Annotated in this window: 50 protein-coding genes, 1 other RNA gene and 2 pseudogenes (1 of these 53 running past the window's edge); 15 read left to right on the top strand and 38 right to left on the bottom strand. The window is 71.4% G+C overall.

Annotated features, from left to right (window positions below):
* Nucleotides 1-232: 232 nt before the first annotated feature.
* A pseudogene (locus E8M80_RS15435) lies at nt 233-706 on the top strand (transposase); the annotation flags it as partial.
* Nucleotides 707-1,053: 347 nt separating this feature from the next.
* On the opposite strand, the gene E8M80_RS15430 reads toward E8M80_RS15435, so the two are convergent.
* The 21 genes and pseudogenes from E8M80_RS15430 to E8M80_RS15335 all read right to left on the bottom strand — a co-directional run bounded on the left by E8M80_RS15430 (nt 1,054) and on the right by E8M80_RS15335 (nt 20,735).
* Complete coding sequence (locus E8M80_RS15430) at nt 1,054-2,091, bottom strand: class I SAM-dependent methyltransferase (protein WP_137126583.1); 1,038 nt, start codon at nt 2,089-2,091, stop codon at nt 1,054-1,056.
* 228 nt (nt 2,092-2,319) lie between these two features.
* Nucleotides 2,320-2,610: pseudogene (locus E8M80_RS15425) on the bottom strand (transposase); the annotation flags it as partial.
* 50 nt (nt 2,611-2,660) lie between these two features.
* Entirely contained in the window at nt 2,661-3,236 is a 576-nt protein-coding gene (locus E8M80_RS15420; RefSeq protein ID WP_137126582.1) for a hypothetical protein, read from the bottom strand.
* Nucleotides 3,233-4,537 carry a YfjI family protein gene (locus E8M80_RS15415; RefSeq protein WP_170979443.1) on the bottom strand — a complete coding sequence of 435 codons (1,305 nt, stop codon included), beginning with the start codon at nt 4,535-4,537 and terminating at the stop codon, nt 3,233-3,235. The genes E8M80_RS15420 and E8M80_RS15415 overlap by 4 nt, the downstream gene beginning before the upstream one ends.
* Nucleotides 4,462-5,178 carry a virulence-associated protein E gene (locus E8M80_RS26015; protein ID WP_170979442.1) on the bottom strand — a complete coding sequence of 239 codons (717 nt, stop codon included), beginning with the start codon at nt 5,176-5,178 and terminating at the stop codon, nt 4,462-4,464. The genes E8M80_RS15415 and E8M80_RS26015 overlap by 76 nt, the downstream gene beginning before the upstream one ends.
* Nucleotides 5,171-5,347 (bottom strand): hypothetical protein, encoded by a 177-nt coding sequence (locus tag E8M80_RS26010; RefSeq protein WP_170979441.1) that lies wholly within the window; start codon nt 5,345-5,347, stop codon nt 5,171-5,173. Before E8M80_RS26010 ends, E8M80_RS26015 begins: the two co-directional genes overlap by 8 nt.
* Before the next feature lie 205 nt (nt 5,348-5,552).
* Nucleotides 5,553-5,885, bottom strand: a complete 333-nt coding sequence (locus E8M80_RS15410) for an AlpA family transcriptional regulator (protein WP_170979440.1) — start codon at nt 5,883-5,885, stop codon at nt 5,553-5,555.
* Nucleotides 5,886-6,416: 531 nt separating this feature from the next.
* A complete protein-coding gene (locus E8M80_RS15405; RefSeq protein ID WP_137126579.1) occupies nt 6,417-6,884 on the bottom strand; it encodes a DUF3108 domain-containing protein in 468 nt (155 codons plus the stop codon).
* Between the two features lie 227 nt (nt 6,885-7,111).
* On the bottom strand, nt 7,112-8,545 hold the full coding sequence (locus E8M80_RS15400; RefSeq protein WP_170979439.1) for an integrase family protein: 1,434 nt from the start codon (nt 8,543-8,545) through the stop codon (nt 7,112-7,114).
* A 44-nt stretch (nt 8,546-8,589) separates the two neighbouring features.
* The gene (locus tag E8M80_RS15390; protein ID WP_137126577.1) at nt 8,590-9,915 is read right to left on the bottom strand and encodes a sigma-54 dependent transcriptional regulator; all 1,326 of its coding nucleotides are present in this window, start codon (nt 9,913-9,915) and stop codon (nt 8,590-8,592) included.
* Nucleotides 9,912-11,330 carry an ATP-binding protein gene (locus E8M80_RS15385; RefSeq protein WP_137126576.1) on the bottom strand — a complete coding sequence of 473 codons (1,419 nt, stop codon included), beginning with the start codon at nt 11,328-11,330 and terminating at the stop codon, nt 9,912-9,914. Before E8M80_RS15385 ends, E8M80_RS15390 begins: the two co-directional genes overlap by 4 nt.
* 189 nt (nt 11,331-11,519) lie before the next feature.
* Nucleotides 11,520-12,770 (bottom strand): monovalent cation/H(+) antiporter subunit G, encoded by a 1,251-nt coding sequence (mnhG, locus tag E8M80_RS15380; protein ID WP_137126575.1) that lies wholly within the window; start codon nt 12,768-12,770, stop codon nt 11,520-11,522.
* Nucleotides 12,763-13,044 carry a monovalent cation/H+ antiporter complex subunit F gene (locus E8M80_RS15375; protein WP_137126574.1) on the bottom strand — a complete coding sequence of 94 codons (282 nt, stop codon included), beginning with the start codon at nt 13,042-13,044 and terminating at the stop codon, nt 12,763-12,765. The genes mnhG and E8M80_RS15375 overlap by 8 nt, the downstream gene beginning before the upstream one ends.
* Nucleotides 13,041-13,382, bottom strand: a complete 342-nt coding sequence (locus E8M80_RS15370; protein WP_137126573.1) for a Na+/H+ antiporter subunit E — start codon at nt 13,380-13,382, stop codon at nt 13,041-13,043. Before E8M80_RS15370 ends, E8M80_RS15375 begins: the two co-directional genes overlap by 4 nt.
* Nucleotides 13,379-14,890: a Na+/H+ antiporter subunit D gene (locus E8M80_RS15365; protein ID WP_137126572.1), complete on the bottom strand. Its 1,512-nt coding sequence runs from the start codon at nt 14,888-14,890 to the stop codon at nt 13,379-13,381. The genes E8M80_RS15370 and E8M80_RS15365 overlap by 4 nt, the downstream gene beginning before the upstream one ends.
* Nucleotides 14,890-15,324, bottom strand: a complete 435-nt coding sequence (locus E8M80_RS15360; RefSeq protein ID WP_137126571.1) for an NADH-quinone oxidoreductase subunit K — start codon at nt 15,322-15,324, stop codon at nt 14,890-14,892. Before E8M80_RS15360 ends, E8M80_RS15365 begins: the two co-directional genes overlap by 1 nt.
* Before the next feature lie 3 nt (nt 15,325-15,327).
* The gene (locus E8M80_RS15355; RefSeq protein WP_137126570.1) at nt 15,328-15,726 is read right to left on the bottom strand and encodes an MnhB domain-containing protein; all 399 of its coding nucleotides are present in this window, start codon (nt 15,724-15,726) and stop codon (nt 15,328-15,330) included.
* Nucleotides 15,723-18,005: a hydrogen gas-evolving membrane-bound hydrogenase subunit E gene (mbhE, locus tag E8M80_RS15350; RefSeq protein WP_137126569.1), complete on the bottom strand. Its 2,283-nt coding sequence runs from the start codon at nt 18,003-18,005 to the stop codon at nt 15,723-15,725. Before mbhE ends, E8M80_RS15355 begins: the two co-directional genes overlap by 4 nt.
* A gap of 135 nt (nt 18,006-18,140) precedes the next feature.
* A complete protein-coding gene (locus E8M80_RS15345) occupies nt 18,141-18,437 on the bottom strand; it encodes a hypothetical protein (protein WP_137126568.1) in 297 nt (98 codons plus the stop codon).
* On the bottom strand, nt 18,407-19,348 hold the full coding sequence (gene puuE / locus E8M80_RS15340) for an allantoinase PuuE (RefSeq protein ID WP_137126567.1): 942 nt from the start codon (nt 19,346-19,348) through the stop codon (nt 18,407-18,409). Before puuE ends, E8M80_RS15345 begins: the two co-directional genes overlap by 31 nt.
* 52 nt (nt 19,349-19,400) lie before the next feature.
* Complete coding sequence (locus tag E8M80_RS15335) at nt 19,401-20,735, bottom strand: tetratricopeptide repeat protein (RefSeq protein ID WP_137126566.1); 1,335 nt, start codon at nt 20,733-20,735, stop codon at nt 19,401-19,403.
* 199 nt (nt 20,736-20,934) lie between these two features.
* On the opposite strand from E8M80_RS15335, the gene E8M80_RS15330 reads away from it, so the two are divergent.
* On the top strand, nt 20,935-21,558 hold the full coding sequence (locus E8M80_RS15330; RefSeq protein ID WP_206035643.1) for a TetR/AcrR family transcriptional regulator: 624 nt from the start codon (nt 20,935-20,937) through the stop codon (nt 21,556-21,558).
* 36 nt (nt 21,559-21,594) lie between these two features.
* A complete protein-coding gene (locus tag E8M80_RS15325; protein ID WP_137126565.1) occupies nt 21,595-22,401 on the top strand; it encodes a class I SAM-dependent methyltransferase in 807 nt (268 codons plus the stop codon).
* A 71-nt stretch (nt 22,402-22,472) separates the two neighbouring features.
* Here the strand turns inward: E8M80_RS15325 and ilvC are convergent, their stop codons facing one another.
* The 4 genes from ilvC to miaA all read right to left on the bottom strand — a co-directional run bounded on the left by ilvC (nt 22,473) and on the right by miaA (nt 26,907).
* Nucleotides 22,473-23,489, bottom strand: a complete 1,017-nt coding sequence (gene ilvC, locus E8M80_RS15320) for a ketol-acid reductoisomerase (protein WP_137126564.1) — start codon at nt 23,487-23,489, stop codon at nt 22,473-22,475.
* Nucleotides 23,490-23,529: 40 nt separating this feature from the next.
* Nucleotides 23,530-24,048 (bottom strand): acetolactate synthase small subunit, encoded by a 519-nt coding sequence (gene ilvN / locus E8M80_RS15315; RefSeq protein WP_137126563.1) that lies wholly within the window; start codon nt 24,046-24,048, stop codon nt 23,530-23,532.
* Nucleotides 24,049-24,058: 10 nt separating this feature from the next.
* On the bottom strand, nt 24,059-25,855 hold the full coding sequence (locus tag E8M80_RS15310; protein ID WP_170979438.1) for an acetolactate synthase 3 large subunit: 1,797 nt from the start codon (nt 25,853-25,855) through the stop codon (nt 24,059-24,061).
* 86 nt (nt 25,856-25,941) lie between these two features.
* Nucleotides 25,942-26,907: a tRNA (adenosine(37)-N6)-dimethylallyltransferase MiaA gene (miaA, locus tag E8M80_RS15305; RefSeq protein ID WP_137126562.1), complete on the bottom strand. Its 966-nt coding sequence runs from the start codon at nt 26,905-26,907 to the stop codon at nt 25,942-25,944.
* Between the two features lie 23 nt (nt 26,908-26,930).
* On the opposite strand from miaA, the gene serB reads away from it, so the two are divergent.
* The gene (gene serB / locus E8M80_RS15300) at nt 26,931-27,824 is read left to right on the top strand and encodes a phosphoserine phosphatase SerB (protein WP_137126561.1); all 894 of its coding nucleotides are present in this window, start codon (nt 26,931-26,933) and stop codon (nt 27,822-27,824) included.
* 85 nt (nt 27,825-27,909) lie between these two features.
* Here serB and E8M80_RS15295 read toward each other — a convergent pair whose 3' ends face one another.
* The 5 genes from E8M80_RS15295 to hflK form a co-directional block, all read right to left on the bottom strand.
* Nucleotides 27,910-29,544, bottom strand: a complete 1,635-nt coding sequence (locus tag E8M80_RS15295) for a DUF6311 domain-containing protein (protein ID WP_137126560.1) — start codon at nt 29,542-29,544, stop codon at nt 27,910-27,912.
* Nucleotides 29,545-29,671: 127 nt separating this feature from the next.
* Nucleotides 29,672-31,219 (bottom strand): DegQ family serine endoprotease, encoded by a 1,548-nt coding sequence (locus E8M80_RS15290; RefSeq protein ID WP_240790058.1) that lies wholly within the window; start codon nt 31,217-31,219, stop codon nt 29,672-29,674.
* A gap of 72 nt (nt 31,220-31,291) precedes the next feature.
* The gene (locus E8M80_RS15285; protein WP_137126559.1) at nt 31,292-31,486 is read right to left on the bottom strand and encodes a DUF2065 domain-containing protein; all 195 of its coding nucleotides are present in this window, start codon (nt 31,484-31,486) and stop codon (nt 31,292-31,294) included.
* Nucleotides 31,483-32,457: a protease modulator HflC gene (gene hflC, locus E8M80_RS15280; RefSeq protein ID WP_137126558.1), complete on the bottom strand. Its 975-nt coding sequence runs from the start codon at nt 32,455-32,457 to the stop codon at nt 31,483-31,485. The genes E8M80_RS15285 and hflC overlap by 4 nt, the downstream gene beginning before the upstream one ends.
* Nucleotides 32,454-33,677, bottom strand: a complete 1,224-nt coding sequence (hflK, locus tag E8M80_RS15275) for an FtsH protease activity modulator HflK (protein WP_137126601.1) — start codon at nt 33,675-33,677, stop codon at nt 32,454-32,456. Before hflK ends, hflC begins: the two co-directional genes overlap by 4 nt.
* Before the next feature lie 182 nt (nt 33,678-33,859).
* Between hflK and E8M80_RS15270 the strand changes: the two genes are divergently transcribed.
* Entirely contained in the window at nt 33,860-34,966 is a 1,107-nt protein-coding gene (locus E8M80_RS15270) for an Mrp/NBP35 family ATP-binding protein (RefSeq protein WP_137126557.1), read from the top strand.
* A 129-nt stretch (nt 34,967-35,095) separates the two neighbouring features.
* Here E8M80_RS15270 and E8M80_RS15265 read toward each other — a convergent pair whose 3' ends face one another.
* From E8M80_RS15265 to thyX, 4 genes are all read right to left on the bottom strand, one after another.
* Nucleotides 35,096-35,554, bottom strand: coding sequence for a hypothetical protein (locus E8M80_RS15265; RefSeq protein ID WP_137126556.1), 459 nt, complete (start codon nt 35,552-35,554; stop codon nt 35,096-35,098).
* A 67-nt stretch (nt 35,555-35,621) separates the two neighbouring features.
* Nucleotides 35,622-35,879: a hypothetical protein gene (locus tag E8M80_RS15260; RefSeq protein WP_137126555.1), complete on the bottom strand. Its 258-nt coding sequence runs from the start codon at nt 35,877-35,879 to the stop codon at nt 35,622-35,624.
* A complete protein-coding gene (locus tag E8M80_RS15255) occupies nt 35,876-36,481 on the bottom strand; it encodes an HD family hydrolase (protein ID WP_137126554.1) in 606 nt (201 codons plus the stop codon). The genes E8M80_RS15260 and E8M80_RS15255 overlap by 4 nt, the downstream gene beginning before the upstream one ends.
* The gene (thyX, locus tag E8M80_RS15250; protein ID WP_137126553.1) at nt 36,471-37,412 is read right to left on the bottom strand and encodes an FAD-dependent thymidylate synthase; all 942 of its coding nucleotides are present in this window, start codon (nt 37,410-37,412) and stop codon (nt 36,471-36,473) included. Before thyX ends, E8M80_RS15255 begins: the two co-directional genes overlap by 11 nt.
* Nucleotides 37,413-37,663: 251 nt before the next feature.
* Here thyX and E8M80_RS15245 point away from each other — a divergent pair, with 251 nt between their 5' ends.
* The 3 genes from E8M80_RS15245 (at nt 37,664) to E8M80_RS15235 (ending at nt 39,794) form a co-directional block, all read left to right on the top strand.
* Complete coding sequence (locus E8M80_RS15245; protein ID WP_137126552.1) at nt 37,664-38,821, top strand: amidohydrolase; 1,158 nt, start codon at nt 37,664-37,666, stop codon at nt 38,819-38,821.
* Nucleotides 38,822-38,827: 6 nt separating this feature from the next.
* Nucleotides 38,828-39,148: a transfer-messenger RNA gene (ssrA, locus tag E8M80_RS15240) on the top strand.
* A gap of 133 nt (nt 39,149-39,281) precedes the next feature.
* Nucleotides 39,282-39,794, top strand: coding sequence for an SspB family protein (locus E8M80_RS15235; protein WP_137126551.1), 513 nt, complete (start codon nt 39,282-39,284; stop codon nt 39,792-39,794).
* Between the two features lie 26 nt (nt 39,795-39,820).
* On the opposite strand, the gene E8M80_RS15230 is transcribed toward E8M80_RS15235, so the two are convergent.
* A complete protein-coding gene (locus tag E8M80_RS15230; RefSeq protein WP_137126550.1) occupies nt 39,821-40,816 on the bottom strand; it encodes a tripartite tricarboxylate transporter substrate binding protein in 996 nt (331 codons plus the stop codon).
* A complete protein-coding gene (locus tag E8M80_RS15225) occupies nt 40,786-43,056 on the bottom strand; it encodes a DUF3604 domain-containing protein (protein WP_137126549.1) in 2,271 nt (756 codons plus the stop codon). Before E8M80_RS15225 ends, E8M80_RS15230 begins: the two co-directional genes overlap by 31 nt.
* Nucleotides 43,057-43,153: 97 nt before the next feature.
* Between E8M80_RS15225 and E8M80_RS15220 the strand changes: the two genes are divergently transcribed.
* The 7 genes from E8M80_RS15220 to E8M80_RS15190 are packed head-to-tail and all read left to right on the top strand — an operon-like array spanning nt 43,154 to nt 47,780.
* On the top strand, nt 43,154-44,803 hold the full coding sequence (locus E8M80_RS15220) for a fumarate hydratase (RefSeq protein ID WP_137126548.1): 1,650 nt from the start codon (nt 43,154-43,156) through the stop codon (nt 44,801-44,803).
* Nucleotides 44,800-45,048 carry a DUF2798 domain-containing protein gene (locus E8M80_RS15215; protein ID WP_206035642.1) on the top strand — a complete coding sequence of 83 codons (249 nt, stop codon included), beginning with the start codon at nt 44,800-44,802 and terminating at the stop codon, nt 45,046-45,048. Before E8M80_RS15220 ends, E8M80_RS15215 begins: the two co-directional genes overlap by 4 nt.
* A gap of 11 nt (nt 45,049-45,059) precedes the next feature.
* Nucleotides 45,060-45,317, top strand: coding sequence for a DUF1272 domain-containing protein (locus E8M80_RS15210; protein ID WP_137126547.1), 258 nt, complete (start codon nt 45,060-45,062; stop codon nt 45,315-45,317).
* A gap of 10 nt (nt 45,318-45,327) precedes the next feature.
* Nucleotides 45,328-45,720 (top strand): RidA family protein, encoded by a 393-nt coding sequence (locus E8M80_RS15205; RefSeq protein WP_137126546.1) that lies wholly within the window; start codon nt 45,328-45,330, stop codon nt 45,718-45,720.
* Between the two features lie 6 nt (nt 45,721-45,726).
* On the top strand, nt 45,727-46,134 hold the full coding sequence (locus E8M80_RS15200; RefSeq protein ID WP_137126545.1) for a VOC family protein: 408 nt from the start codon (nt 45,727-45,729) through the stop codon (nt 46,132-46,134).
* Nucleotides 46,135-46,152: 18 nt separating this feature from the next.
* Nucleotides 46,153-47,565, top strand: coding sequence for a lyase family protein (locus E8M80_RS15195; RefSeq protein WP_137126544.1), 1,413 nt, complete (start codon nt 46,153-46,155; stop codon nt 47,563-47,565).
* Nucleotides 47,562-47,780 carry a ribbon-helix-helix domain-containing protein gene (locus E8M80_RS15190; protein ID WP_137126543.1) on the top strand — a complete coding sequence of 73 codons (219 nt, stop codon included), beginning with the start codon at nt 47,562-47,564 and terminating at the stop codon, nt 47,778-47,780. Before E8M80_RS15195 ends, E8M80_RS15190 begins: the two co-directional genes overlap by 4 nt.
* A gap of 304 nt (nt 47,781-48,084) precedes the next feature.
* Here E8M80_RS15190 and E8M80_RS15185 read toward each other — a convergent pair whose 3' ends face one another.
* Together E8M80_RS15185 and E8M80_RS15180 are read right to left on the bottom strand one after the other, a co-directional pair.
* Nucleotides 48,085-50,937 carry an AsmA-like C-terminal region-containing protein gene (locus tag E8M80_RS15185; protein WP_137126542.1) on the bottom strand — a complete coding sequence of 951 codons (2,853 nt, stop codon included), beginning with the start codon at nt 50,935-50,937 and terminating at the stop codon, nt 48,085-48,087.
* Nucleotides 50,934-54,199, bottom strand: the 3' portion of a protein-coding gene (locus E8M80_RS15180; RefSeq protein ID WP_408906273.1) for a hydantoinase B/oxoprolinase family protein. The gene runs 346 nt beyond the window's last position; the window shows 3,266 of its 3,612 coding nt (coding positions 347-3,612); the start codon falls outside the window, past its right edge — the gene reads right to left on this strand; it ends in the stop codon at nt 50,934-50,936. Before E8M80_RS15180 ends, E8M80_RS15185 begins: the two co-directional genes overlap by 4 nt.

Genomic DNA, 54,199 nt, shown 5'->3' with positions numbered 1-54,199 from the left:
GGCCGGCCGGCCGCCCTTCGTGCCGTCCGCCCGCGGCACCGCCCGCTCCAGCTCGGCGCGGAACATGGCAAAATCCACCAGCGCCCCGATCCGCTCGAGGTCATCGCCCTTGGCCGACAGCTCCCGCAGCCGCTCCTCCACATCGAAGAAACCCGGCTGCCGAACCATCGCCATCCCCCGCGCCAATCCGCGTCAGTGAATCAGCCGAACGGCTTCAGGGCGAGGGGTTTCTGGAGGTGTCCAGGTTGATCTCGCGGTGCCGGCCTTCGGGTACAAGAACCATGTCGCGATCGATCGCCGGCACGGCCTGATCCGCGGCTGGACCGCGAGCCACGCCGCGGCCCATGACGGGGCGCAGCTGGCGGAGGTGGTCGATGCTGACAACACCGCCTCCGATGTCTGGGCCGACACTGCCTATCGCTCGGCGAAGAACGAGGCATGGTTGGCCGCGCGCGGCCTGGTCTCGCGCATCCACCGCAAGAAGCCGCCGGGCCGGCCGATGGCGGCGCAAACGCGGCGGGCCAACGCCCGCAAATCGGCCGTGCGCTCGGCCGTCGAACACGTCTTTGCCCGGCAGAAGGGATCGATGGGGCTCGTCGTGCGCACCATCGGCATCGCCAGGGCACGGGTGAAGATCGGCCTCGCCAATCTCGCCTACAACATCAAGCGGTTCGTCTGGCTCAACGGCAACGCCACGCCAGCGTAGGACCTGGAACCGCCGCGCACACCGCCATCAGCGCTACGACCAGGATCCCTCAGCACCGTGATCCCCGCCATCCCCCCGCGTGGCGGGCGACCATGCACCGCTCTACGGCCACGCATGCCAGCATTCGGGGTTTCTGGAGGCGTCCAACTCGTCGAGCGCCGCGTGCGCATTTTCCGATTACCGCGCGCGCGTGGTTTCCGATTACCGCGCGCGCGTTTGAGTCGTCGCTCAAGCGATCCGGGCGGCGGTCGCGTTAAGACTGGATCATGACCGTCCTAGTCAGCCGCGCCACCGGCGCGGGCAATATAAGTCTGGATCACTCGGTTGGGGCTTGTCACGGCGCACGCTTACGCTGGCAATGAAGTCACTTCATGCCTTTTCGTCCCTCTCAGCATCGTACAGCTTGAGATCTCAAGCTGAGTGGACATCGGGAGAAGGCGACAAAAGTCGTGATTTGAAAGGGACTCAAAAGTATATTTTTCGTCGAGTAAATCCGAGACTTTTAGATTTGAAAATGCCTGTCGTTGATCTTCTGGTAATCCATATTTCCATATCGCCAGAATCCAGCGCAGCGCCCAGAGCGGATGCGTTGAAGGGATGACAGTCAGGTCTTTAATCTCAATGCCTTCTTCGAAAAGCAAACTCAACCCTTGAGGGGTCGCATTAAAATAATGATTTGGGTAACCATGGACTGGAGCGATAAGTGGATAAACGCAATACATATCGCCGCCAGGCTTCAATACGCGGATCATTTCTTTTGCACACAAAAACGGATTGCGTACATGTTCCAAGACAGCGTTAGATAGGACAGCGTCGAAGGTGTTATCTTTGAATGGAAGACGTTCGCCAACACCAAGTACGTCTGTGCTCGCATAATCAACGATCTCAAAATTAACTACGTTATCTAGATATTCGGATCGATTTCCCGCCCCGCAATCAAGTATGAGGCCGTGCTTATGCTTATCGATGATCTCAGTGGCCTCAGGGACATAGGCATGAGAGGAGACGTTCTCGGTCACTTCAATTCTAGACAGTTCCCTTAACTCTTCAGTAAGAAAATTGAGCTTTCCGTCCGATTCGACAACCGACATATCGGTCCGAAGGTAGGAACGTAGTTTTTCAATTTTCCGCCTGCGGCGCTCCGCATCAACGACGATCGGCGTAACTAATTCCCGAATCTCCGGTACGGGCGGCACGGCCTCAACCTCCGCTTCCGGAAGGTCTTGATATACAAATGGCCTACCTTCGCGCCGGCCATAACGCAAATAATGCTTTGCCGCGTCCATCTTCGCAGCACGCACGTCAGGGTTAAGATCTAAATACACATTTGGATCAAACCCAGCCGGCAATCTTTTAAGTCCAAACATCTTTTTAAGTCCAAACATCGCTCTCTTCGCCTTACGATTGTGTCAGGGCTCAATCCGCCTGCAAATGTAGTGAGCATATCGGCGATCCGAAGGCCCCGGCAACGGTGACGGCGCCTGGATGGCGCGCGCGGCGGGTCTGACCGGCCGGTGGTCGCCGTCGGAGTGGAAAACGGGCGCATCCGGGCGAGATCTGGACGCAATTCTCCTGCTGCCGTCGGCTCGCGGGACCGTTGCGGCCAGCGACGCTCAACATCGAGCCGGCGGCGGCAGTGGTGGACGCAACGCCGCGATCGCCGCGAGGATCTGGCGGAACAGCGCGTGCGGCACCAAGAACTCGGCCAGCTGGAAAGTGACCGCGCGGCCGTGCCGGACGATCCTCGCGCCGATCTTGACCAGCCGGTCCCGCAGCGTGGTCAGCGACCAATACTTGACCTCCTCGGGCAGCGCCAGGGTGCGCAGGAAGTTCGCCAGGTTGTAGGCCAGCGCGTGCAGCTGCAGTCGCACCGCGTTGCCAGCGAACCGCATGCAGGACAATCGTGCCGTCTTGCTGCCCGGTGGCCTGCCGCTGCCAGGTCGATAGCCGCCCTTCATGGTTCTGTCCTCTCGGTCGTGACAACAAGCACATGATCTATCCCCAGGTGCAGCGGTGGATGGCACGTCGAGCACCGCCAGCCGCCCGGCCGATCCCGCTCAGTCCAAAATGATCGCCCGCCGCATCGGCATCGGTCGCCCGCCTGCGGTTCGTCGTCGCGGTTCCACCATTCCGGCGGCCGGGCGCGGGCCGCATAGGTCGAGCGTTCCACAGCGGCCGGCAGGCGGGGCAACAGCCCCGCCCCGTCGAGTTCCGCGACGATATGCGGCGCGACAACGAGGCGATCCCCCTCGGGGCGGATCAGCAGCAACCAGCCTTCCGCGTCCGCCTCGCGCTCGGCACCGGCCGCGACCGCGCGGCCAATGCTCAGGGCGATATCGGCCAGCCATGCATCCGCACGCGGAGCAGAAACCGCCGGAGCAAGATGCCCCCCACCTAATCCGTCTAATCTACCTAAACGCGCGCGGCCGGCCGGCGCGGGGTCGGGGGGGGCCTTCGGATCGGCCCGGGCCTTCGCTTGTTTCCTGATTTCTGCCAGCGCCGCCCAGGGGTCGAAAGCCGCCGTGCTCATGACACGAGTTCCCAGGCTTCGCGGCGAGGCTTCCCTTCAAGTTCGGTCCCGGCAGGCAAACGCCGCGCGTGCCCGTGCTCCGCAAGGATGCCGACAATCCGGCGCGCCGTCTCGGCGTCGCCAATCGCGTTCAACCCGCGCTGGTAGATCGTCGCCAGGTGCAGGCGCGGGTCCTTCCGGGCCTGCCACCAGTGCAGCAATCTGTCCGCAAGCCGAAGGTCGGGACTGACTGCGCCGGCTCCGGCTAGACGCAGCATCTCAACCGCGTAGTGCTCTACCAGCGCGATGCCGCACGCCAGGTGTTCGGCCGGAACCTCCATGGCGTCTGCGTCCGCGTAGAGCGCCAGCACGGCGGCCAGCCGCCCCGCGTGCTCAGCCGCCTTCGCCCCCCAGGCGCGGATCGGGGCGAGGTCCCCGCCGGGCGCAATGCGCCGTTCCGCGCTGTCGTGGAAGGCGATCCAGAGATGCCGCGCCTCGGGCGACAACGACATAACCGGCGGGTCGAGAACGCCAGCGTCATCCTGCTTTGTCGCGGGCGGTCGGCGCAGCAGCCGCCCCAGGCGCGCGCGGTAGTCGGCAAGGATTGTCCGGCATTCTTGCGGCACTTCACGGAAGAAGCGCGTGCCGGCGGTCGTCTCGGGCGCGACCAGCAGCACCCGAGCCAACATCCCGATCCCGTCGAGCATGGCGTCGCCGAACAGCCGCTCGGCGACCACCGTTTGCATCATGACATGCGCGCTGCATCGCCGGCCGGGCAGATACGCCGCGCCAGTTACCACGCGGCGACGGCGGATCGGATCGCCATCCCATAGCGTGTTCAGCAGTGCGCCGGTCCGCATCCGGCTTTCGTCGTTGAAGGCGGCGCCGCCGACCAGCAACCCGCCCTCAGCCGTGAAAACGCCGCCCCAGGGCCGGCTATCCGCAAGGTGCAGGATCAGCGCCTCGGGCGTCGGGTCCGCTATCAGCAGCATGGGATGCGGCGGCGCCTTCGGCTCAGGACCGAGAGCAATCAGCCCATCGCGAATCAGGGCGCGGTCGCCTTTGCCCTTCTTGCGGATGCTGTCCTCGGCGGCCTTCCAGCCGGCCAGGTCCGCCTTGTAGCGCGTGAGTTCGTCACGCGCGGCTTCGCGCCATTCTTCCTCCGCCGCGTAAACCTCGGCGAGGGCGACCTTATCCACCGTCGTCTTCCGCTCCCCGGATTCCGCGACGCTGACGAAGATCGCCGTCAACGGTTTCCGACCACCACCGGGCAGTTCCACGTCCCGATGCGCTTCAAGTTCCCGGCGGCGATGGCGGCCCATGCGGGCGCGCCGATCATGCGGGCGGCGGATAGGCTGCTTTCGATGCCCTCGCCGATCACCAGCCGCCGGCCGGCCATGGGCGCATGCAGCATGATCGCGCCGGCCCGGATCGGCCCCTTGGATGCCTTCGCCGGCTCGACGCTGGCCTTGCCAGTGCCGTCGCGACGCAGGTAGGTCCGGTGGATCGCCACCGGCTGCCCGGTCTCGGTCGAGACAACCAGCGCGACCAGCGCCGGCAGGCTCGCGGTCTCGTTTGGATGGCGCAGGCTCGGGTGGTAGCGCAGCGTCGTTGAGGTCTCGCCGGCCAGCCCGCGTGCGGCGAGGTAGGTCTCGGCGACCGTGCCGTTGATAGCGATGGCCTCGGCCCATATCGCCAACGCGGCGTGGGTCCGGGCGGCGTCGTCTTTCGGTGCGGCGGGCGCAGCCGACACCGGCGGGGTGTAGTCACCACCGGCCACGGCACGGACAGCATCAAGCAGCCCGTCCCGATCCTGACAGGACGCGCACCACCACAGGGCGCGGCCCTCGCGCTGGTTCACCGTGAAGGTTCCTGCGTATCCGCATGACGGGCAGTTGCCCGTCCATCCGCGACGATTGCGGCGAAGCCCAAAGGCTTCGGCCAGTTGGGCAGCGTCAGCCATGCCGCACCTCCCGCCGCGCCTCAGCGGCGAGTGACCCGCGCAGCGCGATGGCGGCGAGGTTTTCGAGGTAGCAGGCGGCGGCCAGGTCGCCCTTGCGGCGATGCTCGGCGGCCTCGGCGAACAGGTCACGCAACCCGGCGGGCGGCGTGGTGGAAGTCATGACGTGCATCTGCACGCGCTCCTATGTCGAGCGCGCTTGAACCCGTGCAGGCGGCCTAGTAGATGTTCGTTGCCTCGTTCACCTACCCATGCCGAAAGCCCCGCCGGTCAAGTCGCGCGGGGTTTTCAGTTCGTGGAGGGGAAGCGCAGCAGCCCGGCCAGGGCGAGCAGCGCAAGCAGGGCGACGGTCGGCGCGGCGCGCGCGAGGAAGGTCCTCATGCCTCGGCCTCGGCCTCGGTCGCGCTGCGACTCAGTTCATCGGCGCGGTGCCGGTAGGTTCGGCTTTCCAGCCATCGCGCCACGTCCTCGGGACGATAGGCGATCCGGCGCGGGCCAAGCCGCACATAGGGCGGGCCTTCGCCGGTCGAGCGCCATCGTTGCGCGGTGCGCTTCGGCGTGCCGGTGACTTCGCAGAAGGCATCTTCGGACCACAATTCGGCCGGCGCCGTGATGCTGGCGCTACGCGCCAAGAGTTCAGACTTAATCACTCGCGTATCTCCGGCCACGCCGGGATCCGCTGGGGTGACGACATGGATTTTTGAGTTCACGTCCAGGCGCCTCGCGCCTAATGTTCCCCAGCGACCTCGGTCGCAGCCTCTACCCAGGCTCGGCCCCTCCGGTGTTGGCACACCGGGGGGGCTTTCCGTTTTCCGGCCTAGGCCGGATCAAGGTCTGCCCCCCTCAAGGGATCTTCTCCAATCCGCGCGCGGGATACGCACGGACCGCCGAGCGACGCCATATTAGCGAGGTGATCCAAGTGCGGAAACCATTTTCATCCGCACATTTTTCTGCCTGAAAGTATTATGGCAAGAACATCAGCGGCTATTTCCATAATCGGCGGATATGAACCGGGGTTGCGGTCGATTAACCCGCCCCACAAAGCGACGCGGCCATTAATTCGATGCCCTCTATAGCTGGCGCACACCGAGTCGGCGGCGCGACACAGTGAAGTGTGCGCCGGTGATTAGGTGCATTAGCCAGATTAGGCGCCCCCTACTGGGAGCGCGCGATTTTCACGCCGCGCCACGCCGCCGCTTCGCCCGCGCCTCGGGCACCGGCAATGCGCCCCGCCTGCCGCCCTACCGGCCGGGCCGCGTGAACGTCACCGCCTGCCACGACGGAGTGTAGCTACTCATGCCGCGCACCACGCGGGAATCAACGCGCACGGGCGTATGTGTCGCCTTGTCCACGTAGAAAATCCGCTCGCCACGGAACAGGTTGTTCACCGAGTCCTCGGAAAATTCGAGAACCCAAACATCGAATTCCCCCGCCGGCACCGTAACCCGCTGTTCCCCGAGCACGCGCCAATTGTAGCGCCAGAAGCCCCTGTTCGTGGCGCTCGTGTAGCTCGCCGTCTTGCTGGGTCCTAAAGGGAACAACTGCCGCAGACCTTCGCGATGGAAGCGGGAGGTTTCGGCGGTTGCCGACCATAAGCCCCTAACCTGCCGTGAAACGCCGCGCCCGCTTGTAGTCGTCCACATGCAGACTTCAGCGTCGTCGGGATCACGGCCGAGGAAAGCAAACTCTCGCCCTTCGCTGGTCCGCATGGTGCCGCCGGCAGGCGGGCAGTCGGCAGGCAGTATTGCTGCGGTGCTGCTCGCGGCAGGCGGGGCGTCCGCCAACCCAGGCGGGCGTAGGGATGATGGGGATTCCTGGCACGCGCCGAGGAAAAGCAAAGGCGCGGCGAACAGCAAGGCGGGACGGACGCGCACTCTACACTCCCGGTCTTCGTTTCGAGCGCAGGCTACGCGGGCGATTTCCCCAAAACCAAGCTTTACTTTGCCTTCGCGCGCCGCGTGCGGAACCCGATCACATTCGCGTCCGCTTCTTCCTTCGCCTCGGCCGCGCGCAGCACATGCGCCGCCCAGGCGATCAGCGCCGCCTCGCGCTCGGCGGCGTAATCATGCCGCTGGTAGGTCCGCGCGACGGTCGAGAGCGTCGCCGGCCGATGCGCCAGCAACAGATCGGCGACCACCGGGTTGAACCCCATGGCGGCCAGCGCCGAGACACCCGACCGACGAAAGTCATGCAGCCGCCAATCCGTGACCTTCGCGGCCTTGTCGAGCGCGGCCTTCGCCTTTGTGAAGCCGCTCACGGGCGTCTTGCCAGTGGTGCTGAAAACGAGGTCCTGCCCCTTAATCCGCGTCACCACGCGCAACGCCGCGCGCGCTGGCTCGGACAGCGCCACGACATGCGCCGCGCCGCGCTTCATCCGCGCGCCCGGTATGGTCCAAGTCGAGAGGTCGGCCGAGAGTTCCGACCACCGCATGGCCGCGACTTCCTCGCGCCGCGCCAGCGTCAGCAGCAGCACGCGGAACAACGGCCCCCAGGGCTCGCCCATGCCCTTCGCGGCGTTCCAGATACGCCCGACTTCCTCGGCAGACAGAACCCGCTCACGGGCCACGACACCGGCCGCGACGGGCACGCCAGAGAACGGGTTGCCGGGCAGGCGCCCGCGTTTCACGGCCCAGGTGTAGCAGGCGCGGCCATAGGCCAGCGTGCGGCCCGCCATGGCGGCGTGCCCGGCCTTCGTCAGCGCGTCGAGCACGGTCACAACCTCGGCCTTGGACAGTTTCGCGGCGGGGCGGTTCAGGTGCTTGTCGAAGGCGTGCCGGATCGCGCGGACCGCCTCGGCGGCGTAGCGCGGGCGCTTGTGTGCCAGGTGCAGCGCGGCCCAATCGTCAACCAGCGTCGCGAGCGTGAGCGCGGCCTCGGCCTTTGCCGTCGCAGCGGCTTCGCGGCGTTCCTGCCGCACGGCGGCGGGATCGATGTTCTTCGCCACGTCGCCCAGGATCGTGCGGGCGGCCTCGCGCGCCTTTTCCAGCGTGATGCTGCCCCAGGTGCCAAGACGTTCCCGGCGCCGCTCGCCGGTCGCCCGGTCGGTCCAGCAGGCATAGAACGTCTTGCCCCCCGCCATCGCCCGCACGCGCAGCCCGCCAACCTCGGCATCGGATAGCCACGCCTCGCGCTTCCCGGTCGGGATGGTGAGCGCGGCAATCGCCTTTTCCGTCAATTTCGGCATCTTCGGCCCTTGATGCAGATCAAAATCTGCGGACCCCGTGCGGACCCCATGGGCGGGTCCGCAGTGGCGTCGCATGGCATCTTGATAAGCGGGCCTAGCCAGAAATGCTAGGGAATTTGCGGGGTTTGGCGATACTTGGCGGCTTGTGCGGACCCGAAAATGCTTACTCTTAATCAGCGGGTCCAAGGTTCGAGTCCTTGTGCGCCCACCACTCGCTTCGCGGCACCGCCTCAGCCGCCCTCTCCCTCGCCCCCCAGGCCGAGCCGCCGCATCCGCTCCCACAGCGTCGTGCGCGACACGCCGAGCACCCTGGCCGCGTCCTGTATGCGCCCCGCGCAGCGCGCCAGCACGCGGCGGATGTGCTCGCGCTCCGCCGCCTCCCGCGCTGCCGCCAGCGATAGGTCGTCATCCGGCTCGCCGGCCGCCGCCGGCACGGCATCGGGAAAGAGGTCCGACGGCTCCAGCAGCGCCGCCGGCGCCAGCACCGCCGCGCGCTCGATCCGGTTGCGCAGCTCCCGCACATTGCCGGGCCAGCCATGCGCGAGCAGCGCGCGCTCCGCCGCCGGTGACAGGCTCCGCCCCGCATGCGCGGCGAGGAACAGCCGCGCGAGGTCCGGCACGTCCTCCGGCCGGTCGCGCAGCGGCGGCACCACCAGCTCCACCACCGCGAGCCGGAAGTACAGGTCCTGGCGGAAGCGCCCCTCCGCCACCCGTGCCTTCAGGTCGGCATTCGTCGCGGCCAGGATGCGCGCGTGCAGCGGGATCTCGCGCTCCCCGCCCACGCGGAGGAACCGCCGGTCCTCGAGCAGCCGCAGGAGCTTCGCCTGCGACTCGGGCGCCAGCTCCGCCAGCTCATCCAGCAGCAGCGTCCCCTCACCCGCCCGTTCCGCCGCGCCGATGCGCCGGGCGGCGGCGCCGGTGAAGGCCCCCTTCTCATGGCCGAAGACCTCGCTCTCCAGCAGGTCCCGCGGGATGGCGGCGCAATTCAGCGCGACGAAGGGCGCCGCCGCGCGCGGCCCACGCGCATGGATCGCGCGCGCCGCCACCTCCTTGCCCGCGCCGCTCTCGCCGATCAGCAGCACCGACGCATCCACCGTCGCCAGCCGGCCGATCGCCGCCTGCATCGCCTGCATGGGCGCCGAGCGCCAGCCCGGCCCGGCGGCCTCGGGTGCGGCCTGCGCCGCCTCCGGCGCGGCCAGCGCCGCCACGCGGTCCAGCACCGCCTGGATGTCGAAGGGCTTGCTCAGGTAGTCGTCGGCGCCCGCGCGCATCAGCCGTACCGCCTGCTCGACGCCGCCATAGGCCGTCATGGCGACGACCGGCACGGCGCCCAACTCGGGAATCAGCCGCGTGATGAGCGCCTCGCCCGATCCGTCCGGCAAGCGCATGTCGCACAACACGAGCGACGGCCTCGGCCCACGGCGCAGCAGCGCCTCCCCCTCGGCCAGGCTGCGCGCCCAGCGCACGCCGATGCCCTCAAGCTTCAGGCGCTGCGCGATGGAGGCGCCCAGCACCTCGTCATCCTCGATCAGCACCACCTCGCGCCCGGCGCTCATGCCTCGATCTCCTGCGACCGTGGCGGCAGGCGGATGGCGATGGCGGTGCCGCCGCCCGCGACGCTGTCCACCGCGATCCGCCCGTCGAGCCGGCCAAGCTGCGCCATGACGACGCCGAGCCCGAGCCCCTGCCCGGCCGTGGCTCCGCCATCCAGCCGGGCGCGCGCCTCGGGTGGCAGGCCGGCGCCCTCATCCACCACCTCGACCAGCAACTCGCCCCCCTGCTCGATGCGCGCGGCGAAGCGCACGCGCCCGCCGGCCGGGCTGGCAGCGACGGCGTTCAGCAGCAGGTTCAGCAGCGCCTGGCGCACCGCCAGCGCATCGGTCGGGAAGGGCTCGTCGAGCGCCATGTCCCAGTCCAGCGCGACGCCACGCCGCCGCGCCTCCGGCGCCAGCAGCAGCCGCAGGTCATCGAGGTCGCGCGGCGCGAGCGGCCGCGCCGCCGCCTCCCCACGATGCATCGCGAGCGTCGCCTGGACCACGCCTTCGATCTGCCGCAGCCCGCGTTCCACCAGGCCGAGAGCCTCGGCCCGCGCCTCGGCATCCGCGCCGAAGCGGCGCGCGGTGTCGATCGCGGTCAGCATGCCGGCCAGCGGGTTGCGCACCTCATGCGCGACCGTCGCCGCGAGCCGCCCGAGCACGGCTGCCTGTTCCTGCTCGGCCAGCCGGGCGGCCAGGCGCTCGCGCTCGGTCAGCCGCGCCGTCATCAGGTCGAAGGCTTCGGCAAGGCGCCCGGCCTCGGTGCGGGGCGCCGGGCGCAGCGCGGCCGGCAGGGGCGCGAAATCCCCCGCCCCCGCACGGTCGAGCCCGCCCGCCAGCGCCACGAACGGCCGCAGCGCGCGGCGCGTCAGCAGCCCCGCCAGCAGCGCCGCCAGCCCGCCCAGCAGCAGGTCGAGGCCGAGCAGCCCGAGTTCGAGCCGCCGTCGCCGCTCCACCGCCGCCGAGAAGTCGAGCTTCGCCGCGATGACGGCGCCGCCCGCCTCTGGCAGGGCGCGCTGCGCCCAGGCGGTCCCGCCCCCCGCTCCGCGCAGCCAGGCTTCGCCAGGGATGCCCCGGCTGAGCGGCACGGGGAAGGCCGGGTCCTCCGGCAGGCCAGCCTCGGCCAGCAGCGTGCCGTCCGGCCGCGCCACCACGAGGCGACGTTCCCGCACCCCCTGCTGGAAGCCGAGTGCGCGGCCGAGCGCCGCGGCCAGTGCCTGCTCGCCGCCCTCGGCCAGCGCCGGCACCACCGCGGCGGCCAGACCGTCCAGGTAGACTTGGCCGAGCCGCGCCGCCTGCCGTTCGGCATCGGCCGAGAGCGCGCGCACCGCCACCTGCGTCGTCAGCACGGCCGCGAGGAAGGCGCAGGCGCCCGCGATGAGCGGCAGGCGCGTCGCCAGCGGCAGGTCGGCGAAACGGCGGAGGAACGGTCGCACCGCTTCTCTATGCGACGACGCGCAGCGTCATGCCAGCAGCCCCATGCGTTGACCCGTCAAGCCGTCGCGCGGCGGCCGGCATGTCGTTCGTTTCGCGCGCAGCCGCCACACCGGACCCCATCGAAACGGGCTTCAACGGACGCCTGTCATCCCTGCGCGCGGATGCGTCGGGCGGTTCGGCCTGCGGCGTCAGGCCAGCATCACCGCCGCGGCCTCGGCGCGGAGCGCACGACGGGCGCCGCGCTCGTCGGATGCGCGGTGCAGCACCAGCAGGTCCGGACGGTCCCCCGGCACCACCGGAGCATGGTCGGGGTGCAGCAGGCCGGGCAGCGCCTCCACCTCGCGGCCATGCGCCTCGGCCAGGGCCAGCGCCTCGGCCCGCGCCGCCTCGGCACCGGGCAGGTCAAGGGCTGCGATCACGAGCCGCGCCTCCTGCGCCAAGCCGAGGGCAAGGAAGCGGGCGAAGGCGGCGCCCGCCTCGGCCGAGCCGTCCTGCAGCACGAGCACGCGGCGCGGCGCAGGCACGGCCGCCGCCAGCAGGAGCTGCGGGCCGAGGTTCAGCCGCGCGAGGCGCCGCGCCGCCTCCTCGGGCGCCAGCGCCTGGCCCTGGTCGAACCAGGCGCCGTCGGCCAGCACCGTGACATCGTGATGCGCGGCGGCCTGCGCCAGCACCGCCGTCGCGTCCCCTTCCTCATGCCGCAGCCGGCAGGGCAGGGCGAGCGCGCGGCATTCCTCCTCCATCTCGGCGGCGAGCGCGGCGGCGGCGGTACGTGCGGCGGCCAGACGATGCGCCGAAAGCCGCTTCGCCCAGTGCAGCCCGCCGACCGGCACGGGACCCGTGCGTTCCAGCGTCGGCAGGCAGAGGAGGCTGAGCAGCGTGACCTCCGCCGCGCTGGCGCGCAGCGCGCGGAGTGCCGCGGCGAGGCGCGGCGCCGCATCGGGCCCGCCGGCCAGCGCCAGCAGTAAGCGGCGCGGCGCGGCGGGTGCGACGGCAGGCGCGCGTTGCGGGGCGGCATTGCCGAAGGTCAGCACGGACATGGCGGTATCCTCCCGGTTGGGTGCGGCGTGCCGCGCGGCGCGGGGCACGCGCGCGGGGTCGATGTCGAAGACACGGCGGGCGAGCACGCCCTGCAGCTGGTCGGTGAAGGTGCCGGCCCACATCGGCGCGCCGCCGACATAGGCCGCGCGACCGAGCGCATGCGACGCGACCGGCGTCGTCACCAGCAGGAAGGCCAGGATGAGCACAACGCGCATCCATGCCCCCGCATCGCCGAAGGCGAAGCCGGCACCGAGCAGCACCATCCCGGTGCCGACCACGCCCGCCTTGGTGGCGGCATGCATCCGCAGGAAGGCATCCGGCAGCCGCGCGACGCCGATCGCGGCGACCAGCGCGACGGCGGAACCCGCGAGCAGCAGCAGGGCGGCGAGCATCTCAGTCATCGCCCGCCTCCCGCGCCGAGGCGCGCTCGATGAAGGCGGCGACGCCGATCGCGCCGACGAAGCCGACCAGGCCGAGGCCGAGCGCGATGTCGAGCAGCGCGAGATGGCCCGAGGACAGCGCCATCAGCGCGGCCGACGCGACGGCCAGCAGGCCGAGCAGGTCCATGGCGACCGCGCGGTCCGCGACGCCCGGGCCGCGCAGCATGCGCCAGCCCGTGAGCGCGACCGCGGCGCCGATCATGAGCGCGGAGAGGGTGACGGCAACCTCGATCATGCGAGCACCCTCCGTGTCGCGCGCTCGAAGCCGTCGCGGATGCCGGCGGCGACCTCCTCCGGCGTCCCGGCGTCCATCGCGTGGACGAACAGCGTGCGGCGGTCCTCCGAGACGTGCAGAGCGGTCGTGCCGGGCGTCAGCGTGACCATGTCGGCCAGCAGCGTGATCCCGGCATCCGAGCGCAGCTCGATCGGCACGGCGACGATGGCGGAGCGCGCGCGGATCTTGGGCGAGAGCGTCGCGCGCAGCACCTGCCAGGCGGACAGCGCGAGTTCCTTGAGGAACAGCAGGCCGAGCGCGACCCAGGCGAGCAGGTTCCAGGGGCGGGGCGTGGTCATCGGGTACCTCCGAGCACGGCGGCGATGTAGGCGTCGCGGCTGGCGAGCTGCTCCCCCGCCGCCATCGCGAAGGCGGCGAAGGGTTCGGTCCACAACCCGATGGTGAGCGTCACGAGGCCGAGCGCCGCGACGGGCGCCAGCATCAGCGCGCGCGTCGTGCCGGTGAGCGCCAGCGCCGGCGGCGCATCGGCGGGCGCCGCCTTCCAGAACGCCTCGAGCCAGATCTTGAGCATCGAGTAGAGCGTCAGGATGCCGACCGCGAGCGCGACGGCCGAGAGCCAGAAGGCGCCCGCCTCGAAGCCCGACTGCACCACCACGAACTTGCCCCAGAAGCCCGAGAGCGGCGGCAGCCCCGCGAGCGAGAGCGCCGGGATCGCGAACAGGATCCCGAGCCAGGGGTCGCGCTTCCACAAGCCCCCCAGATGCGCCAGCGAATACGAACCGCCGGCGCGGCGGATCGCGCCCGCCACCAGGAACAGGTTCGCCTTCACGACGATGTGGTGGAGGATGTAGATGACCGCGCCGGCCAGCGCGAGCGGCGTCGCCAGCGCGAGGCCCACCAGCATGTAGCCGATCTGGCTGATGATGTGGAACGACAGGATTCGGCGGATGTCCCAGTGCGCCGCGGCACCCAGCACGCCGGTGACCATCGTCGCGGCCGCCACGCCGCCGACGATCCAGGGCATCCACTCCGTGCTGCCGGCGAAGACCAGGCCGAAGACGCGGATCATGGCGTAGACGCCGACCTTGGTGAGCAGCGCGGCGAAGATCGCGGCCACGGGTGCGGCGGCCGTGTGGTAGGCGGCCGGCAGCCAGAAGAACAGCGGGAAGACCGCCGCCTTGGCGCCGAAGGCCGCAAGCAGCAGGAAGGCGACGGCGCCGACCGCGCCCTCGTTCTCGACGCCCGGCAGCTTCCGCGCGAGGTCCGCCATGTTGAGCGTGCCGGTCAGCCCGTGCAGCAGGCCGACGGCGATGAGGAACACGGTCGTCGCGACCAGGTTCAGCATCACGTACTTAACGGCGGCGTCGAGCTGTTCCCGCCCGCCGCCCATCACGAGCAGGCCGAAGGAGGCGATCAGCATCACCTCGAACCAGACGTAGAGGTTGAACAGGTCGCCCGCCAGGAAGGCGCCGCAGACGCCCATGACCAGCGCGGCCAGCAGCGGGTGCCAGCCCTCGGCCTCGCGCTGCGCGCTGTCCTCGGCCTGCGCATAGACCGCGGTCGCGGCGTACATGATGGCGGTGATCGCGACCATCGCGGCGGCGAGCAGGTCGGCCACCAGCGTGATGCCGAAGGGCGCCGGCCAGTCACCCATCTGGGAGGCGACGACGCCGCGCTCCATCACGCGCGCCACCAGCAGGCCGGCGGCGACGAGCAGCGCGGCGGCGGCGACGAAGGTCACGGCGCGTTGCGCCCGCACGCGGCCCCATAGCGCGGCCGAGAGCGCGCAGGCCAGCATCGGGACCAGGATCGGCAGGATGAGCAGCCAGTCGGTGCGGGACGCCATCACGCGGCCCTCCTCGATGCGACGGCGGCCATCGCGGACGCGGGCTCGGCCGCCGCCGCGGCGACCGGATCGGTCGCGGGCAGGCCGGGGGGCTCGGAGTCGCGCAGCGCCTCGGCGTCCAGCTCGCCCGTCGCCTCGTGCGTCGCCCAGGCGAGCACCAGCGCGAAGGCCATGAGGCCGAGCGAGATGACGATCGCGGTCAGCACCAGCGCCTGCGGCAACGGGTTGGCCGCGCCCGCCGCGAGCGCCTGCGCGCCGGGCGCCACCAGCGGCGGTGCCGTGCCGAGCACCCGCCCGCCCGCGAAGATCGCGAGGTTGGCGGCGTTGCCCAGCAGGAGCAGGCCCAGGATCATGCGCGGCAGGGAGCGCGCCAGCAGCAGCCAGGTCGCCGCGGTGAGCAGCACGCCGAACAGGATGGCGAGAAGCAGTTGCACCGCTCAGTCCTCCAGCACCGGCAGGAGGAAGCCGAGCGCGAAGCCCACCACCACCAGGTAGACACCGATGTCGAAGACCAGCGCGGTGCCGATGGGCAGCGCCCCGATCCATTGCTGCGTCAGGAACGGCTCGCCATGCACCAGCAGAGCCGGCAGCCCGGCCGCGATGCCGAGCAGCAGCCCGATGCCGCCGATCGCGATCGGATCGAGCCGGATCAACCGCCGCGTCGCGGCCGAGCCGAGCGCGATGGCATGGAAGCCAAGCCCGATCGCGCCGATCAGCCCGCCGATGAAGCCGCCGCCGGGCTCGTTGTGCCCGCGGAGCAGGACGAACACCGACAGCGGGATGGCGAAGGCGAGCAGGTAGCGCGCCGAAACGCCGAGGATCAGGCTGTCCTTCACGACCGTGCCTCCCTGGTCTTCATGCGGCGGAACAGCACCGCGGCGGCCAGCGCCGCGATGGCGAGCACCGCAATCTCCCCCAGCGTGTCGAGGGCGCGGAAATCCACCAGGATCACGTTGACGACGTTGCGTCCCCGCGCCTCCGGCACCGCGGCCGCGCCCATCCATTCGGGCAGCGACGGGTCGAAGGGCACCGAGAGCACGGCCAGCAGGATCAGCGTGCCGGTCAGGCCGACGAAGCCCGCGAGCGCGGCGTCGCGCCGCCATTCGCCGCGCCGGCGCTGGTCGAGCCTGCGGAAGGGCAGCCGCGCCAGCACGCCGAGGATCAGCACGACCGCGATCACCTCCACGGTGAACTGCGTGAAGGCGAGGTCCGGCGCGCCGAGCGCCAGGAACAGCAGCCCGACGCCGAAGCCGACCAGCCCCGCCGCCATGAGCTGCGCGACGATGCCCGGCAGCAGGCAGGCCGCGAGCGCGCCGGCCGCGACCAGCAGGCCGAGCACGAGATGCGCGAGCCCCGGCAGCGGGTCGAGCGACGGCCACGCGACCCCGCCTTCGGCCACCAGCACCGTGAGCGCACCGCCGAAGGTCACGATAAGGGAAGCGGCGATGTAGAAGCGGAGGCTTCCGGTCTGGATGTGCCGCGTCTGCCAGGCGGCGATGCGCCCCAGCGCGATGAGCATGCGCGCGTAGAGGCGGTTGGGCCCGTGCGTGTCCAGCGCCTCGATCCCCGCCAGCGCCGGCTGCACCCGCGCCCAGCCGAGATAGAGCGCGATGCCGAGCGCGAAGGTCGCGAGCGAGAGGTAGAAGACGATGGTGAAGCCGTGCCAGAGCACGAGCTTCGCCTCGGTCGGGCGGCCGAGGATGGCCGCCGCCGCGGGCTCGACCAGCGCATCGGCGATCAGCCAGGGCATCAGGCCGAAGGCGGTGCCGAGGACGGCCAGGAGCACCGGCCCGGCCAGCATCGCGACGGGCGGGTCATGGGGCGCGCGTGGCGTCGGCGCCGGGCGGCCGAGGAAGGGCCGCGCCGCGACGACGCCCGCGACCACCACCATGGCCGCGTTTACCGCCAGCGCGACCAGCGGGAGCAGCCCCGCGGTCCCGAGCTTCGCCTCGTACAGCAGCTCCTTGGCGACGAAGCCGATGAAGGGCGGCAGCCCGGCCATGGACAGCGCGCCGAGCCCGGCGACAACGGCCGTGACAGGCATGGCGCGCATGAGGCCGCGCAGCCGCGTCGCGTCCCGCGTGCCGGTCTCGTGGTCGATGATGCCGGCCACCAGGAACAGGCACGCCTTGTAGAGCGCGTGCACCAGCAGCACGACGACGGCGGCGGTGGCCGCCAGCGGGTTCTCGAGCCCGATCAGCACCACCAGCGTGCCGAGCGCGACCACGGTCGACCAAGCGAGCACGCGCTTGAGGTCGGTCTCGCGCAGCGCCAGCACCGCGCCGGTCAGCATGGTCATGGTGCCGGCGCCGACCAGCAGCGACTGCCAGAAGGGGTCGTCCTGGAAGGCCGGGTTGAGCCGCGCCAGCAGGTAGACGCCGAGCTTCACCATGGTCGCCGAATGCAGGTAGGCCGAGACAGGCGTCGGCGCCGCCATGGCGTTCGGCAGCCAGAAATGCAGCGGCCATTGGGCGCTTTTCGCGAAGCAGCCGGTGGCGACCAGCAGCACGATCCAGGGGGTGAAGGCGTGGCCGGCCAGCGCCTCCGGCCGGGCCAGGATATCGCTGATGCGGAAGGTGCCGGCGGCCGAGCCCAGCAGCAGCATCCCCGCCAGCAGCGCGAGCCCGCCGCCCACCGTCACCAGCAGCCCCTGCTGCGCGGCGCGGCGCGCTTCCGGGGATTCGGACTTGAAGCCGATCAGCAGGAAGGAGGCGAGCGAGGTCAGTTCCCAGAAGACGAACAGCGTGATGAGGTCGTCGGCCAGCACCGCGCCGATCATCGCCGCCATGAACAGGCTGAGCGTCGCCAGGAAGCGATGCAGCTTCGCCTCATCCTTCATGTAGGTGGCGGCATAGAGGAAGACGCCGGCGCCGATGCCGGTGATGAGCAGCAGCATCAGCCGCGACAGCCCATCCAGGTTCCAGGCCAGCGCGATGCCGAGCGTCGGGATCCAGGGTAGGCTGCCGGTCGACCCTGCCGGCATGGCGAGCAGCAGCGCGAACAGGCCGGCGGGCAGCAGCGCGAAGGCGGGCGCGAGAGACGGCCGGCGGCACAGCAGAAGGCCCGCGACGGGCACCGCAAGCAGCGGCAGGAGGACAAGGGCGAGCACGATCATGCCCGACACAGCCGCAATCGCCGTGCCATCGCGCGACGCACGCCGTTTCAACGACTTCGGGCGATCACCCCGTCCGGCGCGTCCGGAATTCCGAACATGCGGCGCCGCGATGTCCGCGAAGCCGGACGGCGCCGATCAGCCGCAGGTGATCCGCAGCACCCTGCCGCCGGCGACGATCACGGTCGCGCGATCCGGCCGCCAATCCTGCGTCATCGGGCTGTCCGGCGCGCCGGTGCGGATGGTCCGGATGCCGGGCATGGCGCGCAGCGCGGCGAGCACATCGGCCTCCGCCCCGCCGATCAGCGCGGGGAAGGCCGTCGCGTGGCGGGCGCAGCCGTCCTCGGCCGCGGCGGGCCCGATCCCGGCCAGCGCCGCGGCCAGGAGGACCGCCCCGCGCGGCATCACCGGGCCGGCGGCGGGTGCGTCGCCCACCAGTGCCGCGCGATGTCGGCGCGGCGGCAGACCCAGACATCCTTCTCCCGCGCCACACGCGCGAGGAAACGCTGCAGCGCCGCCGCCCGTCCCGGTCGCCCCACCAGGCGGCAATGCAGCCCGACCGACATCATCTTCGGTGCGCCGGCGCGGCCCTCGGCCAGCAGCACCTCGAACGCATCGGTCAGATGGCGTTCCCAGCCCGACGGGTCGCCGAAGCCGGGCGGCACCGCGTATTTCATGTCGTTGTTGTCGAGCGTGTAGGGGATGACGAGGTGCGGCTTGCCCGCCGCCGTCACGTAATGCGGCAGGTCGTCGTCATAGGCGTCGGAATCGTACAGGAAGCCGCCATGCTCGGCGACGAGCCGGCGCGTGTTCGGGCTGATCCGCCCGGTGTACCAGCCGACCGGGCGGCTGCCTGTCAGGCGCTCGATCGTCGCGACGCAGCGCGCAATTTCGGCGCGTTCGGCCGCCTCGTCCATGCCGTGGTAGTCGATCCAGCGCCAGGCATGGGAAGCGACCTCGTGCCCCGCCGCGGCGAAGGCGCGCGCGGCCTCGGGGTTCAGTTCCAGCGCGCGGCCGACGCCGTAGACGGTCAGCGGGAAGCCGTGCGCGCCGAAGGCGCGCAGCACGCGCCAGACGCCGGCGCGCGCGCCGTAGTCGAACTGGGATTCGACGGTGCGGTTGCGCTCGCCCAGCACGGGCGATCCGCCGGGGACCTCGTGCAGATAGAGCTCGCTGCCGGCATCGCCGTTCAGCACGGTGTTCTCGCCGCCTTCCTCGTAGTTCAGCACGAAGGAGAGGGCGAGCTTCGCCTCGCCCGGCCATTGCGGGTCGGGCGGGGTCGGGCCGTAGCCCAGGAAGTCGCGGGGGTAGTCGGTCTCGGCGGCGAGGAGATGGGGCTTGCTCATGCACGGGAGCCTGCCCGGCACCTCCACGCCGTTCAAGCGGCCAGGCGCCCGGTCACGCCGCGGCGCGTCGGCCGAGGGCGCCGGCCCTCGCCGCCCAGCCCTGCGCGACGGGGCTGCCCTCCTTCGCCGCGAGCCGCTCGGCCACCATCGCCTCGGCCATGGCGCGGTCGCCGGCGCGGACCGCCGCCTCGCAGAGGGTCCATGACACCACGTCCCGCTGCGCGTGGCTGCCGCCGAAGCGATTGGCGATGCCGCGCACCGGCAGGATGTGCCCGAGCGACCCGGCGTAATCCCCTGCCCCGAAGGCGGCGAGTCCGCGCGCCAGCGGCAGGCCGACCTCGCGCGACATCATTGCGTTGGTCCCCTGCCCTGCCGCCGCGCGTTCCAGCGTGGCGAGCACCGCGCGCTGCGCCGCGACGTCATCGGTGCCGACGAAGACCATCATCGCGTGCACGTCGTTGAAGGCGTAGAGGCCGTCTTCGATCCGGGCACCCCAGGCCTCGGCCAGCTTCGTCCAGCGGTCGCCCACGTCGTGGCCGAGCACCCAGAGCCGCCAGAGCAGCGCCGAGCCGTCCACCGCCTCGAGCGCCTGGCCGAAGCCGCCGGCGGAGATTCGCTCGTCGAACAGGGCGAGCGCCCCGGCAATGTCGCCCTGCTCGACGCGGAACAGCGCCAGGTGCCACCAGTTGTGGTAGGCGAACAGACTGTCGGGAGCCCAGCCCGGCGCCGTGTCCCACAGGAACTCCGACCCCTCGGCCGCACGGCCCTGCATCTCCATCACATGAGCGACCGCGTGTGCGGCCCAGCCGTCGCGGCGATCGAGCCCAACCGCCTCCCGGCCGGCTGCCTCGGCGCGCGCGAAGTCGCCGCACTCCTCGAGGCCGAACGCATGCATGCCGAGCAAGTAGCCATAGCCCGGCATGTCGCGGCTCCAGCGCGGCATGACGCGCGCGACCCGGTCACGCACCATCTGGCTCTGCCCGAGGAAGAAGTCGCCGATCTGCGCGAGCTGCACGGCAAGCAGGTCGGCGGGGTTCTCGATCGCCGCAAGGCCCCAATGCTCGGTCGCCGCGGAGAGGTCGCCCTCGGCCCAGGAACGGGCCGCGGCGATGTAGCGACGCTCGCGCGGGTTGGCACGCCGGGCCAGCGCCTCGGCCTTCGACAGGCTCGCCTGCAACTCCGCGTCGAACGCCTTGTCGGCCGCGGTGGCGATGATGCCTGCGCGCGCCGCATGCGCCATGACGCAGTCCGGCGCCTCGGCGATGATTGCATCGAGGTCGGCAATGGGATCGATCTGGTAGGTGTGGAACTTTGAAAATGCCGCATCGAGCTTCGCGGCAGAAGCGGCATTGCAGGATAGCGGATTACCGCGGATGTCGGTGGTCATGGCGCCGGCTCCTTGTCTTGGATTGACGACCATCTTGTCGCGCCGATCGGTCCGACCGCTCTAGGCGTCCTATGGTACGGCTGACGGCAATTCCGAAAATGTCCATTTATCAAAACGTTGAGGACAGGACGGGAGCTCCCGTGATTCCGGATCGTGATCCTTCGCACAGCATGCCTGCACCTGCGGTACAGTTCGATCCATGCGCGCCAACATGAAGACCCGGGAAAACGCCCGCGAACGCCTTCTGGACCTCGCCGAGACCGCGGTGCTGCAGAAGGGATTCGGGGCGACATCCATCGACGAGCTGATCGCCGGCGCCGGCATCTCGAAGAGCGGCTTCTTTTACCACTTCCGGGACAAGGGCGAGCTCGCGAAGGCGTTGCTGGCCCGGTACGTCGAGCGAGACCGCGCCATCCTGGACGACCTGTTCGCCCGCGCCGACGCGCTGAACGACGACCCGCTGCATGGCTTCCTGGTCGGGCTGATGCTGTTCGCCGAGATGATGGCGGAAATGACCGAAGTGCATCCGGGCTGCATGGTCGCCGCCGTATGCTACCAAGAGCAGCTCTTCGATCGCGAGATCCAGGACATGAACGGCGCCGCCGTGCTCTCCTGGCGCACGCGGTTCCGTGAGCGGCTGGACCTCATCGCCGCCCGTTATCCCCCGCGCATCGAAGTGGATCTCGAAGCGCTCGCGGACATGCTGTCGGTCATGGTGGACGGCGGCATCACCATCTCGAAGGTCCTACGGGACCCAAAGCTGCTCGCGCGCCAGGTGCTGCTCTACCGGTCATTCATCCGCGCGGTCTTCCTTGACGCATAAAGGAAGGGCGCCGCGCGTGGCTCAAGGAGGACAACGATGAGCGCATCCTCGCGACACGATGCCTGGCAGGCCGGCGAAAGCTACGACGCCTACATGGGGCGATGGAGCCGGGTGGTCGCGGAGCCCTTCCTCGGCTGGCTCGCGGCGCCGGCGGAAGCGGATTGGCTAGAGGTCGGATGCGGCACCGGCGCGCTGTCGGGCGCGATCCTCGCGCGCTGCGCACCGCGCAGCCTGATCGGCATCGATCCGTCCGAGGGTTTCGTCGCGACGGCGCGGCGCAACGTGCCAGATGCGCGCGCGAGCTTCGAGGTCGGCGACGCGCAATCCCTGCGGCTGCACGACGCGAGCCGCGATGTCGTTGCCTCGGCGCTCGTGTTGAACTTCGTGCCGGATCGCGGCAAGGCCTTGGCCGAGATCCGGCGCGTGCTGCGCCCCGGCGGCCTGCTCGGATTCTACGTCTGGGACTATCCAGGCGGCGGCATGGGCTTCATGCGCGCCTTCTGGACGGCGGCCGCGGCGCTCGACCCGGCGGCGGGGGAGTTGACTGAGGACCGCCGCTTCCCCTTCTGCACGCAGGAGGATCTCGCCGCGCTGGCCTGGTCGGCCGGCCTGCAGGACGTGGAAGCACGGGCCATCGAGGTACCGACGGCGTTCCGCGACTTCGACGACTACTGGCGGCCCTTCACGCTTGGGGCCGGACCGGCGCCTGGCTATTGCGCGAGCCTCGAGCCGGCGCGGCGCGAAGCCCTGCGGGCGCGGCTGGAACAGGACCTGCCACGCGCCGCGGATGGCTCGATCCCCCTGATGGCGCGCGCCTGGGCCATCAAGGCCCGCAACGCCTGACAGCGGGGCACAGAAAAAAGCGCCGGAGGGTTCCCCCTCCGGCGCCTAACATGGCTGCCTGCCCGGCAGGGTCAGTTCTTCGCCTTGTCGACCAGCGCAGACTTCTTGATCCAGGGCATCATGGCGCGGAGCTTCTCGCCCACTTCCTCGATGCGGTGCTCGGCCAGGCGCCGGCGCGTCGCCTTGAAGGACGCCTGGTTCACCTTGTTCTCGAGCATCCAGTCGCGCGCGAAGCGGCCGGACTGGATGTCCTCCAGCACGCGCTTCATCTCGGCCTTGGTCTCCGAGGTGATGATGCGCGGGCCGGTCACGTACTCGCCGTACTCGGCGGTGTTGCTGATCGAGTAGTTCATGTTCGCGATGCCGCCCTCGTAGATCAGGTCGACGATCAGCTTCACCTCGTGCAGGCATTCGAAATACGCCATCTCGGGCGCGTAGCCGGCTTCCACCAGCGTCTCGAAGCCGGCCTTGATGAGTTCCACCAGGCCACCGCAGAGCACGACCTGCTCGCCGAACAGGTCGGTCTCGCATTCTTCCTTGAAGGTCGTCTCGATCACGCCCGAGCGCCCGCCACCGATGGCCGAGGCATAGGACAGCGCGATCTCGAGCGCATTGCCCGACGGGTTCTGGTGCACGGCCACGAGGCACGGAACGCCGCCGCCCTTCTGGTATTCGCCCCGCACGGTGTGGCCCGGGCCCTTCGGCGCGATCATGAACACGTCGATGTCCGGGCGCGGGTCGAGCAGGTTGAAATGCACGTTGAGGCCATGCGCGAAGGCGAGCGCCGCGCCCGGCTTCATGTTGGCGTGCAGGTGGTCGCGATAGAGGTCGCCCTGCAGCTCGTCGGGCGTCAGCACCATCACGACATCGGCCCAGGCGGCGGCCTCGGCGGGGGTCATGACCTGGAAGCCGGCGGCCTCCGCCTTCTTCCAGGACCCGCCGGGGCGAAGGCCGATCGCGACCTCCTTCACGCCTGAATCGCGCATGTTCATCGCGTGGGCGTGGCCCTGGCTGCCGAAGCCGATGACCGCGACCTTGCGGCCCTTGATCAGGTTCACATCCGCATCGCGGTCGTAGTAGACGCGCATGATCGCGCTCTCCCTTTTCCCTACTGGTCGTCCAATACGCTCAGTTCAGTCCGCGCGTCCCGCGCGCGATCGCCACCGCCCCCGTGCGCGACACCTCCGCCAGCCCGATCGGCCGCATCAGCGCGCAGAAGGCGTCGATCTTCTCGCCATTGCCGGTCATCTCGAAGACGAAGCTCTCGGTCGTCGCATCCACCACGCGGGCGCGGAAGGCGTCCGCCAGGCGCAGCGCCTCCACCCGGTCGTCGCCCTTGCCAACCACCTTGATGAGCGCGAGTTCGCGCGTCAGGTGCGGCCCTTCCGTCGTGAGGTCCGACACCTTGTGCACCGGCACTAGGCGGTCGAGCTGCGCCTTGATCTGCTCGATCACCATCTCGGTGCCGCTCGTGACCACCGTGATGCGGCTGATCCGTCCGGTCTCGTCGACGGGCGCCACGGTCAGGCTGTCGATGTTGTAGCCGCGGCCCGAGAACAGGCCGATCACGCGCGCCAGCACGCCGGCCTCGTTCTCCACCAGCACGGCGATGGTCGCCGCGCGCTGCGCGTTTCCGTTGTCAGACATCTCGCGCGCCTCAGACCAGGACCTTGCCTTCGTCGGTGACGCCGGCGACGCCACCCTCCTGCTCCGGCCCCAGGATCATCTCGTTGTGCGCGGCACCCGACGGGATCATGGGGAAGCAGTTCTCGTCCTTGGCCACGCAGATGTCGGCGATGACGGGCTTGTCGATCGCGATCATCTCGCGGATCACGCGGTCAAGGTCGGAGGCGTCCGTCGCGCGCATGCCGACGGCATGGAAGCTTTCCGCCAGCTTCACGAAGTCGGGCAGCGCCGCGGAATAGCTCTCGGAATACCGGCCGCCATGGAGCAGTTCCTGCCACTGGCGGACCATGCCCATGTACTCGTTGTTCAGGATGAACACCTTCACCGGCAGCCGGTACTGCGCGAGCGTGCCCATCTCCTGGATGTTCATGAGGATCGAGGCCTCGCCGGCGATGTCGATGACCAGCGCGTCGGGATGCGCGATCTGCACGCCCATCGCCGCCGGCAGCCCGTAGCCCATGGTGCCGAGCCCGCCCGAGGTCATCCAGCGGTTCGGCTGCGCGAAGCCGAAATACTGCGCCGCCCACATCTGGTGCTGGCCGACCTCGGTCGTGATGAAGGTCTCGCGCCTCATCTCCTGCGTGATCTCATAGAGGCGCTTGACCGCGTGCTGCGGCTTGATGATGCGCCCTTCCTGCCGGTAGCGCAGGCAGTCCTTGGCGCGCCATTCGTCGATCCGGCGCCACCAGGCGGTCAGCGTCGCCTTGTCCTGGCCGGCGCCGTCCTCCTTCCACGCCGCGATCAGGGCCGCGAGCACCCGGCCCGCATCGCCCACGACCGGCACGTCCACCGGCACGTTCTTGTTGATCGAGGACGGGTCGATGTCGACGTGGATCTTCTTCGAGTCCGGCGCGAAGGCATTGAGCCGCCCGGTCACGCGGTCATCGAAGCGCGCGCCGATGTTCAGCATGACGTCGCAGCCATGCATCGCGAGGTTCGCCTCGTAGGTCCCGTGCATCCCCAGCATGCCGAGGAAGAGCGGGTCGCCCGCCGGATAGGCGCCGAGCCCCATCAGCGTGTTGGTGCAGGGAAAGCCCGTCATGCGCACGAATTCGCGCAGCAGCGCCGACGCCTCGGGCCCGGAATTGATGACGCCGCCGCCGGCGTAGACGATCGGCCGCTTCGCCCCCTTCAGCAGCGCGACTGCCTTGCGGATCTGCTCGGGGCAGGGTTCCGTCCGCGGGCGATAGGACCGGTGCGGCGTGGTCGGCGCATCCGAATAGGGCGCCTTGTTGATCAGGATGTCCTTCGGCAGGTCGATCACGACCGGGCCGGGGCGGCCCGACTTCGCGACGTAGAAGGCTTCGTGCATGACGCGCGCGAGGTCGCCGGGCTTCTTGACCAGGTAGTTGTGCTTGGTCGCCGGCCGCGTGATGCCGGTCGTGTCGGCTTCCTGGAAGGCATCGTTGCCGATCAGGTGCGTCGGCACCTGGCCGGTCAGGCACACGACCGGGATGCTGTCCATCAGCGCGTCCACGAGCCCCGTCACGGCATTGGTCGCGCCGGGGCCGGAGGTGACCAGCACCACGCCCACCTTGCCGGTGGACCGCGCGTAGCCCTCGGCCGCATGCACCGCGGCCTGTTCGTGGCGCACCAGAATGTGGCGGATGGCGTTCTGCTGGAACAGCGCGTCATAGATCGGCAATACCGCGCCGCCGGGATAGCCGAAGATGACCTCGACGCCCTGGTCCTTCAGCGCGCGCAGGACGACCTCGGCACCCGACAGGGTCAGGGCTTCGGTGTTGGCGGGCATGGTGGCGGCGGACATCGCGTCGGGCTTCCTCTCGAGAACGGGCACCGCCCGCGAGGATGCCGCGGGCGAGGCGCGCTCCTTAGCCCCCTTGCTGCGCCGCGTCAACGCAGGCGATCAACAAAAGCGAAGCATTCCGCAAGAAAACTTGCCGATAATTGCGCCAGACCCGCGATACGCGCATGGATCGTATGCGTCCGGGACGGATTCGCCAGCGCGTGATGGCGGAACCAGGTCGCCTGGCGCTTCGTGTACTGCCCGGTATGCAGGATCGCCCGCCGCGACGCCTCGGCCAGCGCCATCCGCCCCGCCAGCACCGCCACCAGTTCCGGCACGCCATGCGCGCGCATCGCCGGCAAGGCGGGGTCGAGCCCGAGTGCCGCCAGCGCCCGGACCTCCTCGAGCGCGCCGGCCCCGAGCATGGCGTCCCACCGCGCGGCGATCGCGGCCCGCAGCGCATCGCGCGGCGGGTCGAGCAGCACGGCAGAGAACCGCCAGGGCGCCGGCCGGCCGCCCCCGCCCGCCTGCCAGGCCGCCAGCCCCCGCCCGGTGCCGCGCCAGACCTCGTAGGCGCGCGCCACGCGCTGGCTGTCGCCCGGGCGCAGCCGCGCCGCCGTCTCCGGGTCCGCCGCCGCGAGCCGGGCATGCAGCGCCGCCGGCCCGTCCTCGGCCAGCATCCGCCGCGCCTCCTCCCGCGCCGCCGCCGGCACGGGCGGGATGTCGGACAGCCCCTCGGTCAGCGCCGCGAGATACATCCCCGTCCCGCCGCAGAGGATCGGCAGCCGTCCCGCCGCGCGGGCATCGGCCATCGCGGCCAGCGCCGCGTCGCGCCACCACGCGACGCTCGCCGCCTCGGCCGCCGGGCGCACGCCATAGAGGCGGTGCGGCACGCGCGCCTCCTCCTCCGCCGTCGGGCGGGCAGTGAGCACGCGGAGCTCGCGATACACCTGCATGCTGTCGGCATTGATCACGGTGCCCGCGAAACGCTCGGCCAGCGCCAGCGCCAGCGCCGACTTCCCGCTCGCGGTCGGGCCCGCGACGATCAGCGCGGCCGGTTGATCCCCGGTCATGGCGCGGGCATACCGCGCTGCAGATGGAACACGTCCTCACCCTGGTGGCACCGCGCGGCGGGCTCTCCGCCGCCATGCTCCACACGGCGCGCGATGCGCTGGCCGCCCTCGGCGCCGCTGCCGGCACGCCGGACTGGCTCTCCCCGGAGGAAGCGGCCGACCTGCCCTTCGAGGGCCTGGCGCCCGAGCAGGCGGATGCGGCGGCGCGCGCGGCGCTGACCGGCCAGGCGGTCGACATCGTCGCGCTCGCCGCGCAGGGCCGCCGCAAGCGCCTGCTGATCGCCGACATGGACAGCACCATCGTCACGACCGAGACGCTGGATGAACTCGCCGGCCAGGCCGGCATCAAGGACCGCATCGCCGCCATCACGAAGCGGGCGATGAACGGCGAGCTCGACTTCGAGGGCGCGCTGCGCGAGCGCGTCGGCATGCTGGCCGGCCTGTCCTCCGAGGCGCTGCAGCGCACCTGGGAGGAGACGGCGCTGATGCCCGGCGCGCGCGAATTGGTCGCGACCATGCGCGCGAACGGCGCCCGCTGCGCGCTCGTCTCCGGCGGCTTCACCTTCTTCACCGGCCGCGTCGCCGACCTGGTCGGGTTCCACGAGCACCACTCCAACACGCTGATCGAGGCCGACGGCCGCCTCACCGGCCGTGTTGCCGAACCCATCCTCGGACGCAACGCCAAACTGGCGAACCTGAAGCGGATCGCGGCGGCGGAAGGCATCGGCCTCGACGCCACGCTGGCGGTGGGGGATGGGGCGAACGACCTCGACATGATCCAGGCCGCGGGGCTCGGCGTCGCGTTCCGCGCCAAACCGGTGGTGGCGGCGGCGGCGCGCGCGCGTGTCGATCATGGCGACCTGCGGGCGCTGCTGTTCGCGCAGGGCTACCGCGCGGCCGAGATCAGCGACGGCTGACGCATCGAGGGGGCCTTGCCCCCTCGAACTCCCCCACCAGGGGACGACGGTCCCCTGGACCCGCGGGGGCTTCGCGCAGCGGCCCCTAGCGCCAGCCCGGCGCCAGCACCCAACGCCCGTCGAAACGCTGCAGCAGGTCACGCGCGGGGTCCATGCCTGCCCGCGCGCGGGCCAGCGCCGCCGCGTCGCCCAGCACGTAGAAGGTCCGCGGCTCGTGCGCGCCCCGCTCCAGCACCGCGGCGACGCGCACGTTCACCGCCTCCACCGCGCGCGGGTCGAGCCGCGCGAGATAGACCGCATCGGTCTCGAGCCCGCGCGTCGCGGCATAGACCGCCACTTCTTCCCAGTTCGGCGCCTGCATGCCGGTCGGCACCACCCGCACGTAGGCGTAGCGGCCCGCCGCCTCGGCCCAGAAGGGGTCGGCGAGACGCAGCGACACGGTCGCCGGCTGCGGCGCGAAATAGTGATGCAGCCGCGCGAAGCCGGGGCGGAGATCGATCGCCTGCAGCATCAGCGCGGCGAACAGCGCCGCCCCCGCGCGCCGCGCGCCGAGCCGCGCCACCAGCGCCGCCGCCGCGCCGAACAGCGCGGCGTAGAGCACCGGCCAGAAGAAGCGCTCCGACGCGCGCAGCGCATCCGCCTGCGCCACGATGAAAGCCGGCAGCGGGATCACCTCGAATTCCCGCCCGCCGATCGCGACGCGATGCGTCACCGCCAGCAGCAGCAGTCCCGCGAGCACCAGCACCAGCGCCCAATGCCGCCGCAGCACGCCGCGCGGGCCGGTCGCCCAGGCGAGCGCGCCCGCCGCGAGCACCGCCAGGCCGCCGAGACCGGGATAGGAATTGCCGGCCTCGAGGTGATCGGCCGTCGCGATGTCGGGCAGGATCGCGCCCCAGTAGCCGCGGTCGAAGGGCGCCAGCAGATCAAGCTGCATCTTCCCGTAGCCGCCCCAGGTGCCGCCGAAGCCGCCGCCCAGCAGGAAGAAGCCGCCGGCCCAGAGCCCCGCGATGCCCGCAGCCGGCACGCCGATCGCCTCGGCGCCGATCAGCGCGCCGCCGCGCCGGTCCCGGTCCGCCGCGCGCGCCAGCCAGTCGGCGGCCCAGAGCGCGCCCACCATCGGCAGGAGGTAGGCCTGCACCAGCGCGGATGCCGCCAGCAGCGCCGCCCAGGCCGCCGCACGGCGCGGCCCCTGCCCCGGCACGACGCAGAGCCAGAGCCCCGCCAGCAGCAGGAACTGCCCGCCCAGCGCGAAATGCCCGCCAAGCCTGGCCAGCAGCAGCGGCTGCATCACGAACAGTCCCGCGGCGGCCAGACGCGCCATCGGCGCCTGCGTCACGCGCCCCATCAGCGCCCAGGCGAGCACCGCCTGCAGCGCGCCGCAGGCATAGATCCAGAGGCCCCAGTACTGCGCGACCTCCAGCAGCGGCCGCAGCGCCTTGAACAGGAAGGCCAGCAGCGGAATGGAGTCCGAGTAGAAGACCGAGGAGGCGAGCTCCATCCCCCAGCCCGGATTGGCGCCGGGCGGCCAGCGCCAGTCATCCCGCGCGAAGGCCGCCCAGCCGAGCCAGTACTGCACGGGGTCGGGGCCGATGCGGCCAGAGAGCATCCAGCCGGTATCGGATGGCGGCAGGATGAAGCCGCCGAAGGCGCTCCAGACGACGAAAAGGCCGAGCGCCGCAGCCGCGGCGGCACCGACGATCGACGGGATCCGTTGTGTCACGCCACGAAGAAGGTCGGGGGGAAGGGAACTTCCCCCCGAGCCCCCCAGCCTTCTTTGTCACCGGGCGCCAAGTGACAGAGAAGGGAGGGGGATCGGGGGAGGTTCCCCTCCCCCGACCTCTGCCTCGTCACCCGGGCGATCCGCGCTCGCCCCGGAGCCGGAGCGGCACGAACCGCTGCCCGCCCGCCCCCTCGATGGCGAAAAGCGCGACACCGCGGTTCTGCTGGCGCAGCCGTTCGATCCGCTGCTGCACCTCGGCCGGCGTGGAGACGCGCTCCTGCTGGACCTCGACGATCACGTCGCCCGGGCGCAGCTCGCGCTCGGCCCCGGGGCTGTCCGGCGCGACCTCGACGATCACGACGCCGCGCTGTTCGGGACGCAGATTGAAGCGTTCCCGCAGCTCGTTCGTGATGGGCGCGATACGCAGCCCGAGGCCGGTGAGCTCCACTGGCCGCGCGGGCTCGGGCGCGGCGGGCGGCGCGGCTGCCTGCTGCGGGTCGGTCGGCAGCTCGCCCAGCGTGACGCTGATCGTCTCCTCCTTGCCGTCGCGCCAGACGATGACGGGCACGGCGGCGCCGACGGTATTGTCGGCGACGATGCGGGGCAGGCTCCGCATCTCCCGCACCTCGACGCCGTTGAAGCGCAGGATGACGTCGCCGGCGCGGATGCCGGCGGCGGCTGCGGGGCCGCCTTCCTGCGCGCGGGCGACCAGCGCGCCGCGCGCGCCGCCGGGCATACGGAGCGCCTCGGCAATCTCGTCCGTCACCTGCTGGATGTTGACGCCGAGCCAGCCGCGCCGGACGCGCCCGCCGTCGCGCAGCTGCGCCACGATGCGCTGCGCGAGGTTGGACGGAATGGCGAAGCCGATGCCGATCGACCCGCCGGTCGGCGAATAGATGGCCGTGTTGATGCCGACCACCTGGCCCGCCATGTTGAACAGAGGCCCGCCGGAATTGCCGCGGTTGATGGCGGCGTCGGTCTGGATGAAGTCGTCGTAGAGGCCCTGGCGGATGTCGCGCCCGCGCGCCGAGACGATGCCCGCCGTGACCGAGCCGCCGAGCCCGAAGGGATTGCCGATCGCGACCACCCAGTCGCCCACCTCGGCCTCGTCGGAATTGCCCCAGGGCACCGCGCTGAGCGGCTTGTCGGTCTGGATGCGCAGCACCGCGAGGTCCGTGCGCGGGTCGGTGCCCAGCAACTCCGCCCGGATCGAGGTATTGTCCGCGAGGATGACGTTGATCTCATCCGCGCCGTCGATCACGTGGTTGTTGGTGACGACGATGCCGGCCTGCGCGTCGATGATGAAGCCCGAGCCGAGCGACTGCCCGCGCCGCTGCGGGCGCTGCGGCTGCTGCGGCGCGCCTTCCTGGCCGGGCGGACGGTTGCGGTTGAAGAAGTCGCGGAAGAATTCCTCGAAGGGGCTGCCAGGCGGCGCCTGCGGGATCTCGGGCGCATCCGGCCGACCCGGGCGCGGCCGCACCGCCTGGCTGGTCGAGATGTTGACGACCGCCGGCAGCAATTGCCGTGCGAGCGGCGCGAAGGTTTCCGGCGCGCGCTGCGCGACCGCGGCCGGGGCAAGCGGCGCGGCGGCGACAAAGGCGGCGAGGATCAGAGCGGCGAAGCGCACCATGGGCACCTCTCGGGTGGGTTCCGGGTTCGGTCGGCGTAGGAACATGTGGCGACCCTGCCCGCGGGCGGAAGGCGCCATATTGCATCGAATCGTGCTGGGCGGGACAGTCCGGCTGCGTCAGCCCCGCTGCAGGGCCCAGGCGATGGCGACGCCGAGCGTGGCGGCGACCAACCCGGCCCGGCGGAGCGTGCCGTCCGGCGCCGCCGCCACCGCCGCGAGCGCGCGGCGCATGGCGCCGGGCGCGACCGCATAGGCCAACCCCTCCAGGGCGAGCACGACGGCCACGCCCTGGAGCAGCGCGCCCGACGTCACTGCGGCGTCACGGGCGCCGGGGCGGTGACGGGCGCAGGCAGGGCCGGCACGGGCGTCGGCAAGGCAGCCGGCGCCACCGGGGCGGGCACCGTGCCGGGCCGCAGGCCCCGGCCCGCGCTCTCCCGGAAGAAGCGGAAGAAGTCGGAATCCGGGGTCATGACCAGCCGCGTGTTGCCTTCGGAGAAGGCTTCCCGATAGGCCTGCATCGAGCGCCAGAACTGGAAGAACTCCACGTCCTTGCTGAAGGCCGCGGCGACGATGCCGATCGACTCCTGCTCGCCCTGGCCGCGCAGGACGTCGGACTGCGCCTCGGCCTCCGCCAGCAGGACGGCGCGTTCGCGCTCGGCGCCGGCGCGGACGCGCTGCGCCACTTCGGCACCTTCGGCGCGGGCCTCACGCGCCACGCGCTCACGCTCGGACTGCATCCGGGACAGGATCGCCTGCGTGTTCTCCTCCGGCAGGTCGGCGCGGCGGATGCGCACATCCTCGACCTCGATGCCGAACTGCCGCGCCTCGGTGTTCACCTGGCGCTGGATCTCGCCCATGATCCGCACGCGATCGGACGACAGGACCGAGAGCAGCGGCTCGTTGCCGAGCACACGGCGGAGCGAGGAGGAGACAATCGAGTTGAGGCGGGCGCGGATGCCGGCCTCGGTCGCGCCGACCGTTTGGTAGAACACCAGCGGATCGGTGATGCGGTAGCGCGTGAAGCTGTCCACGATCAGTCGGCGCTGGTCGCCGAGGATCATTTCCTCGCCGGGCGCGTCGAAGTCGAGCAGCCGCCGGTCGAAGGTGATGACCGACTGGATGAAGGGCACCTTGTAGTGCAGCCCCGGCTCGCGGATGACGCGGATCGGCTGGCCGAACTGGGTGATCAGCACCTGCTGCGTCTGGTGCACGGTGAACAGCGTCGACGCCGTGGTGACGACGACGACCGCGAGGGCTGCAAGCAGCGCGACGGAGCGGTTCATCGCGTGATCCCCTGGTTGCGGCTTTGCACGACGCCCGGGCCCTGTGGCAGGGCCGGGGGCAGCGGCGCTGGCCTGGTGGACGGCGCGGTGCCCTGCGGCGCGGGCCGCGGGATGGCGGCACCCTCGCCGAGCGGCAGGAAGGGCACGATGCCCTGCAGGCGGTCGTCCACGAGGATCATCGGGTTGCGCCGCAGGATCTCCTCCATGGTCTCGAGGTAGAGGCGGCGGATCGTGATGTCCTGCGCCACCTGGTAGGCCGCGAGCACACTCGTGAAGCGCGCAGCCTCGCCTCGGGCGCGGGCGATCTGGCTCTCGCGCACGCCCTGCGCTTCCTGGACCAGGCGCTCGGCCTCGCCGCGGGCGCGGGGGATTATGTCGTTGCGAAAGCTCTCGGCCTCGTTGCGCAGGCGCTCGCGGTCGGCATTGGCGCGCTGCACGTCGCGGAAGGCGTCGATCACCTGGGCGGGCGGGTCGACCTTCTGCAGCTGGACCTGCACGATCTCGATCCCGGCGCCGTACTGGTCGACGATCGACTGCGTGCCGCGGCGCACCTCCTGCTCGATCTGGGCGCGCGCCTCGGTCAGCGCGGGCTGGATCGGCGTGCGGCCGATCACCTCGCGCATCACGGATTCGGCCGCGGACTTCACGGTGCTCTCGGGGTTGCGCGTGTTGAACAGGAATTCGCCGGCGTCGCGGATGCGCCAGAACACGGCGACGTCGATGTCGATGATGTTCTCGTCGCCGGTCAGCATCAGGCTTTCGGCGAGCACGTCCCGCGCCGGCTGCACGCGCCCGGTCACCACGGGCGTGTCGGCGGCGCCGACGAAACCGATGTCGACGCGGTTGATGCGCGTGACGCGCGGCGTCGTCACGCTCTCGACCGGCCAGGGGATATGGTAGTTCAGGCCCGGCGGCGCGGTGCGGTCGAAGGCGCCGAAGCGCATCACGACGCCCTGCTCGTCAGGCTGCACGCGATAGAAGCCCGAGCCGGCCCAGACCGCCACGACAATGAGGCCGAGCAGCGCGATGCCCTTGCCGCCGCCCTTCGGCAGGTAGCGGCGGACCGCCTCCTGCGCCTGGCGGATCATGTCGTCGAGGTCGGGGCCACGGCCCCCAGGGCCACCACTGCCACCGCCGCCGGGCGGGGGCGGCGAGCCCCACGGCCCGCCGGGCCGCGGGTTCCCCCAGGGAGAATTTCCGCCGCTGTTGTTCCAGGGCATCCGACGCAGGGCCTCCACGCGCAAAACCAGTGATGACGATCCGCCCGACGCCTGCCATGAGGGGTGCAAGCGGGGCGGCGCCCGACCATATGGACGCCGGCCGGGTGCCGGGGAAGCCGCCTGATGGAAGGCACCCTCACCCGCAGCGTCGATATTGTCCAGGAACGGGGGCTTTTCAAGCGATGGCAGACACTCTGGCGGAGGCGGTGCTGGCCGCGCTCCGTGCGGTGAAGGACCCCGCGACCGGGCAGGACGTGGTCGCGGCCGGCATGGTGCAGGGGCTGGCCGCGCGCGATGGCCTCGTGCAGTTCAGCCTTGAGGTGCCGCGGGACCGCGCGGCGCAGATGGAGCCGGTCCGGTCCGCGGCGCAGGCCGCCGCCGCCGCCGTGCCGGGCGTGTTGAACGCAACCGTCGTGCTCACCGCGCACCGGGACGCCGCTCCGCAGCCCGCGACGCCCCGCCAGGCGGCGCGCGCGCCGTCCGGCCAGGGGCCGATGCTGCTGCCCGAGGTCGGCGCCATCGTCGCCGTCGCCTCCGGCAAGGGCGGGGTCGGCAAGTCCACCACGGCGGTGAACCTGGCGGTCGCGCTCGCCGCGCAGGGGCTGAAGGTCGGGCTGCTGGATGCCGACATCTACGGCCCGTCGCTGCCGCAGATGCTCGGCACGCGCGAACGCCCGCGCGCCACGGGCCAGCGCATCACGCCGCTGTCGCGCTGGGGCCTCAAGGCCATGTCCATCGGCTTCCTGGTCGAGGAGGAGACGCCGATGATCTGGCGCGGCCCGATGGTGATGGGCGCGCTCGAGCAGATGATGGGCCAGGTCGACTGGGGCGCGCTCGACATCATGATCGTGGACATGCCACCCGGCACCGGCGATGCGCAGCTGACCATGTCCCAGCGCGTTCCGCTGGCCGGTGCCGTGATCGTGTCCACGCCGCAGGATGTCGCGCTGCTCGATGCCCGGCGCGGCGTCCGGATGTTCGAGAAGGTGAACGTCCCGGTCCTGGGCCTGATCGAGAACATGTCCTATTTCTGCTGCCCAAACTGCAGCCACCGCACCGACCTGTTCGGCCATGGCGGCGCGAAGCGGGAAGCCGCGCGGCTCGGCGTCGAGTTCCTGGGCGAATTGCCGCTCAAGCTCGAGATCCGGGAGTTGTCCGATGCCGGCACGCCCATCGTGACCTCCCGCCCCGACACGGCCGAGGCGGCGGAATACCGCCGCATCGCCGCCCGGGTGTGGGAGAAGGCACGCGCGCCGGCGGAGGGCGCGCCGGCGATCGTGGAGGATTAGAGCCGGTTCCGTCGGGATTCGGGTCTCGCCGTCCCCGGCGCGCATCCGCGATGCGCGTGTGTTTCAAAGGGGAAGGCGGGGGGGGGGGGTGAAGTTCTCTGCTCCCCCCCCCCCCGCCCTTGCGGCCCGTCAGGCCGCGCGCGTGAAGGGAAGGCTCACCCCGAAGCGCGCGGCGACCGGCGCCAGCTCCTGGCGGTGGATCGCCACCACCAGCACGCCCATGGCCCAGGTGAAGATCGCTTCCTTGAACAGGCCGCCGCCGTCGCCGTAGGGGTCGATGCCGATGGGCCCGATCGTGTGGAAGAAGATCGCGCCGCTCATCAGCCCGATGGTCAACAGCCCGCCCCAGACGCGCGTCCAAGGCAGCAGCACCAGCACCGAGGCAAGGATCTCCATGCTCGCGACGCCCAGCCGGACGGGCTTCTCATGGGCCGGGATGCCGAACCAATCGGCCAGCGGCTGGAAGATGAAGTCCACCGAACCGGGATGCCCGGTCAGCTTGTACTGCTGGTACCAGGTGAATTCGTAGGCGATCCAGAGCGCCGGCGCCCAGGCCAGCAGGCGGAGGATGCGGTGGGTGCGGGTCATGGCGGCGTCCCTCGTCGCGTGTGACAGGAATTTCGGCGCCTCTCGACGGAAGGTTACGGACGCGCCCTCAGCGCCGGATCGTCATGCGCCCGACAACGAAGCCGAAGGCGAAGGTACCGAGCAGGATGGCGCCCGCATCCCCCAGCATCGCGTGCGCCAGCGGCAGCCCGACCAGCAGCGCCAGCGTGAAGGCGCCCACGAAGGCCCAGCGCCGCGCGACTGGTGACAGGCCGGCGGGCTTCTTCCGCGCCGCAGCCGACGCGCCGCGCGCGGGGGTCGACGCCGGGCGGCGCGGCCGGGCGCGGCCCTTGGCGCTGCCGCTCATGTATGGGGGCCGAGCAGGCGCATCTCCTCCGCCCGGTCATAGAGCCGTCCGATCAGCGCGGCGAAGGCCGGGTCGGCGTCCATGGCCGGCGCCATCCGTGGCAGCGTATCGGCGCGCGTCACGCCGTGCTCCTTCCACGCCTGCCCGCCCGAGAGCACGTTCTGCAGGAAGCCCTGCATCCGGTCGCAGGCCGCGGCGAAGCGCGCCTCAGGCGTCGCGCCGGCCTCGAATTCCTGCCACAGCGCGCGCAGCCGCTGGCCGAGGTCCTCGGGCAGGAGGCCGAACAGGGTCTCGGCCGCCGCTTCCTCGCGCGCTGCCTGCGTCGCACGCGCCGCGGCGTCGTAGGCGAAGGTGTCGCCGGCCTCGATCTCCACGAGGTCGTGGACCGCGACCATCGCGAGCGCCCGGCCGAGGTCGAGGGGCGCCGACACATCGCCATGCAGCAACACGCCGATCAGCGCGAGCGACCAGCAATGCTCCGCGCTGTTCTCCCGCCGGGAGGCGCCGTCCGGCAGCACGACGCGACCGCGGCGCTCGATCGTCTTCAGGCGGTCCGCGACGGCCAGGAAATCGAGGATCGCGGCGGCGCGCTCAGGCTCCATCGCGGCCCAGCGTCTCCATCAACTCGCGCCATTCGCGCTTCGACAGGCCCGAGCCCTCCTGCGTCACGACCTCGCCGGCCAGCATCCGCCGGACGATCGCCATCATCTGCGCCGACAGCGTGACGGCGCCGAGCCGGTAGTCGCGGAAGGCGTCGTGCGCCATCGGCACCCAGGCCTTGACCGTCTCCAGCATCGCCTCGGCATAGACGCGGATCTCGTACTGCGCATGCGCGTCGGCGCGCAGGCTCAGGAAGTGCAGCAGGTTGTGCAGGTCGGTCTTCCAGTACCACTGCGTATAGGCGTTGAGCGTGAGGTTCATGCGCGCCAGTTCCCGCGCCAGGCCCTGCCGGCCCGGATCGCGCGGCGCGCCCGCATCATCCTCGTTCAGCATCTCGAGGTAGTGGTCGTAGTTGCGGGTCGCGTCCTCGCGCAGCAGGTCGAGCACGCGGGCCGCCTCGGCACCCTGCAGGATATCGCCGCGGCCCTGCCGGTTCACCGCCGATTGCGCCGCCAGGTGGTCCGGCGCGGGGATGTAGAATTCCCGGTCGAGGATGGAATAGCGCGCGGAATACTCGTTCACGTTCGCCGTGCGGTGGCGGATCCACTGCCGTGCCACGAAGATCGGCAGCTTCACGTGGTACTTGATCTCGCACATCTCGAAGGGCGTCGAGTGGCGGTGGCGCATCAGGTAGCGGATCAGCCCGCGGTCCTCGTTAGCGGCCCGCGTTCCGCGCCCGTAGGAGACGCGCGCCGCCTGCACGATCGCGGCGTCGTCGCCCATGTAGTCCACGACACGGACGAAACCGTGGTCGAGCACGGGGATCGCCTGGAAAAGCATCGCCTCCAGCGCGGGCACGCTCGGGCGGCGCGTGCGGCCCTCGGCGGCGCGCGCGGCGTCGATCTCCTGCTGCTGTTCGGGCGTCAGCGCCATCCGGTCCCCCTGCGACGATCGACGCCGTATTAGGGGGGAAAGGCCGAGTCGTCACAGGGCGACCAGGGAGGGGCGCCGCCCCTCCCCGGACCCCGCCCCGCCAAAGGCCGAAAGGCCTTTGGAAACCAATACCTTGAGTCAGCGCGGGTCCAGGGGACCGCCGTCCCCTGGCGGGGGAGCTCGAGGGGGCGGCGCCCCCTCGACGGGCGCCGGCCGCCACCGCACCATGCTCCGGACAGCCCGGAGCCCCCATGTCCCCCCTCGACGCCATCCGCCGCGACCACGCCCAGCTCGCGGCCATCCGCCAGGATTTCCACGCCCACCCCGAACTCGGCATGGCCGAGCACCGCACCGCCGCGCGCGTTGCCGAGCTGCTGGACTCCTGGGGGATCGAGGTGCATCGGGGCGTGGGCGGCACGGGCGTGGTCGGCGTGCTGCGCAACGGCTCCGGCAACCGCGCGATCGGCCTGCGCGCCGACATGGACGCGCTGCCCATCGAGGAACCGGCCGACATGCCCCACCGCAGCACGGTGAAGGGCGTGATGCATGCCTGCGGCCATGACGGGCACACCACCATGCTGCTGGGTGCAGCGAAGTACCTGGCCGAAAGCCGCAACTTCGACGGCATCGTCCACCTGATCTTCCAGCCGGGCGAGGAAGGCTGCGGCGGCGCGCTGGCCATGCTGGCGGACGGGCTGTTCGAACGCTTCCCCTGCGATGCAATCTACGCAATGCACAACCGGCCAGGCATGCCGCTCGGCGAGTACGGCATTCGCAGCGGGCCGACGGCGGCGGGCGGCGCCTTCTTCGACATCGCCTTGACCGGCAAGGGCGCGCATGGCGCGCGGCCGGAGGCGTCCATCGACCCCGTGCTGGCCGCGTGCCACGTCACGACCGCACTGCAGTCCATCGTCAGCCGCACCCTCTCGCCCCGCGACCCGGCGGTGGTCAGCGTGACCAAGGTGCTGGGGGGTGAGGCGTACAACGTCATCCCCGAGACGGCGACGATCGCCGGCACCGCGCGCTTCTTCACGCGCGAGGTCGGCGCGCAGATCGAGGATGGGATGCGTCGCGTCGCGGCCGGCGTCGCCGCGGGCTTCGGCGCCACGGCCGAGGTCCAGTGGCGCCTGATCTTCGCCCCCACCATCAACGATGCGCGCGAGACCGAGGCCTTCGCCGAGGCCGCCGCCGACCTGGTCGGCGCGGAGAAGGTCGCGCGCGACAACCCGCCCGGCATGGGCTCCGAGGATTTCTCCTTCATGATGGAGCGCGTCCCGGGCGCGTACATCCATGTCGGCAACGGTCCCGGGGCGATGCCGCACAACCCGCGCTACGCCTTCAACGACGAGGCCATCCCCTACGGCGCCGCACTCTATGCGCGCATCGTGGAGCGCGGCCTGCCCCGGTGACGCTTGGCCCTCGATATCCCAGCGGGGATACGCTATATAAATCGCGTCACCTCGGTGACTATGGCGATAAACGGCGTATGGAATAAGCGTTGCGGACCCGGGGGCGGTACCCGGCGCCTCCACCATCAACCCCGCCTTATCAGCGGCAGATGGGGGCGAAACAGGCTCGACGCGCGCGGTAAAGATCCGTCTTTTGCCCGGCATGGTACCGCCGTCATCGGACCAAATCACAAGTGCCAATGATAACGGTCGCGAGACCGTGGCGCTCGCTGCCTAGAGATAGGTAAGCGCGGTCCGGGGGGCACCGGGCAACAGAAGCCCCCCACTTCCCCTGGCACCCGACGCCTTGCCGTCCTGAGGCCCCGCCCGGGACGATGCGCGCCGGCCGGAAGGCACAAGGCGCTGGAGCAATCTCCGATCAGGTGATTTCATCCGGCCGGATATTGCTCTAGATGGCCCCATGAGCGACGACGCCGCACCGCCCGAAAGCCTGCTGCCCTATGAAGCCTGGGCCGAGGAGGCCCTGCGCGAGGTCGCGCTCCGTGCGCTCGAGAGCGTCGTCGCCAATGGGCTGCCGGGCGAGCATCATTTCTACCTGACCTTCCGGACCGACCACCCGGGTACCAGCGTGCCGGGCCACCTGAAGGCGCGCTACCCGCAGGAGATCACGATCGTCCTGCAGCACCAGTTCGAGGACCTGCGGGTGGACCGGGAGGCTGGACGCTTCGAGGTCACGCTGTTCTTCGGCGGCGCGCCGTCTCGCCTTGTCGTGCCCTTCGGCGCGCTGACCATGTTCCACGACCCGCATGTGCGCTTCGGCCTGCGCTTCCCCGTGACCGGCGCCGCGACGACGGAATTCGAGGACGCGGCCGAGACCGAGGCGGTGCCCGAGCCGGTGCCCGGTGAAGCGCCCGCCCCGGCGCAGGTCGTCAGCCTCGATGCCTTCCGCCGCAAGCCGGCCAAGGACGGCTGAGGCGGCCGCGCCGGGCCGCCTGCGTTTTACTCCCGCCGCGCGCCCGAGGCGCGGATCACCGGCTCCCAGCGTTCCTTCTCCGCCCGGACGAAGTCCAGCATCTGCGATTGCGGGATCGGCGGCAGCAACTCGAAGCCCAGTTCCACCAGGCGCCGCTGCACGGCCGGGTCGGCGAGCATCGCCTCACTCACCTCGACCATGCGCGCCAGGATGGGCGCCGGCACGGCCGCGACCGTCCCGATCGCGACCCAGGTGGTCATCTCGTAGTCGGGGAAGCCGAGTTCCTTCATCGTCGGGACGTCGGGCAGGAAGGGCGAGCGCTCGGCCGAGGTCACGGCCAGCGGCCGGAACGCGCCCTGCCGGATGCCGGGCAGCAGGGTCGAGATGTTGAAATAGGCGAAGTCCACCTCCCCGCTCTGCGCGGCCAGGATGCCCTGCGCGGCGCCGCGATAGGGCACGTGCACCATCTCGAGCCGCGCCTGCTGCGCCAGCATGGCCGAGGAGATGTGGTGCGTCGTGCCGACGCCGCCCGAGGAATAGGTGAGCTTCCCCGGTTCGGCCCGCGCCGCCGCCAGCAGGTCCGCGAAGGAGCGGATGGGCGAGGCGGTCCGCACCACCAGGGCGTTCGAGATGCCCGCGATGCGCGCGACATAGGCGAAGTCCCGCAGCGGATCATAGGGGATGGACGGGTAGAGCACCGGGTTGAAGGCGACGCTGGTCTGCCCCGTCACGGTGATGGTGTAGCCGTCGGCCGGCGCGCGCGCGACCTGCCCGAGCGCGAGCGTGCCGTTGGCCGCGGGGCGGTTCTCGACCGGCACCGGCTGGCCCAGGCGCTGCGACCATTGCTCGGCCACCAGCCGCGCGAGGATGTCGACGGACGAACCCGCCGCAAGCGGCGCGATCATGCTGATCGGCCGCGTCGGCCACGGCGCCTGGGCTAGCGCGCCGGCGGCGGGCAGGGCCAGGCCGGCGGCGAGCGCCGCCCGTCGGGTCAGCGCAGCAGGTATACGGGGCTGGTCCACAGCACGCTCCCATCCTCGAAGGTGGCACGAAGGAACAGGGCGTTGTCGCCCGGCTTGAGTGCGACGCGGCGCGCGACCCGCATGGCGGCGGGCGCGGCGTCGGGCAGCATGAAGGCGCGCATGCCGCGGCCAAGGCCGCCCGCATCCCAGCGATGCTCGCCGTCCAGCAGGGCGCGCAGCGGCAGCTCGGCCTTCACGAGGCCTGTCTCGATGCGGAGCGTGCCATCGAGGTCGGAGAGCGTCGCCTCCATCGCCTGGAAGCCGCCGGTGGTGACGCCCTGGAAGCGCAGCGTCGTGGCGTCGGCCTCGAAGCGGTGGTCGAGGTTGAAGCGGTTGATCGCCCGGACCGGCCCCCAGCTCGTGCCGCCGCCGAGGCCGATCTCGCCGACCCAGGAGGTCTCGCGCCCGCGCCCGCGGTATTCGCTCCCTTCCCAGACCACGCGGAGCCGAAGCCCCGGGGGCGCGTCGGGGCGGATCACCTCGATGAGATCGCGGCCGTTCCGTAGCTCGATCCGCTCGATGGGCGAGGCGGCCATGATCTCGGCGCTGAACTCGGCGTGGTCGTCGGCGACGCCCGCCAGGATGTCGCCCATCATCGCCTCGGCCGTCTGCCCGTCCGGCGCGCCGCCGAGCGCGGGGTCGTCGATGTGCAGCGCCGCCGGCGTCGCGATCCGGACCGCGACATCCGCGTGCACGCGCGCGGCGTTGGTGGTCGCGTAGTGATGGCGCCGGCGCAGCGCATCGAAGACGCCGGCGCGCGAGAGGTCCGTCGCAAGCAGGCAGGTCAACCCGCCATAGGAGCCGAACTGCGAGGCGCCCGGATGCGACGCGCCCTGCCGCCCCTTGTGTCCGTCCGACCCCGCCACGATGCCGACGCGGCCACCGACCGCGAGCGCATCGTCGAACAGCCAGTCGAAGGTGCCCCAGTCGGAATGGACCTCGACCGAGCGTTCGAGTGCCTTGTCGTGCGCGTAGTGCAGGTTGGCGAAGCGGCCGCCGACATGGGGGATGCAGAAGACCGGCGCGCCCTCGGCGCGGAGTGCGGCATGCAGCGCGCGGGCATCCAGCGCGTCGGTGTGCTCGTCCGCCAGCGCCTCGATCAGCGCGTGGCAGGACCGGCGGATGGTGCGCCCGGAGTCCGGGAAGATCACGTTGCGGTCGCCGCCGAGCGCGGTGTTGCCCGACCATTCGTAGCCCGGCAGGAAGACGAAGCGCCCCGCCTGGTCGAAGGCGTCGAAGGCGCGGTTGAAGTCGGCCCATCCCTCCGGCGTGACCTGGAAGTCGTTGCCCTGGTGGCAGATGGCGTCCACGCCCGCGAGGTCGCGCGCATAGGCCGCGAGCGCATCGATCGAGCCGGTGCCGACCGTCTCGCCGGACTGCCCGTGCAGGTCGGCCCAGTAGGGCGTGAGCGGGCCGGCGGCGACGCGCATCGGGTTCGACGGCGTCTCGTCCCAGGTGATGGTGAGCGCCTCGGCGGCCTCGGCGCGGAGCCCTTCGATCCGGTGGGCGCGGGCGCCTTCGGGCCAGGTGAAGCTCTCGGGCAGGCCGGCGACGGGCGCGCTGGCGCGCAGGCGATGGGTGCCCGCCGGCAATGCGGCCGGGTTGCCCCAGCGGTCGTCGGCGCGCAGCAGCAGGGCGAAGGGCTCGCCCGGCGCGCGGCGCGTCGGCAGGATGGCGAGGCGCCGCGCCGGCGGCCCCGGCACGATGCGAAAGCCCGGCTGCTCGGGCAGCAGCGCCCAGTTGCAGGTCGCGAAGACATCCGCCAGCACCAGGTAGTGGAAGCGCGCCTCGCAATAGGTCTGCATGCGCATCCCGGGCGATCCGCCGCGCGTATCCCCCATGCGGATGGTGATCGTGTCCCCCGGCGAGAGGAAGCCGCGCGCGACGGTGACCGTCAGCGTGCGCGACCAGGGCCGCATCGCGAGCTTGGGGTTGTAGTCGAGCACCAGCTTCGCGCCGTTGGACGCTTCCGCGGTGACGAAGTTCGGCGCCTTCGGGTCGGTGAACTGGGGCCGGCCATTGTCGCTGACCTGGCGCGTGCAGATGCGGAGCGACCCGGTGTCGTCCACGCCGAAGCGCCCGGCGGTGAAGACCAGCGTGTGGGAGGCGAAGGACCCGGCCTCGACCGGCCCGTCCGGCGAGATCGCGACATGCCCGACCTCGGCGGCCCGGTAGTCGGTGAAATGCGCGGTATGGCCGGCATGGGCGTTGGGAAGATCGAGATGGCGGGGGCGCTGCATGGGTCATCCTCGCAACGATGCTGCGTCGCCGCAAGGGAGGCTGACGCGGCCGCCAGCCTGGGCTATTGCTCCGCCGGACAGAGACCGGAAGGCCGCGATGCCGCTCGACCAGCCCAACCGCCCCGAGAACTTCCGCTTCAGCACCATGTTCCCACTGGGCGAGGACACGACGCCCTATCGCAGGCTCGACATCGGCGGCGTGTCGACCGTCGAGGTGGACGGCAAGCGCGTGCTCAAGGTGAAGCCCGAGACGCTGACGCAGCTCGCCTTCCAGGCCTGCCGCGACGTCTCCCACCTGCTGCGCCCAGGGCACCTGCAGCAGCTGACCAACATCCTGAAGGACCCCGAGGCCAGCGCGAACGACCGCTTCGTGGCGCTCGACCTGCTGAAGAACGCGAACATCGCGGCCGGCGGCGTGCTGCCCATGTGCCAGGACACCGGCACGGCCATCGTCTTCGGCAAGAAGGGCCAGCGCGTCTGGGTCGAGGGCGACGAGGAGGAGGCGCTGAGCTACGGCGTCGCCCGCACCTACACCGAGACCAACCTACGCTATTCCATGATGGCGCCGATCTCGATGTTCGAGGAGAAGAACACCGGCAACAACATGCCGGTCGAGTTCTCCATCATGGCGCAGCCCGGCGAGCACCACGCCGACGAGATGCACCTGATGTTCATCCTCAAGGGCGGCGGGTCGGCCAACAAGACCTTCCTCTACCAGCAGACCCGCGCGGTGCTGAACAAGCCGAAGCTGCTCGCCTTCCTCGAGGAGAAGATCAAGACGCTCGGCACCTCCGCCTGCCCGCCCTATCACCTGTCGATCGTGATCGGCGGCACGAGCGCGGAGATGAACCTCAAGACCGTGAAGCTCGGCTCCACCCGCTGGCTCGATGCGCTGCCGACCTCGGGCGACACCTCCGGCCACGCCATCCGCGACCCCGAGCTGGAGGCCGAGATCCACAAGCTGACGCAGAACCTCGGCATCGGGGCGCAGTTCGGCGGCAAGTATTTCTGCCACGACGTGCGTGTCATCCGGCTCGCGCGCCATGGTGCGAGCCTGCCCATCGGGATCGGCGTGTCGTGCAGCGCGGACCGGCAGATCAAGGCGAAGATCACGGCCGATGGCGTGTTCCTCGAACAGCTGGAACACGACCCCGCGCACTACCTGCCCGAGCACACCGAGGACATCCTGGGCGGGGAGGTCGTGAAGATCGACCTCAACCGCCCGATGGCCGAGATCCGCGCGGAACTGAGCAGGCACTCGGTCAAGACGCGCGTCTCGCTGACCGGCACGATCGTGGTGGCGCGCGACATCGCCCACGCCAAGCTGCAGGAACGCATCGACAGCGGCCAGGGCCTGCCGCAATACATCAAGGATCACCCGGTCTATTACGCCGGTCCCGCCAAGACGCCCGAGGGCATGGCGACCGGCTCCTTCGGCCCGACCACGGCCGGGCGCATGGACAGCTATGTCGAGGCCTTCCAGAAGGCCGGCGGGTCGCTGGTGATGCTGGCCAAGGGCAACCGCTCGAAGCAGGTGCTGAACGCCTGCAAGACCTATGGCGGCTTCTACCTTGGCTCGGTCGGCGGGCCGGCGGCGCGCCTCGCGCAGGACTGCATCCGCAAGGTCGAGGTGCTGGAATACCCCGAGCTCGGCATGGAGGCGGTCTGGCGGATCGAGGTCGAGGACTTCCCGGCCTTCATCGTTGTCGACGACAAGGGCAATGATTTCTACGAGGGGCTGGAGTGAGCGCCACGGCCGACCGCCGCCTGCCGGCGCGATACCGGCTCGCGGTGACGGGATTCTTCCTGACCGGGATCATGACCTTCATCATCTCCGGCATCTCGACGGTGATGGCGCTCGGTGCCTCGCTGATGGCGGTCGGCGCATGGCCGGTCGCCTGGATCAGTTCCTGGATCATCGCCTTCCCGACCGTGCTCGTGGTGCTGCCGATGGTGCAGCGGCTCGTCACGCGCATCGTCGCGCCGCCCTGAAGGGGAATGTCATGTTGGCGCTTCGCCCGAACTGCGAATGCTGCGGCCGCGACCTGCCGCCCGACAGCCGCGAGGCGCTGATCTGTTCCTTCGAATGCACCTGGTGCACCGATTGCGCGGCGACGCGCCTGCCCGGCGGGCTCTGCCCCAATTGCGGCGGCAATCTGGTGCCGCGGCCGATCCGCCCGGCCGCGAAGCTGGAGAAATTCCCGGCGAGCACGGAGCGCATCCACCGCCCGGACCGCTGCGCCGGCCCCGCCACCGCATGAGGACCGCGCCATGACCGACCGCCGCCTTATCTCCTCCGGCTCGCGCTTCGAGGAGGAGATCGGCTATTCCCGCGCCGTCGTCATCGGCGACGACATCTGGGTCTCCGGCACCACCGGCTACGACTACGCGACCATGACAATCGAGCCCGATGTCGTGGCGCAGTGCGAGCAGACCTTCCGCAATATCGCAGCCGCGCTGGCGCAGGCGGGTGCGACGCTCGACGACGTGGTGCGCGTGCTCATCATCGTGCCCGACCGCGCCGACTGGGAACCCTGCTGGCCCGTGGTCAGGAAGCACCTCGGCCGCGCGAAGCCCGCCTCGACCCTCATTCATGCCGGCCTGCAGACCGACGCCATGAAGATCGAGATCGAAGTCACCGCCCGCATCACCCGGAAGGCCTGACACCCCATGCGCTTCGCCGTCGATCGGCTCGACCACCTCGTCATCACCTGCCGGGACGTCACCATCTCCGCCTCCTGGTACCAGCGCGTGCTCGGCATGGAGGTCGAGGAGTTCGGCCCGCATCGCCGCACGGCGCTCAAGTTCGGCGGCCAGAAGATCAACCTCCGCCCCGCCGATGCGACGCAGCAGGACTGGTGGACCGGCGCCGGCGGCGGCATCCCCGGCACGGCGGATATCTGCTTCATCGTGACGGTCGACGGCGAGCAGATCCTGGCCCACCTGCAGCGCTGCGGCGTCGGGGTCGAACTCGGCCCGGTGGCGAAGGACGGCGCGCTCGGCGCGATCACCTCGGTCTATTGCCGCGACCCGGACGGCAACCTGATCGAGATATCGACCTACGGCGAGCGTCCCTGAAGGCGTAGACTGCGCGCCATGACCAGGACGCGCACGGAAACCGACAGCCTCGGCACCATCGAGATCCCGGCGGACCGCTACTGGGGCCCGCAGACGGAACGCGCCCGCGCGCTGTTCCGCATCGGCGACGGGCGGCTCGACCCGCATGTGGTCCGCGCCACCGGCCTGCAGAAATGGGCCGCGGCGGAAGCGAACCGGCGCCTCGGCGAACTCCCGGCGGACCTGGCCGAGCCGATCAAGGCGGCGGCCGAGGAGATCATCGCGGGCCGCCGCGACGACGACTTCCCCCTGCCCGTCTGGCAGACCGGCTCCGGCACCCAGACCAACATGACCGCGAACGAGGTCATCGCGAACCGCGCGAACGAGATGCTGGGCCAGCCCCTCGGCACCCGGTCGCCCATCCACCCGAACGACCACGTCAACCGCGGGCAGTCGTCCAACGACAGCTTCCCGACCGTCATGCACCTGGCCGCGGTCGAGGCGCTGCGACGGCGCCTGCTGCCGGGCCTCGACGCGCTGCAGGCCGCCCTCGCCGCCAAGGCGGCCGAATACGACGGCCTCGTGAAGCTCGGCCGGACGCACCTGATGGATGCCGTGCCGGTGACGCTGGGCGGCGAGTTCGCCACCTGGGCGCGCCAGGTGGCCAACGGCATGGCGCGCGTGAACGACGCGATCCCCCGCCTGCTGCTGCTGCCGCAGGGCGGCACCGCGGCCGGCACCGGCCTCAACCGCCACCCGGAATTCGACCGCGTCTTCTGCGCCATCGTCGCCTCCCGCACCGAGGAGACCTTCGCGCCCAATCCCGACAAGTCCGAAGGCATGGCCGCGCACGACGCCTTCGTGGAACTCCACGGCGCGCTGAACACGGTCGCAGTCTCGCTGACCAAGGTCGCGAACGACATCCGCCTGCTGGGCTCCGGCCCGCGCGGCGGGATCGGCGAACTCATCGTCCCGGCCGACGGCCTGTCCAGCAGCATCATGCCGGGCAAGACCAACCCGACGCAGGCCGAGGCGCTGACCATGGTCTGCGCCCGCGTCATGGGCAACCAGACCACCGTCACCGTGGCCGGCATGCAGGGGCATCTCGAGCTCAACGTCTTCAAGCCCGTCATCATCCAGGCGGTGCTGGAAAGCGCGACGCTGCTCGGCGACGCGGCCGCCTCCTTCGCCCTGCACATGGTGGCGAAGCTCGAGCCGAACCGCGCGCGCATCGCGGACCTGGTCGCGAAGTCGCTGATGCTCGTCACCGCACTCAATCCGCACATCGGCTACGACAAGGCGGTGCAGATCGCGAAGCTGGCCCTGGCCGAGGACCTCACGCTGAAGGACGCCGCAGCACGCCTCGGCCACGTGGCGCCGGAGGATTTCGACCGCTGGGTGCGGCCGGAGGCGATGCTCCGCCCCGGCGGCACGCCGGAGGGCAGCGGGTGAAGCCGCATTTGGCCAAGCGCTCCTTCAGCCTGGCCGGGCACCGCACCTCAGTCGCGCTCGAGCCGGAATTCTGGGCGGTGCTGGAGGAGGCCGCGCGCGCGCGCCGGACAAGCCTCGCCGCGCTGATCGCGGAGGTGGATGCGGCCCGCGCGCCCGGCGCCGCGCCGCTCGCCAGCACGCTCAGGCTGTTCGTGCTGCGCCGGCTGCAAGGATAGGGCGGCGGCGGCCCCGCACCGGCAGGCGCATGCCTCGACCTGGACGGGCAGTGAACAGGGCGGGGGAGGCGAACCTCCCCCGCTCCCCCTCCCTTCTTTGGAACCTGGCGCCAGGCATCCAAGGATCTGTGCCAGATGCCGAAGAAGGTTGAGGGGGGTTTCGGGGGGAGAAGTTCCCTTCTCCCCCCGCCCCTTTTCCCGCAGTCCCACTCAGCATCGCATCCTCGGCCGGCGAGCCTCATGCCGCGCACCGCACAGGCGGCGCCCCCCATGGGCCGCAGGTCGGAACTTCATGCGCCGGGCATCACTGTTCCGCGCGCCAGCGCGCCCAGGCCGCGACTTCGGGCTGCCGCCGCGGCGTCTCGGCCGGCCCCGTGGCGCGCAGCGCGATCGCGGGCGCCTCGCGCGGCCCCGCATGGACGGCGAAGCGTAGGTCGATCGCCCCGCGCGCCAGGTCGATGGCGCCCTCGACGGCGCCCGTCGTGCCACCCTCGGCTGCGAACTGCACCTCCTCGAGCCGCAGCGTGCCGTCTGTGGCACGCCAGCCGCCGGCCATGCGCTCGATCGCGGTCGCGCCCCCTTCGAGCCCGCGGCGCACCCCCGCCTCGGCTGCCGCGGCGTCCTCGAGCCCGGCTGCCGCGGCGACGGTGCCGAGTGCCGCGCCCGCCAGCACGCCGTTCGCCACCGCGAAGCGCCCCTCCCCGGCGAGCGTCGCCAGCAGCGCCGCCGGCGCATGGCCGCGCGCCGTGAAACGCCCCTGCGCCGCGACCTCGCCCGAGGCGATGTCGAAGGGCGTGCCGAACAGCGGCCCGCTCAGCGTCGCGCCCTCGAGGCCGAGCGCGCCCGAGACCTCGGGCGGCTGCGCTGTCGCATCGAGCGCCAGCCGCCCTTGCAGCGCGCCGCCGCCGAGCCGCGCGCGCAGGTCCTCGAGCGCCAGCCGCCCGTCCTGAAGCAGGAGCCGCGCGCGCGCCTCCTGCACCGGCGGCAGGTCCGGCGCGGCGAGGTCCGCGGTTTCGAGCGCGAGCTCCGCGTCCAGCCGCGTCAGCGCGCCGAGCGCGACAGGCGCGTCGCGCCGCGCCGAAAGGCCGGGCAGCGGCAGGCGCTCGGCCGTGATCCGCCCGGTCAGGCGCGGCCGCGCGCCCTCCAGCGCCAGCGCAACCTGCCCGCGCGCGCGCAGCCCGCCGGCCACGAGCTCGAGGTTCTCGGCCGCGATCGTCCCCACGCTGCCGGTGAGCGACGCAATGAGGGAAAACGACCCCTCGCCCAGCCAGGCCGGCGGCTCCGCGGCGCCGAGCAGCAGCGCGAGCCGCTGCGCGCCCGGATGGCGCAGCGTCATCGCCCCCTGGCCGCGCCCCTGCGCCAGGTCGAGCGTCGATTGCCCCTCGATCCGCAATTCGCCGAGCGTGCCCTCGGCCGCGAGCGCCAACGCGCCGAGCGGCCCGCCCCCGGAAAGCCGCAGCCGCAACGGCAGCGCCGCAATCCCTTCGGGCAGCGGCAGGTGCGGCGCCGCGACGCCCGCGATCCTCCCGGCCGCCGAGGCCGCGACGTCGAGCGCCAGGTCCGCCACCCTTGGCGTGGCGCCGAGCGCAAGCGCGCCCGACAGCGTGACATCGGCCTCGGCGACGCGTGCCGAAAAGCGTCGGATGACGACGCGTCCGCCCTCCATCGCCGCATCGAGGGCGGCGCGTTCCGCCACCGCGCCGCCGCGCAGGATGCGCTCCGCCGCCAGGCGCAGGTTGGCGTCGAAGCCCGAATCGGCGCGCAGCGCCGCGGCAGGCACGCCGCCGTCGGGTAGCAGCCCGTCCAGGTCCAGCCGGTCGAAGGACAGGCCGAGCCCGAGCGCCGGCCGCGCGCCGAAGCGCAGCACGCCCGCGCCGCTGATGCGCGCGCCGTCCAGCATCGCCGCCAGGTCCTGCACCGCGAGTTGCGCGGGTTCCAGCAGCAACCGCGCGCGGGCCGAGAAGGCGCGCAGCCGCGCCGGGTCGGTGCCCTCGGGCGGCAGGCCGAAGCCCGCCAGCGTCGCGCGCAGGCTCGGCCCGCTGACATGGGTGGCCAGTTCCAGCCGCCCGGCGGCCAGGCCGCCCGCCGCTTCGAATTCCGCGCCGCCCGGCAGCAACGCCGTGATGCCCGAGAGCGCCAGCCGGTCGCCTTCGCGCAGCACCCGCCCGCGCAGCCGGCGCAGCGTCCGGCCATGGAACGCCGCCTGCTCGGCGGAGAGGTCGAGGCCCACCGGCAGCGGCGGCGCCGCCGCGCCGCGCAGCGCCGCGACCCAGGCATCGAGATCGAGCCGCGCCAGCGCCAATGCGATGTCGAGCCGCGGCTCGGGCACGAAGCGGAAGGTCGCGGCGCCCCGCCCGGTGATGCCGGCGATGTCGAGCACGAGGTCGTCCGCCGCGGCCAGCTCGCCCGTCACGACGACGCGGCCGGTGGCGCGGAAGGGCCCCTGCGGCGCGGCCATCAGCGCGCCGATGTCGGGGCCGGAGGCTTCGATCCGCCCCTCGAAGCCGCCCTCGGCGACCAGGACACCGCGCGCCGCAGCCCGTGCGCCCGCGGCCGAGAGCACCATGTCGAGCGTCGCCGCGCCGTCGAAGCCAGGGCGGCCGAGCACCGCCTCGAAGCGCACCGGCGCGCCGCGCGACGTGAAGGTCCCCTCGGCGCGTACGGCATCGAGCGGGCCGGGCGCCGCGAGCCGCGCGGCGACGCCTTCCAGCACGGCGCCGCCAACGGTGATCCGGCTGTCCTCGATGCGCGCGTCGAAGCCCGTCAGCCAGGGCGGCGGGCGCAGCGCGCCGAGGCTTCCCGGCGGCCAGGGCAGCCGGATCTCGGCGCCGACCAGCACCAGGTCGCGCGGCTCGAGCCGGCCGGCCAGCAGCGGCCAGAGGCCGAGGCGCAGCCGCAGCGCCCGCGCCGTGACGCCGATGCCCCCTTCGTCATCCTCCGCGCCCACCAGCACGGCGGAGGCCTCCACCATCGGCTGCGGCAGCAGCGTGACGCCGAGCGGTCCGCCCAACACCACCGGCCGCCCGAGCCGCGCCGACGCGATGGCGGCGACGCGGTCGCGCTGCGCCTCCCAGTCCAGCAGGCGCGGCCCGAACCAGGCCGCGAGCAGCAGCGCGAACGGCAGCGCCAGCAGCGCGAGGAGGCGCCGGCGGTTCACCCGCGCGGCGGTCCCCAGCCGCCGCCGCCCGGCGTCTCGAGGCCCAGCACGTCGCCGGGCGCGAGGCTCGCGCGGTCGCTGCCCCGCATCGTGAGCACCGTGCCGTCCGCGCGCTCGACCCATTGCCGCCCGGGCGCGCCGTCCTGCCCGCCCTTCAGCCCATGCGGGGCGACGGTGCGGCGGGAGGCGACGATGACGGCCTCCATCGGGCGGAGGAAGCGGATGCGCCGGCGCGCGCCGTCGCCGCCGCGCCACTGCCCGGCGCCGCCGGAGCCGCGGCGGATCGAGAACTCTTCCAGTCGCACGGGGTAGCGCAGTTCCAGGATCTCGGGGTCGGTCATGCGGGTGTTGGTCATGTGGGTCTGCACAGGGCCGGCGCCGTCGAAGCCGGGGCCCGCGCCGATGCCGCCGCAGACCGTCTCGTAGTACTGGTAGGCGGCGTCGCCGAACAACACGTTGTTCATCGTGGCCTGCGCGCTGGCGCAGGCGCCGAGTGCCGCGAGCAGCGCGTTGCAGGTCATCTGGCTGACCTCGGTGTTGCCGGCCACGACCGCCGCGCCAGGACGGGGGCTGAGGAAGGTGCCGTCCGGGATCACGATCTCGAGCGGCTTGAGGCAGCCGTCGTTGAGCGGGATGTCCTCCCCCACCAGGCAGCGGAAGCAATAGAGCACGACCGCGCGGCAGACGGCCGATGGCGCGTTGAAATTGTCCGGCCGCTGCGGACCCGTGCCGGTGAAGTCGATCACTGCGCGGCGGTTCGCGTGGTCCACGCGCACGGCGACCTTCAGCGGTGCGCCGTCGTCGATGGCGGTGGTGAACTCGCCGTCGGGCAGGCGTTCCAGTACGCGGCGGACACTTTCCTCGGCATTGTCCATGACGTGGCGCATGTAGGCGCGCACCGTGTCGAGGCCGAACTCGGCGACGGCCCGCTGCAGTTCCTGCACCGCCTTCTCGTTCGACGCGACCTGCGCCGTGATGTCGGCGACGTTCACGTCCGGACTGCGCGCGGGGTACTTCGCGGCCCCCAGCAGGGCGCGGAACTCGGCTTCGCGGAAGCGGCCGCCGTCGACCAGCAGGAAGTCATCGATCACGACGCCCTCCTCCTCCAGCGTGCGGGACCCGGGCGGCGTCGAGCCCGGCGTCAGCCCGCCGATGTCGGCGTGGTGGCCGCGGGACCCGGCGAAGAACAGCACCTCCCGCCCCGCCGCGTCGAAGACCGGCGTGATGACCGTGACATCGGGCAGGTGAGTGCCGCCGTTGGACGGGTTGTTCAGCGCCACCACGTCACCGGGCTTCAGCGTCGCGCCGCGGGAACGGATGACGGTGCGCACGCTCTCCCCCATCGCGCCGAGATGGACCGGGACATGCGGCGCATTCGCGACAAGCCGCCCCTCGGCGTCGAAGATGGCGCAGGAGAAATCCAGCCGCTCCTTGATGTTGACGCTGAGCGACGTGTTCTGCAGCACCGCGCCCGCCTGCTCGGCGACGTTCATGAACAGGTTGTTGAACAGTTCGAGCATCACCGGGTCCGGGCGCGCGGCATCGGCGAGCCGCGCGGCGGCGCGTGGCTCGGTCCGGCGTAGCACCAGGTGGTTGCGCGCCGTCACCTCGGCGGTCCAGCCGGGCTCGACGACCGTGGTGGCGTTCGCCTCGCGGATCAGCGCGGGGCCGCGCAGCCGGTCGCCGGCGTGCAGCGCGTCGCGGTCGAAGACCGGCGCGGCGTGCCCGGCGCCTTCCGTGAACAGCGGCACGGTGTCGATGGCGGCGGGCGCCGCGCCCGATGCGCGGGCAGGCAGGGCGGCTTCCTCGACCTGCTCGCCGGGCATGGTCACCTCGGCGATGCAGGCCTCGACCACCACCTGCCGCTCGGGCGTCGCGAAGCCGAAGCGGCGGCGATGCGCCTCGGTGAAGGCGGCCAGCACCGTCGCGTGGTCGCCGAAGGGCACGGGCAGGAAGCTGTCCGTGCCGGCGTAGCGGAGGTGCAGGCGCCGCGCGACGCGCAGCCGCGCCGGGTCCGCGCCCTGGCGCGCCAGTTCCGCGCGCCCCTCGGCGGCCAGCGCATCGAGCCGCGCTGCGAGGTCGTCCATGCCGGAAGCCGCCAGCGGGGCCTCCACCGCGCCCTCGCGGATCGCGGCCTGGTCGGCGAGCCCCATCCCATATGCCGAGAGCACGCCCGCGAAGGGATGGATGAAGACCGTCTCCATCCCGAGCGCATCGGCCACCAGGCAGGCATGCTGCCCGCCGGCGCCGCCGAAGCATTGCAGCGCGAAGCGCGTCGCGTCGTGGCCCTTCTGGATGCTCACCTGCTTGATCGCGTTCGCCATGTTGGCGACCGCGATTCGGAGGAAGCCTTCCGCCACCTTGCGCGGGTCCTGGGCCACGCCGGTCGCGGCCTCGATCTCGGCGGCCAGCGCGGTGAACCTGTCCCGCACCACATCGGCATCGAGCGGCTGGTCGCCGTCGGGGCCGAAGATCGCCGGGAAGTGCTGCGGCTGGATCTTGCCGACCATGACGTTGGCGTCCGTCACCGCGAGCGGCCCGCCGCGGCGGTAGCAGGCCGGCCCGGGCACCGCGCCCGCGCTGTCAGGGCCGACGCGCATGCGCGCGCCGTCGAAATGCAGGATCGAGCCGCCGCCGGCGGCGACCGTGTTGATCGCCATCATGGGCGCGCGCATCCGCACCCCCGCGACCTCGGTCTCGAAGGCGCGTTCGAACTCGCCGGCATAGAGCGCGACGTCGGTCGAGGTGCCGCCCATGTCGAAGCCGATGATGCGGTCGAACCCGCCCATGCCGGCGGTGCGCGCGGCGCCCACGATGCCGCCGGCGGGGCCGGACAGGATCGCGTCCTTGCCCTGGAAGTGGCCGGCCTCGGTGAGCCCGCCGTTCGACTGCATGAAATACAGCCGCACGCCGGGCAGTTCGGACGCCACCTGGTCCACGTAGCGGCGCAGCACGGGGGAGAGATAGGCATCCACCACCGTCGTGTCGCCGCGCGGGACGATGCGCGGCAGCGGGCTCGCCCGGTGGCTCAGCGAGACCTGCGTGAAGCCCTCCTCCCGCGCGATCTCGCCGAGTCGCGCCTCATGCGCCGGATGCGCCCAGGCATGCATCATCACGATCGCGACGGCGCGGATGCCGGCCGCGAAGCCCGCCTGCAGCGCGGCGCGCGCGGCCGCCTCGTCCAGCGGCTCGATCTCCGTCCCGTCCACGTCCACGCGCCCGCCGATCTCGGCCACGCGCTCGTGCAGCAGCTCGGGCAGGC

Origin of the sequence: Roseomonas sp. HF4, assembly GCF_005222755.1 — a bacterium.
In the GTDB taxonomy this organism is placed as follows: domain Bacteria; phylum Pseudomonadota; class Alphaproteobacteria; order Acetobacterales; family Acetobacteraceae; genus Neoroseomonas.
Note: the sequence above shows the minus strand (reverse complement) of the source record. Positions and strands in the feature narration are given on the sequence as shown.

Excerpts from the sequence above, each read along its gene's own strand:
- serB (WP_137126561.1), top strand. The coding sequence starts at position 26,931 with ATGGAACACGTCCTCACCCTGGTGGCACCGCGCGGCGGGCTCTCCGCC.
- thyX (WP_137126553.1), bottom strand. The coding sequence starts at position 37,412 with ATGGCGCTGACGCCCGAACAGCAGCAGGAGATCGACGCCGCGCGCGCC.
- mnhG (WP_137126575.1), bottom strand. The coding sequence starts at position 12,770 with ATGACTGAGATGCTCGCCGCCCTGCTGCTGCTCGCGGGTTCCGCCGTC.
- E8M80_RS15235 (WP_137126551.1), top strand. The coding sequence starts at position 39,282 with ATGAGCGACGACGCCGCACCGCCCGAAAGCCTGCTGCCCTATGAAGCC.
- E8M80_RS15270 (WP_137126557.1), top strand. The coding sequence starts at position 33,860 with ATGGCAGACACTCTGGCGGAGGCGGTGCTGGCCGCGCTCCGTGCGGTG.
- E8M80_RS15290 (WP_240790058.1), bottom strand. The coding sequence starts at position 31,219 with ATGTTCCTACGCCGACCGAACCCGGAACCCACCCGAGAGGTGCCCATG.
- E8M80_RS15375 (WP_137126574.1), bottom strand. The coding sequence starts at position 13,044 with ATGATCGAGGTTGCCGTCACCCTCTCCGCGCTCATGATCGGCGCCGCG.
- E8M80_RS15265 (WP_137126556.1), bottom strand. The coding sequence starts at position 35,554 with ATGACCCGCACCCACCGCATCCTCCGCCTGCTGGCCTGGGCGCCGGCG.
- E8M80_RS15195 (WP_137126544.1), top strand. The coding sequence starts at position 46,153 with ATGACCAGGACGCGCACGGAAACCGACAGCCTCGGCACCATCGAGATC.
- E8M80_RS15365 (WP_137126572.1), bottom strand. The coding sequence starts at position 14,890 with ATGGCGTCCCGCACCGACTGGCTGCTCATCCTGCCGATCCTGGTCCCG.
- E8M80_RS15210 (WP_137126547.1), top strand. The coding sequence starts at position 45,060 with ATGTTGGCGCTTCGCCCGAACTGCGAATGCTGCGGCCGCGACCTGCCG.
- E8M80_RS15415 (WP_170979443.1), bottom strand. The coding sequence starts at position 4,537 with ATGGGCCGCCATCGCCGCCGGGAACTTGAAGCGCATCGGGACGTGGAA.
- mbhE (WP_137126569.1), bottom strand. The coding sequence starts at position 18,005 with ATGATCGTGCTCGCCCTTGTCCTCCTGCCGCTGCTTGCGGTGCCCGTC.
- E8M80_RS15225 (WP_137126549.1), bottom strand. The coding sequence starts at position 43,056 with ATGCAGCGCCCCCGCCATCTCGATCTTCCCAACGCCCATGCCGGCCAT.
- E8M80_RS26015 (WP_170979442.1), bottom strand. The coding sequence starts at position 5,178 with ATGGCTGACGCTGCCCAACTGGCCGAAGCCTTTGGGCTTCGCCGCAAT.
- E8M80_RS15420 (WP_137126582.1), bottom strand. The coding sequence starts at position 3,236 with ATGAGCACGGCGGCTTTCGACCCCTGGGCGGCGCTGGCAGAAATCAGG.
- E8M80_RS15430 (WP_137126583.1), bottom strand. The coding sequence starts at position 2,091 with ATGTTTGGACTTAAAAAGATGTTTGGACTTAAAAGATTGCCGGCTGGG.
- puuE (WP_137126567.1), bottom strand. The coding sequence starts at position 19,348 with ATGAGCAAGCCCCATCTCCTCGCCGCCGAGACCGACTACCCCCGCGAC.
- E8M80_RS15205 (WP_137126546.1), top strand. The coding sequence starts at position 45,328 with ATGACCGACCGCCGCCTTATCTCCTCCGGCTCGCGCTTCGAGGAGGAG.
- E8M80_RS15325 (WP_137126565.1), top strand. The coding sequence starts at position 21,595 with ATGAGCGCATCCTCGCGACACGATGCCTGGCAGGCCGGCGAAAGCTAC.
- E8M80_RS15310 (WP_170979438.1), bottom strand. The coding sequence starts at position 25,855 with ATGTCCGCCGCCACCATGCCCGCCAACACCGAAGCCCTGACCCTGTCG.
- ilvN (WP_137126563.1), bottom strand. The coding sequence starts at position 24,048 with ATGTCTGACAACGGAAACGCGCAGCGCGCGGCGACCATCGCCGTGCTG.
- E8M80_RS15260 (WP_137126555.1), bottom strand. The coding sequence starts at position 35,879 with ATGAGCGGCAGCGCCAAGGGCCGCGCCCGGCCGCGCCGCCCGGCGTCG.
- E8M80_RS15390 (WP_137126577.1), bottom strand. The coding sequence starts at position 9,915 with ATGAGCGCCGGGCGCGAGGTGGTGCTGATCGAGGATGACGAGGTGCTG.
- hflK (WP_137126601.1), bottom strand. The coding sequence starts at position 33,677 with ATGCCCTGGAACAACAGCGGCGGAAATTCTCCCTGGGGGAACCCGCGG.
- E8M80_RS26010 (WP_170979441.1), bottom strand. The coding sequence starts at position 5,347 with ATGCACGTCATGACTTCCACCACGCCGCCCGCCGGGTTGCGTGACCTG.
- E8M80_RS15255 (WP_137126554.1), bottom strand. The coding sequence starts at position 36,481 with ATGGAGCCTGAGCGCGCCGCCGCGATCCTCGATTTCCTGGCCGTCGCG.
- E8M80_RS15370 (WP_137126573.1), bottom strand. The coding sequence starts at position 13,382 with ATGACCACGCCCCGCCCCTGGAACCTGCTCGCCTGGGTCGCGCTCGGC.
- E8M80_RS15405 (WP_137126579.1), bottom strand. The coding sequence starts at position 6,884 with ATGCGGACCAGCGAAGGGCGAGAGTTTGCTTTCCTCGGCCGTGATCCC.
- E8M80_RS15200 (WP_137126545.1), top strand. The coding sequence starts at position 45,727 with ATGCGCTTCGCCGTCGATCGGCTCGACCACCTCGTCATCACCTGCCGG.
- miaA (WP_137126562.1), bottom strand. The coding sequence starts at position 26,907 with ATGACCGGGGATCAACCGGCCGCGCTGATCGTCGCGGGCCCGACCGCG.
- E8M80_RS15330 (WP_206035643.1), top strand. The coding sequence starts at position 20,935 with ATGCGCGCCAACATGAAGACCCGGGAAAACGCCCGCGAACGCCTTCTG.
- ilvC (WP_137126564.1), bottom strand. The coding sequence starts at position 23,489 with ATGCGCGTCTACTACGACCGCGATGCGGATGTGAACCTGATCAAGGGC.
- E8M80_RS15220 (WP_137126548.1), top strand. The coding sequence starts at position 43,154 with ATGCCGCTCGACCAGCCCAACCGCCCCGAGAACTTCCGCTTCAGCACC.
- E8M80_RS15245 (WP_137126552.1), top strand. The coding sequence starts at position 37,664 with ATGTCCCCCCTCGACGCCATCCGCCGCGACCACGCCCAGCTCGCGGCC.
- E8M80_RS15335 (WP_137126566.1), bottom strand. The coding sequence starts at position 20,735 with ATGACCACCGACATCCGCGGTAATCCGCTATCCTGCAATGCCGCTTCT.
- hflC (WP_137126558.1), bottom strand. The coding sequence starts at position 32,457 with ATGAACCGCTCCGTCGCGCTGCTTGCAGCCCTCGCGGTCGTCGTCGTC.